Origin of the sequence: Nostoc mirabile CHAB5784 (assembly GCF_020829645.1) — a bacterium.
GTDB lineage: Bacteria > Cyanobacteriota > Cyanobacteriia > Cyanobacteriales > Nostocaceae > Nostoc > Nostoc mirabile.
The window spans coordinates 183,655-241,325 of record NZ_JAIVFS010000001.1; the positions used below are offsets into that span (position 1 = coordinate 183,655).

Here is a 57,671-nt window from a genome sequence, read left to right on the forward strand (position 1 = left end):
TAGCCCTGGCGATTAGAAATCGCGGCTATACAGACAAAACCCACCTCCGTGGGTTTGAAGCCCTTGATTTTCTCTTAGTCCACGGAGGTGGACTTTGCTTGTGTAGCCGTGAATTCTATTCGCTTTGCTTGTGTAGCCGCGAATTCTATTCGCCCAATACTTTGAAAACATCCTTTAAAATTGAATGATCACTTGCGATTTTCGCGCCGCCATTTACCCCGCACTAAGCGAATTTGATCAAAAGTGTAGCTTTCACCAAGTTGTTCTCGAATTGGCGTTAAAGAAATATCACCAAGCACTTCTAAAACTTGCCAAATTTTTTGTTGATGTTCAAGAGGTACTAACTGATTTATGTCTACAGGCTGATTTTTTTCAATCAAATCTGCCAAATGACGAATAATTGTTGTAGGGCGGATATTGCGTTTTTTGGCAATTTCATTAACACTCAAACCTTGTTTATGTAATTGTAATGTGAATATTTCGGTGTCGGAAGGTAAGCTAACAGAGGGTGTAAAACTAACTTGGGGTGGATCTATCAAACCTTTTTCTTGGCGGTAGGCGCGAATTTCTGCGAGGAATTTATCGCCATATTGGGAAAGTTTGTGACTACCTACGCCCGAAAGTTTACCAAATTCGGTTAGTGTTGTAGGTTGTACTTGTGCCATCAATTTCAGGGTAGAATCCTGAAAGACAACGTAAGGTGGTACAGATTGTTCATCAGCAAGTTGTTTACGGAGCGATCGCAACCTCTGCATTAATATCTCTGCTTCAACAGCTTTCTCACTCCCTTCTTCCCAAGTAACCTTCTGTGCTACGGGAACAACAAGGGAAACTGTACGCTGTCGCCGCATCACTTCCCAACTAAGGGGGTTAAGTTTCAAAACTGAGTAACCATCGCTAGTCTGTTCTAGCAACCCTTGATGTAAAAGCGATCGCGCCAACATTCGCCACTCATCTACACTCTTATCTTTGCCAATACCGTAGGTAGAAAGTTTATCGTGTTCGTACTGGATAATTTTGTCTTTTTTTGCCCCCCGCAACACATCAATAATGTGCAACATCCCAAATCTTTCTTTACAACGCGCCACACAAGATAAAAACTTCATGGCTTCAATTGTCCAGTCTTGCATTGGTTTGGGATGACGGCAATTATCGCAGTTACCGCAATTACCAAGAAAACGTTCCCCAAAATAACCTAGCTGAATTGTCCGCCGACAAACAGTACCTTCAGCATAGTCAATTACCTGACGCAGTTGTTGTTTAGCAATCAACTGTTCTTGGGGGTCAGTTTTTTGGTTAATACTCCATTCAATGGTTTTAATATCACTGAAACTGAAAAAAAGTGTACAACGTGAGGGTTCACTATCCCTTCCCGCTCTACCTGATTCTTGATAATAACTTTCCAAATTACGTGGCAAATCAAAGTGAATTACTAACCGCACATCTGGCTTATTAATTCCCATTCCAAAGGCAATTGTCGCCACCATCACGCGCACATCATCCCGAATAAATCGAGTTTGATTGCTGCTGCGTTCTTCATCAGTTAATCCGGCATGATAAGACAAAGCAGAAATTTTATCATTTTGCAATTTAAAGGTAAGTTCATCAACTTTTTTGCGCGTTAGGCAATAAATAATTGCTGAACCTTCGCTTTCCCGGACGAGTTCTAATAATTCAGCATACGCAGACTTGGTTTTAGAACGGACTTCGTAATAAAGGTTTTGGCGATTAAAGCTAGCAATGTGGATACTCGGTTGCTTTAGCCCTAGTTGTTGGATAATATCAGCACGGACGCGATCGGTTGCTGTGGCGGTGAGGGCGAGGGTAGGGACATCAGGATAGCGTTTCCGCAGAGATTTCATCTGACGGTATTCTGGACGGAAGTCGTGTCCCCACTCAGAGACACAGTGGGCTTCGTCAATGGCGAAAGCCGCAATGCCAATTTTTTCTTTGACTAAATCGAGAAATGGGAGAAATCTTTCACTCAACAGACGTTCTGGGGCGACGTAAAGTAGTCTAACTTTACCACTGAGGATGGCTTCTTCCCGCGATCGCACCTTATAGGGATTCAGACTACTATTCAAAAATGTGGCGTTAATATTATTGTTTCGCAGTCCTTCCACTTGGTCTTGCATCAAAGCGATTAATGGCGACACCACCACCGTTAAGCCTTTTTTTATCAATGCAGGTAACTGAAAACACAAAGATTTTCCCCCACCCGTAGGCATCACAATCAATAAATCCCGATTTTGCAGCGCATCTTCGATAATTTGCCGTTGTCCGGGGCGGAATCCGTCGTAACCGAAGTGATATTTTAGCGCTTGTTCGAGATGGGGATACTGAAGCATAGCGATCGCTTTTTCGGGTGCTGTCTGCGTGAGTAGTTATTGAAGATATCAGGATTTTAACTCACATCATCGGCAGCTTTGGGAAGGTCTGCGTTTCTGGAGTGCGACGCCGAATAGCCCGCACTTCGACAAAGCTCAGTCACCACCGCAGGCATCGCACTAAGTCAATCATCATACATGAGCGATCGCTTTTCTTTTGAGACAGTTACGAGAAAATTGGCGATTTTACTTTTATTGAGCTAATAAACATCGTCATGAGTACCAATGTCTAGCAAAAGAACAACTTCTTCCTCACTCTCGTCATCGGTTTTCAGTGAGAAAACAATGCGACAATCATATCCACAAGAGCATGAAAACAACCCTGATAGCTTTCCCTCTAGCTTGTGAGTGCCCAAATTAGCTGCAAATATATCATTTTCCATAGCAGCAATAGTTTCTTCTATTCTGGCCTGCAAGTCAGCATTACGACGAGCAAATTTTCGGAAAGTTCTTTTAAATTTGCTCGTGATAACCAACTTATACATCGGCTGCACTTGGGTTATTGAGATATTCCCGTAATTCTTGAATTGCTTCGGCAGCAGTCTGGACTTTGAGCCTACCTGCTTGGAATTCAGCAATGGAAGCTGCTGCATCTGACGCAATTTCATCTCGCCGACTTTCAATAATTCGGTTTTTGAGAATTTGTACCAGCATTTCTTGTTGCTCTAAAGTAAGCTCCATTGCGGCATCTAAAACTCTATCTAGGTTACTCAATTGCTTCATCCTCTTAATTATTAGGGTTGATAACAAAACTTGTAAAATATAAACTTATAAGTCTTACCCTCATCGCTTTTTTAGCTTCGTCAAACTCATGTTAACTTATCGCACTAACTCAATTATCATACATAAGCGATCGCTTTTTCGGGGACTGTCTGCGTGAGTAGTTATTGAAGATATCAGGATTTTAACTCACATCATCGGCAGCTTTGGGATTCGGGGAGACGCTGCGCGAACAAGTCTTTTAACCGCAAGGGCGCACTGGCTTCTCTGTGTCTCTGCGGTTCCTTCCTTTCTAAATTTGGCGCATTTTTATACAGAATTGGTATGAGAAAATTGAAGATTATGTTTTTACACATTTGGGATGCTCGCGTCAGCATCTACCTAACCGAGGATTTGCAGTTATTCCTTTGCCTTGATGCCCTACCTGGTTACATTTTAACTGTGATTCTAAAGCATCAATCTTTCGTAAAAGCGACACTCCCCACACTATAGAAATCACCAACTTGATTGTCATGCCCACGAGCAAAAGTGTCACTATTGTAGCAGTTTTCTTTTGTTGAATCAGCCTTTGTTGTTGTTCTGCAAGTCGTGCTTCAATTTCTTTGGCGCGTTCGGCTTCTAACGCGTGCTGCATTTCTCGCCGATCTAATTCTTCACTAGCAGCTAAAAATCGATAATCTAAGTTGCTCAAGCTTTTGCCATTTGCCCAAGTTTGAGCATCAATCAAGGCTTGTCCCCGCAATAGGCGAGATTCATCCTTTTCTTTTGAGGCTATCCATGCATTGAAGGTTTCGTAGTAGGGGCGCAAGTAAGCTAATTTTTTTCCAACCCATTCTAAATTGAAAACTTCTTGATAAATTCGATTTTTGATTTGGAGAAAACCTTGCTTTTTGATTACTAAACCAGATAGCAACAGTTCTACCTGTTCTCGGCTATCGTCGGCTGGGACTTTCACTCCTTGGAGAATTTGTTGATAAATTCCCAGCAATCTGGCGGCAATTTGTTCGTTTGCAAGGATGCGATCGCGAATTGTCCGTAAATGCTCTGGTTCATCTTGTGATTCCCATTTTTCGATGATGTGCGATCGCACCACATTTTCTATCCAAAATTCTTCTGCGCCAGGGGGCATTTTTAGCTTTCTACTCACATCATTTTGAGATAAACACACAAGTAGCCGACACAGCTTTTGAGTAAGAAATGGTTGCCCTTCTGTCCAAGCTATTACTTCTTTCAAAACTTTCTGAGGGTGATTATCTTTAATATTCAGCCCCAAAGATAGTGTTTGAGCTTCTTGAAATGTGAAACCATTTACTTGGATGGCTTTACCAATATTAAACGGGGTAGTATTATTTCGATATCGAATTAAGTCTGAAGGTGTTGCAACACCGAAGATTGCAAATGTAATCCGATGATACTCTGGATCAATTGCTCGTTGATTATAACAAAAGCGAATCAAGCTAAAAAAGTCATCAACAGAGAAATCGAGGCTAAGAATACTATCAATTTCATCAATAAAAATAAATAGTCTTTCGTTAGGAAACTGAGCTAACAGAATTTCCGAAATAAATCGGCTGAGTTTCTGAACTAAAGAAATATCACTTTGTTCTTGCCACCAACTTTTTAGATTGACTTTACCTAACAGTTTAAAACCTAACCATAAATCACCTACCACTCCCTTATACCATTGCTCTGGAGTTATATTGTCACAACCAATATTAGTCATATCAACGGTGGCGCATTTAAAGCCCTCTTGTTGGAAGCGATGCTTTGTTTTTACCATAAGTGAGGATTTGCCCATTTGTCTACTGCTCAGGATGTAGCAAAATTCACCCTGCTTCAAGGCTTCGTAAAGTTCCACATCCGCTCTGCGCTCAACATAGCTAGGAGCGTCAGTTGTAAGGGTTCCACCAACTTGGTATCGATAATTGTTCATTTGATTTAAAATGTTAAACTAGTTCTCATTTTTAATAAATGAATTGGCATCGAGATAATTGATTAAATTCATATTAAGAACGAGAACAAGTATTTTTATTATCTGTGTTTCAACAGTTTACCAGAACTATTATGACCCTGAGCGTCCCAGTTGTTGGCTAAAATAAAAGCGATATAACTCACACCTTGCGTGAGCTTGATTGCCGTTTAGTTGAACCAAACCCATACTTTCTAGCTTGTAAGCAGCGATCGCGTCTAGCTCCACTTTTTCATCTGTTGCAATTACCTTTTCCATCGCTGACATTAATTCTGGTTCTTTTTGGAGTAACCTCAACAGTTCTCGTAAATGCTGACTGTAAATTCCCACTTGTGTAGATGCGCTTTCTAGTAACACCTCGAATGTTATTTCTTCTTGACATAGATGATAAAGCGCAAGGCTCACCAAATAGGGATGTCCTCCTACCATTGCTTGTAAGGGTGCAAGGCGTTTTGCCCCTTCGGAGTCTGCTGCCCAATCTAGCCCGTAAGCTAATGCTAATTTCTGTATCTGATTGAGGGTAAACGGCGGCAACGTAATTGTTATCCCGACATTGAAAGGCGATTGGTTTAGCTTGAGTGGAATATAAATTTCTGTGGTGTGAACTACCACCATTCGTAGTTTTTGCCAGATTTGATCCTGCTTTGCTTGTTCATGCCAAAATCGCAGCATTGGTAGAAAGTCTTGGGCAATATTAGGATGTTCAAAAACTCGATGGACTTCATTCAAAGCCAAAACTACAGGACTTTGATCAATGTATTGCAGCAGATATGCTTCAAAATAGATTTTGCAGCTTACCTTGCTGCCCATTTCCGTATCCCAAAAATCATCTAGACAGGGAAGGAGATTTAATTGCCTGCTGACATTGACACAAAACCAACGCAAAAATTTATCCAGAGAAGCAAAAATATCTTCGTCAGCTTCTTGAAAGTCCAAATAGACAATTTGATAACCTTGCTCTCTAGCATAAGCAATCATCCGGTTCAGCAGTGAACTTTTTCCCGTTTTTCTAGGTGCTTTGATTCGGATTAAGCAACCAGGGTGTAAAATCTCGTTATAAACAAGTTCTTCTAGGGGAGGGCGATTGATGTAAAGAGGAGAACCCAGTGGTACAGGGCCGCTTGGAAATTCGATCTTGCTTGCTGAAGACAAGTCTGGAGAAACCATTTCTAAGCTAGATTCTTCGCCCAAGTTTTCTTGGCTCTGATTTTCCTGATCACCTATCTTTTCTTGCAGGTATTTCTCCAAGGCTAAATGCAGATTTTTTTTCGTTATTTTTTTTCCAAGTGCAACGGAAAGGTCTTGCCACAACTCAGAGCCAACTTCCTTGATGTAATTGTTGCGGTAGCCTGATACCTCTGCCATTTCATCGTAAGTTTTGCCCAACCACGATTGATAGAGCACAAACCATTGAATGGAAGCAAGAGGCTTGTCTTGCAAAATTCTTTCTACTGCTTGCAGAATATCTTCCACGGATATTAATATTAAAGGTTAAACAGTTAGTAGAGGCATTTATCAAACAGAATTCAGGAGTCAGGAGTCAGAATTCAGGAAAGGTAAACTGAGCAGAAATTGCGGATAGCGTAGCGTTAGCGAGTCCGCGATAGCGCAGCGTTAGCGAGTATTTTCGAGTCGCGTCTGAATAACCGGCGTTTTTGCACCCCCACCAAATTTTAAATTTTGTGGTATTCAATTCATTTGGGGATTCAGACCCCAAATGAATTGATTCTGACTCCTGAATTCTTCTTCAACGACTTTGGTCTAGTAATAATATACAACCGATTAACAATTCAAAATTCAAAGTTCAAAATTAAAGACGCTTCTACGTTCCTAACAAATAGAGAAATGGGGATTCAGGGACATTACCGAAGAAGAATTCAGAATACATCCGCCTGAATCCAGCTTGGGGATTCTGTGCGACTGGATAGAGAATCGAGGTTTAGAGCAAGCGATTTTAAACGCACGTGATATTAAATTCTTTCCTCCGTGACTCTTCGCCCTGACTTGACTGCTGGGGTCAATACTGCATAGGTTTTGCCTAAAAAATAATTCCAATGTAGTAGCGTGGCAAGCTTAAAATAGTGCATTAAACGTAGACGTAGGTTGGGTGGAGCGGAGCGCAACCCAACATATATCAGGATGTTGGGTTACGCAAAGCCTCCACCCAACCTACATTATTTTTGCAACATTTTAGCCTTGCCACGCCAGTAGGTTGGGTTGAGGAACGAAACCCAACATTTTTAGGGGTTTGTTGGGTAACGCTTAAGTTCAACCCAACCTACAAATTTTCAAAACCTACGCAGTATTGCTGCTGGGGTATTCTGAATTCTGAATTCTGAATTCTGTCTTCAGCAGGACTTCTCATTTCTTCAGTGCCAGAGTCAAGCCATCTGCGATCGCTACTAAACTAAGACTAACTCGCTGGTCTTGATGCAGCTTTTGATTAAAGGCACGAATTCTTTTAGTTCTATTATCTTGCACTTCGGGGTCGGCAACCTTACCTGACCAAAGGACATTATCGATCGCAATCAGTCCTCCCGGACGCACTAATTGTAGCGATCGCTCATAATAACCATCATAATTGCTCTTATCTGCATCGATGAAAGCAAAATCAAAGGTTTCTGTCTCTCCCGTTGCCAGTAGCCGATCCAAAGTCTCCAAAGCTGGGGCAATGTGCAGTTGAATTTTATCCGCCACTTCTGCTTGCTGCCAATAGCGCCGAGCGATCGTCGTAAATTCCTCACTCACATCACAGGCTACCACCTTACCGTCCCTCGGTAGCGCCAATGCCACCACCAGGGAACTATAACCTGTAAATACCCCAATTTCCAAAGTTTTCTTAGCTCCCAACAACTGCACCAGTAACGCCAAAAATTGCCCCTGTTCGGGAGCAATTTGCATCCTCCCTATTGGATGCTGGACTGTTTCTTGCCTCAGTTGGGTTAAAATTTCTGGTTCTCGGAGAGAGACTGATAGTAAATAGTCATAAAGGTTTTGTTCGAGTCCCAGTGTTTGAGTTGTCATAAAACGCGCCTTCCTCTTTTGTTTAAACCCCACACACTCATTCTCTGGTTTAATCATAAATATGCAGAAAAACTCGAAATGTAATTTTCAAAACCCCAAAAATTTTGAGAATTGAATGTCTTTTAAGTTGGCGATGAAAGCCAATAGTAGGAAATACCGATACCTTGATATATAGCCGTTCCCATTCAGATGCGGTACAACATTACATCACGAGGTGTAGGGGCACGGCACTGCCCATACGTGTCAACTTAAGCTAGAAATAGCTTAACTGTTAGCTGACTCGCCCGCCTCGAACTAAAGTTCAAGGCTGATAGCTAAAGTCTACTGAAGTAGACTAAAGATTTTTGGCTATATTTAGTCATCAACAGAAGACTTCCGCTAAAAGCCAAGGAAGTTCAGTTCCTTGCGGGACATAGCTTTTACGTTAAGTTGACACCTATGGGCACTGCCCATACGTGTCAACTTAAGCTAGAAATAGCTTAACTGTTAGCTGACTCGCCCGCCTGGAACTAAAGTTCTAGGCTAATAGCTAAAGTCTACTAAAGTAGACTAAAGATTTTTCGGATTATTTAGTCATCAAGAGATGACTTTCGCTATTAGCAAGGAACTTTAGTTCCTTGCGAGACATGACTTTTACGTTAAGTTGACACCAATGGGCACTGCCGTGCCCCTACGGGTGTACCTCACGTAAACGAGAACCGCTATATACAGTTAAATTACCAATTTACCAGAAAATACTCAATCCACTGCCTAATATTGACAGTTGAAAGAAATTCAACCTCTCTGGAATAACACTCGATTGTTGTGTAAGAACTTGATAACTGAACTTTGCTCACCCAGAGGTTTTTGTAATGCCTATCGATCTATTGAACCGCAAAAAAACTCATTTTGTCTTGTGGCGTCCCGGTGCTTCAGAACTAGCTCCCACTCTCTACATTGGCAACACTGCTCCCGAAAGCCCAGACAGATTAGCTCAATTCAGAGAAATTCCACTTCGTCAATCAACAGAATTTCCAGAATTGTGGGAAGTTTCGGCTCAAGAATCTGGTCTGATTGAAGGACAGGTCTACTTTTACTGGTTTAAAGTCCGCAACTCAGACCCTTACGACTCTGCCAATGCTAACCAAATTCTCTACTGTACAGATCCAACAGCGACGACTGTGGATCGACGCTTACTTGCACCAACACCGTCAGAATTGGGAGGCGTTACTAGCTTCGATCCAGCAGGCGTCGTGCTTTATCAAAATAAAACGCTGATTCCCTGTGATCCCCAAGGGCAAACTGTAAATTGGGAAGGCGATGCTCCTTTAGAAACGCTGCCAACCAATAATCAACTGGTGATTTACGAATTACCAACCCGTTGGACAAAGATTAACTCAAATGGATTAATTGAAGAAGGAATCGGCACATTTCGTGACGTACTAGCACTGTTGATACCAGAAGCGATCGCTCCTACTTTTCCCTTACTCAGCGCCTTGAATAACCGCGCTCATCTTGTGGAACTGGGAATCAACGCCCTAGAACTTCTGCCACCAGAAGACAGTGATGATAATCTCAATTGGGGCTATGGTACAGCAAATTATTTTGCAGCAGATTTTGACTTAGGACGCCCAGATAGCCAGTCAGCACCTACTGCTTCGACTGATTTAGCTAATCTGATCAAAGTCTGTCATCAGCAAGGGTTGCGCTTTTTTGTGGATGTGGTAATGGCATTCTCGCGGAATAATCCTTACCACAACGTTAATTTTTTGGAATTTTACATCAAATGGGCCAGTGGTGATCCAGAACAAGGGTCAAGAGATGGCTTTGGTGGGGATTTATTTAAGTACAACTATTGGGTAGAGGGCTATAACCCTATTACTGGGCAAAAGTCATGGCTTGTCCCAGCCCGTGAATACTTAAAAGCCCATATTGCCCACTGGTTGGAATACTATCGAGTTGATGGTCTGCGGTTAGATAGCGTCAACAATGTTGCCAACTATGACTTTTTGCAAGAATTTAAGGATTTTGCCCGCACCCTTTGGGATAAAAGAGGCGGAACCGGCGACCGCTTCCTCGTAGTTGGTGAAGAGTTGAGTGTACCCTTATCTCTCATCCAACAAAATCGTTTAGATGGACTTTGGAATGAAAAGTTTAAGCAAATCATCCGACAGGTGATTTTAGGTAAGAATGCCTGGGATGAACCCAGCTTTGAATGGAGTATCCGCAAACTAATTGATTGCCGAAACTTAGGCTTTACAGATGGTTCTCAGGCGGTAAACTATATAACTTCCCATGACGTTGGCGGTTATGGTAACGAGCGTTTTTTCAACTACCTTGTTAGTAATGGAATTGCTCATACTGAACCGCGCATTAAGTTAGCATTTGTCTGCCTGCTTACCTCTGTAGGAATTCCCATGATCCTTGCCGGAGACGAATTTGCCGATCAGCAGGATTTGCCTACAACAGATGATTATAAACAGATTGACCCAGTTAACTACAGCCGCGTGAAAGATGATTGGCGGCAACGCATTTTCCAATACGTTGCCAGGTTGGTTCGCTTGCGTAAGGCTTCCGATGCTTTAGCTGTAAATGATACTCAATTTATTCATGTTGACTTTAATGATGGTAAACGAGTTCTAGTCTGGCAGCGTGGTAATAAAGCCGATCAATTAGTAGTTGTAGTGGCGAATTTCTCTGACTACGGCACTCCTGTTGGTTCTGAGTACAGAGTCCCGAATTGGCCTGCAACTCCAGTTGGCAAGCAGTGGAAGGAAATTACTCAAGAGCGGATAGTTCCATCAGAATGGGTAGGCAGAGAAGGTATCTTCCCTTGGGAAGCTAAAGTGTACGCTCTAGTTTAATCTTGATGCCGCTTAGTGAAAGATAATCTGAGTTAACACTCTCCCCACTTGTAGAGCAAAGGTCAATACTGCGTAGCTTTTGCCTACGCAGTTTAGGGACTTCCAAGAAATAAATTATCCAATCTTGTGGGGTGGGCATCTTGCCCGCCTTTGACTATGGGCGGGCAAGATGCCCACCCCACAATAAATAGTTGTATATTTTTTTATTTGGAAGTCCCTTACTACGATGTCATATCATGTCCGCTTGATTCCTTATTAAACCTGAAGAACCCCACCCCGACAATCGTCGCTTTGTCTCCCCTCCTGCTTGCGGCTACGGTGTACACACAAGTCTGAAGTTGTTCAAAAATCTGGGTTTTACCCCAATACGCTTGGGTTAAGGCTAAAACTCTTTGTCATAGTTAATTTTTTTAACGAACCTTATTAGGCGCAGAGAACACTAGACCTCTTGCATAAATCAAAAATAAAGAACCCCACCCCGCATTTGCTGACGCAAACGCTCCCCTCCCCTTAGCAAGGGGAGGGGTTGGGGGTGGGGTGTTAAGGACTTTTGCAAGAGGTCTACTGAGAGAAGAAAGAAACGCTTAACTGAACTGTATTGGGTTTTACCCCACCCTAACCACTGCTTGAATTCAATAAACGACCACCCGAATTCAATAAATGACCACCCGAATTCAATAAACGACCACCCGAATTCAATAAACGACCACCCGAATTCAATAAACGACCACCCGAATTCAATAAACGACCACCCGAATTCAATAAACGACCACCCGAATTCAATAAACGACCACCCGAATTCAATAAATGACCACCCGAAATCAATAAATGACCACCCGAAATCAATATATTTATTGCATAAATTCTCAAAACCTCACCCCAAACCTGATTTACTAAGGTTTTAGCTTTAGTTTTACCCCACCCTAACCATCACTGCGATTAAGTAGGTAATCTTTGGGATTTAAGAAGAAATTCGACTTGTGTGTACACGGTAGCCGCTTGCGGGGAAAAGACTAAGAATTATTACAAGAAGTTAAGCTATTCTTGAGATAGTCACTCTTTTCTTTTTACTCGATATTACATTTAAATTTATTAAGAAAAGTTAATGAAAGCTGGACAAATTGATACAGAAGTGGCAAGGCTAGAAGCCCTCCGCCAGTATCAAATTCTTGACACCGAACCGGAAGAAGCTTACGACAATCTTGCTCAGTTAGCGGCATTTATTTGTGGTACGCCCATATCCTTGGTAAATTTCATTGATGAAAACCGTCAATGGTTTAAGGCAAAAGTAGGTTTAAATGTATCAGAAATGCCCCGGTGTGTTGGGTTATCTTACCTTTGCCAAGAGCGGCGTAATGTTGTGGTGATTCCTGACACTTTAGCTGATGAAACATTAGCAAATAATGCGGTAGTAACTGGCTATCCATATATACGGTTTTATGCAGGTGTACCCCTAATTACTCCCAAGGGAGATATGCTGGGAACTCTGTGTGTAATTGACCAAGCTCCAAAAGAATTGAACCAAAAACAAGTGGAGGCGCTTGTGGCTTTGAGCCGCTTGGTAATCGACCAATTAGAACTCAGGCGTCATGTAAGTGAGGTATCTCAAGTTACCGAAAAGCTCGTGGCGTATGAGCAAGCTGCACACGCCGAGTCAGAATTGGCCAGAATCCGCATTGCTAATTTGCTCGAAAGCATTACTGATGCGTTTTTTGCCTTAGATAAAAAGTGGCGATTCACCTACATTAATGGTCAAGCAGAATTACTGTTGCAAAAAACCCAGAGTGAATTATTAGGTCAAAGCATCTGGGAGGTATTTCCAGAACTCATAGACACAACATTTCATCGTGAGTATCACAGGGCAATGTTAGAACAGGTGAGTGTGGAATTTGAGGAGTTTTATCAGCCACTAAACTGCTGGCTTCAAGTCCACGCTTATCCTGCAAAAAACGGCTTGTCTGTATATTTTCAAGACATTACTGAACGACGGCGAACAGCAGAAGCACTACGAGAGAGTGAAGAACGCTGGCAATTAGCATTACATGGTAATAATGATGGTATTTGGGACTGGAACCTTAAAACTAATGAAGTGTTCTTCTCAACTCGGTGGAAGGAAATGCTCGGTTATAAAGACCACGAAGTTTCCAACGGTTGGAATGAATGGACAAAACTAATCCACCCGGATGAGCGAGATTGGGTACTTCAAGCTTTCCAAGACCACTTTGCCAAGAAAATACCGTTTTACGTCTGTGAATATCGAGTCCAATGCCAAGACGGCAGCTATAAATGGATTCTAGATCGAGGACAGGCACTTTGGGACGCATCGGGTGATATAGTGCGGATGGTAGGTTCCTATACTGATATCACAGATCGCAAGCAGGCAGATGAGGAATTAAAGCGGCAGAATTTGCGATCGCAATTATTTGCTGAAATCACTCTGAAAATTCGAGAATCTTTACAAATAGACGAAATCCTCAAAACCACAGTTACTGAAGTACAAAAACTACTACAAGCTGACCGAGTTTTAATTTTTCAACTAGAGCCTGATGGTTCGGGAACAGTAGTGCAAGAGGCAGTGCTACCTGGTTGGCCGGTAATTTTGGGAAGGAATATTTTTGACCCATGCTTTAAGGAAGAATACATAGAAAGATATCGCCAGGGAAGAGTGAGTGCGATGGAAGACATTCAAGCTGCTCACATTCAACCATGCCATCGAAAATTTCTTCAGCAGTTTGCTGTCAGAGCTAACCTTGTAGTGCCAATTCTCGTCAGGGAGAATATTTGGGGCTTGTTGCTGGCTCATCAGTGTGCTGCACCTCGACGGTGGAATAACTTTGAGACGGAGTTGTTACAGCAATTAGCTAACCAAATTGGGATTGCTTTATCTCAAGCGCAACTATTAGAAAAAGAAACCCAGCAAAGTCAGGAACTCGCTCGTTCTAATGCAGAATTGGAACAATTTGCCTATGTAGCTTCCCATGACTTGCAAGAGCCATTGCGGATGGTAACGAGTTATTTACAACTACTAGAGCGAAGATACAAAACTCAACTAGATGCCAATGCCGATCAGTTTATCAACTACGCAGTAGATGGGGCCCGGCGGATGCAGACCCTAATCAATGATTTGTTGAATTATTCTCGCGTCAGCACCCGTGGACAGCCCTTTATGCAAGTAAATTGTAGTATTGTCTTAGAACAGGCGATCGCTAATCTGCAAATTGCGATCGCTGATAGTAAAGCAATTGTCACTCACGATCCTCTACCTGAAGTAATGGCTGATGCTACCCAATTGATACAAGTATTTCAAAACCTGATTGGCAATGCGATCAAATTTTGCCAGAATCAGCAGCCACGAATTCACATCGGAGTAGCGAAGCCAGATGCAAATCCAGATGGAGAAAGTTTAAATGTTATCCCGTCGGTAGATGAATGCTTGTTCTGGGTGCGCGATAATGGTATTGGTTTAGAATCCCAGTATGCTGAACGTATTTTTATAATTTTTCAGCGCTTGCACGGTAGAGATAAGTATCCCGGTACTGGAATTGGTCTGGCAATTTGTAAAAAAATTATAGAACGCCACGGCGGCCGGATCTGGGTTGAGTCGAAACTGGGTCAAGGCTCGACTTTCTACTTCACAATTCCAGATAGAGCAGGTAAGCAATCGTGGGCATCATAACACCGATTATGCCTATTGAGGTTTTGTTAGTAGAGGATAATCCTGGCGATGCCCAACTGACACGCATCGCTCTGGAAGATAGCAAAATTTCGATTCACTTGAATGTGGTCGAAGATGGGGTGGAGGCAATGGCATTCTTGCGAAAGCAGGACAAATACGTTAAAGTAGCCCATCCAGATATTGTGCTACTCGATTTAAATCTCCCCAGAAAAGATGGGCGAGAAGTACTGGCAGAAATTAAAGGAGATGAAAACCTCAAGCGAATTCCTGTAGTAATTTTGACGACTTCCCAAGCTGAAGAAGACATCCTCAAAGCCTATAATTTATGTGCAAACTGTTATATAACTAAGCCCGTAGATTTCGATCAATTCGTTAAAATTGTCCAATCAATAGAAAATTTTTGGTTTGCGATCGTAAAACTGCCACCGGAGTAGTGGAAATGGCAGGTAAAAATATTAAAGTCTTATTAGTAGAAGATAACCCTGGTGATGTCTTTTTATTACAAGAGTTTTTAAAGGAAGTTACCACAGTTGTAGTTGATTTGTCGCCCGTTGAGCGGCTTTCTAAAGCACTCAACTACTTAGCTAAGGAAGTTTTTGATGTAATTTTGTTAGACCTCTCGCTGCCAGATAGCCAGGGACTAGAAACTTTTGTCATCACTCACCATCAAGCAAAAGCCACTCCGATAATTGTGCTGACGGGTATAAACGATGAAACCCTCCCAATTAGGGCAATGCAAGAAGGAGCGCAAGATTATTTGGTGAAAGGGCAAGTAACTGGCGACTTGCTGGTGCGCTCCATGCGTTATGCCATCGAACGGCAACGGGCAGACAACGCACTGCGACAGAGCGAGGAACGATTTCGGGTAGCCCTGAAAAACTCTCCCATCTTTGTCTACAACCAAGATTGCGAGTTACGGTACACCTGGGTTTACAATCCCTCCAATGGATTGACTGTTGAAGAAATGTTGGGCAAACAAGACTTGGATATTATCCCAGTTGAAGATGCTCAACGTCTCACCACAATTAAACGTGGAGTATTAACCACTGGCATAGGAACGCGAGAGGAAGTATCAATAACAATCAAAGATACAACTCGATATTACGATTTGACAGTTGAGCCATTGCGGAATGAGTCGCAAGAAGTTGTTGGCGTCACATGCGCCAGTATTGATATTAGCGAACGACAAGCCGCACTACGCGAACAGCAAGCTGCGCTACGCGAACGCAAATTGGCAGAAGAAAAAATCCGCGAACAAGCAGCATTACTTGATGTCACTACAGATGCTATTTGCCTGCGAGATTTAAACAATGAAATTATCTTCTGGAACAAAGGCGCAGAAACACTTTACGGTTGGAAAGCGACAGAAGCTTGGGGCCAAAATGCTAGTGAGCTTTTGTATGACGAACCTTCACCAGAAATCGAAGCGGCTCTTTTACAAGTTGTTAGTAAAGGAAAGTGGCAGGGAGAGTTAACTAAACTTACCAAAACTGACAAGGAAATCCTTGTTGCTAGTCGCTGGAGTCTGGTGTGCGATGAACAAGGGAAACCCAAATCAATTCTCACCGTTGACACAGATATTACCGAGAAAAAACACCTAGAAGCCCAATTGTTTCGCGCCCAACGCCTGGAAAGTATTGGCACTTTAGCTAGCGGCATTGCTCACGACCTCAACAATATCCTGACACCGATTTTGGCAGGAGCGCAACTGCTACCACTCAAATTTCCTAATGCAGATGAGCGAACTCGCCATCTACTAGAAATTTTGGAAATCAACGCTAGACGCGGTGCTGATTTAGTCAAACAGGTGCTGTCCTTTGCGCGGGGTGTAGAAGGGAAGCGCATCACTTTGCAACTCAGACATATAATTGTGGAACTTGGCAAGATTCTCAAAGAGACATTTCCCAAATCCATAGAAATTAGCACTGATGTACCGCAGGATTTGTGGATGGTTTCTGGAGATAGCACCCAACTGCATCAAGTGCTGATGAACCTCTGCGTTAACGCCCGCGATGCTATAGCCAATGGCGGTAGTTTGACTATCTCTGCCGAGAATTTGCTGATTGACGAAAATTATGCTCGCATGAACCTGGAAGCCAGAGAGGGGCCTTACACAGTGATTAATGTCTCCGATACTGGAACTGGGATTCCGAGAGAAATCTTAGATAGAATTTTCGAGCCATTCTTTACCACAAAAGATGTGGGGCAAGGAACAGGGTTAGGACTTTCCACCGTGCTGGGGATAGTTAAAAGCCACGGAGGTTTTGTGGACGTGTATAGCGAACCGGGAAGTGGCACTAGCTTTAAGGTTTACTTGCCAGCAGTGGGGGGAATGGAAACATTTACTCCAGAAGAATTGCCACCACAGACAGGACATGGAGAATTGATTTTGGTTGTGGATGATGAAACTGCGATTCAAGAGATTACGAGAACATCACTAGAAGCTCACAACTATAAAACTTTAATTGCCAGTGATGGCATTGAGGCGATCGCCCTGTACGCTAAAAATAGGGACAAAATTAGTGCTGTACTAATGGATATTATGCTGCCCTCGCTGGATGGTTTAACTGCCATCCGTACCCTACGAAAAATCAACCCCCAAGTCAGAATTATTGCCAGCAGTGGACTTATGTCTGACAATAAGCTCAGTGCAGTAGCTGCTATTGGTGTCAATACGTTTTTGTCGAAGCCCTATACTGTCAACGAATTATTGCTTTCTTTACAGAAAGTACTATCGTGAAGTTTAGACTGTGACTCACAAACATAAAAGTGCTAGGAAGAGTCTAAACATGAAACTTGCTCATAAAATTATTGCACTAGCTTTACCAGTTTCAGTAACTGGTTTACTTTCTTCACCAATGCAAGCTTTAGCTTATCCAGCTATAGGAATCATATTTGATTTCTGAAAAAATCTCAGTAGTCTTGTAGGGTGTGTTAGCAGAGCGTAACGCACCACAAGCTTTGAATGGTGCCGTACTTTCTGCGCTAATACACCCTACGTGTATTTCAAAAATCAAATACTAGTCCTATATGTACATAAAATCTAAATCAATGGGCTTCAAGTATTACAACCTATTCAGGTGGTCTTATAGGTGGTGGTATTGAATTATCTAGCTAATCTTATTAGCTGTGTCTACAAAAGACTGCTTGATTGCAATGGAGTGATCGCCTGGATTGGTTATGATTGAGCATCAGTTAATACACTCCTGTTAGCGATACTCATTCATCTAGTTATTATGCCTCCGTTTCTTAGGTTAATCATCAATATAGTAGTCTTAGGTGCATTGTTACTCATATCCCAGCAAGTTTGGGCGCAAGATTGGCGTCCGATTCGCGGTGGTATCCCTTTCGGTATCAGTGGTATAGCTTTGATAGAGCAGCAAAGCAATACGCTCAATTTTCTGATTGTCCATGACAACAAACAAAAAAACCAAGGTCGTTTAGCAATCATCAGCATTAAGGGTAAAAACCAAGCTGAATATTTCCCATTAAGCTGGCCAAATAACATAGAATTGCCCGTTGACTTAGAAGCTTTAACATCTGTTCCAGAAAAAACAAAATCCTCTTTTATAGCTTTAAGTAGTTCTGGAAAAGCTTATTACATCAGGTTAGAGCCTGCCAATAAAACCATCTCTATTATCAAGGAATTCGATTTACCAGGAATTATTCAAGGAAATAATTTTGAATCATTTGGATTGCAAAATATAGACGGCAAATTAGTTGCTATTTGGGGACATCGAGGTGAAGCAGAACAACCAGCAACTATTTTTTGGGGAATGTTTGACTTGGCTAAATATCAAATTACTCTCGCAGGTTCTGCCAATCTGAAAGTACCGTTTCCATCTGGCAATGTTCGTCATATTTCAGATATTAAGGTAGACCCCGTAGGAATTGTATACATCACCTCAGCAAGTGATGCTGGAGATGATGGTCCATTCAAGTCAGCTGTGTATGTCGCTGGTTACCTGGGATTTCGTGGTAACAAAATTGCATGGCGGCAAAATCCTCAACTTGTCCCCCTTTACCGCTCTGATTACCACAAAATTGAAGGTATGGAACTTATTCCAGGTGCAGAAGGCGGTGTGATTGTTGGTACAGATGATGAGAATTTGGGTTCCTATGTATACATTTTGGGTGGAAGTAGCTGACAGTTATCGCAAATTGAGAGCATTTCTACTTTGAGCTTGGAACGGTTGGAAGCACTAGCCTTGGCACTGCTGGATTTTTCATCAATGGCAGACCTCACAACTTGGCTGGAGCAAGAACAGCCATCATAAGTAGTCAGACATAATTAATTACACAATGTCATTGCGAACGCTGGCAATGACTGTAAATATTTTTGTCCGATTACTTAGCTGCTCGATTGCAACTATGTTTTGAGGATTGCTAGTTGATTTGTGATCGCCTAACATCATACTCATGCATATATCAAATGTTTTGTCAAGTTATCTAGGGCGATCGCAACTTAGTGTAAGTTGACCATTATCTTATCGATAACGGCCACTCATTAATTACATCTACACATTAAATCGGAACAACATTACATCCCCTTCCTGCACAACATACTCTTTCCCTTCACTGCGAACCAACCCTTTTTCCTTCGCAGCATTCATCGAACCAGTTGTTACCAAATCTTTATAAGCGACAGTTTCGGCGCGAATAAACCCCCGCTCAAAATCACTGTGAATTACACCGGCAGCTTGAGGTGCAGACATTCCAGCATTAATGGTCCAAGCGCGGGTTTCTTTGGGGCCGCAAGTGAAATATGTCCGCAAGCCTAGAAGCATATAAGTTGCCCGAATCAATGATTTCAAACCGCCTTCTTCCACACCTAAAGACGCGAGGAAATCTGCTTTATCTGACTCTGGTAATTCCACTAATTCAGCTTCAACTTGAGCCGAAACAATCACAACTTGGGCATTTTCTGTTGCTGCAATTTGCCGCACTGTTTCCACAAAATGATTACCAGTTGCCAACTCATCTTCAGATACATTGGCGGCGTAGATAATCGGTTTATAAGTGAGCAGTTCTAATCCTTTAATAATTTCTGTTTCTTCTTCATTCAAGCTCACCTGACGCACCGATTTACCTTCATTTAAAGCCGCAGCTAATTTTTCTAAGACTGTGATTTCAAACTGTGCATCTTTGCTGGTACGAGCTTGTTTGCGAGTGCGGTCAATTCGCCGCTCAATTTGTGCTAAATCTGATAAACCCAGTTCTATATTAATGATTTCAATATCTCGCGCTGGGTCAACAGAACCAGCAACGTGGATAATATCGTCATTCTCAAAACAACGTACCACATGGACGATCGCATCAACTTCCCGGATGTGGGACAGGAATTGATTTCCTAATCCCTCACCCTGACTTGCACCTTTAACTAAACCGGCAATATCTACAAATTCGACCCGCGCCGGGATAGTTTGTGCCGAACTGGCAATCTTAGCAAGAACATTTAACCGTTCATCCGGTACTGCGACAACGCCGACATTCGGTTCAATCGTGCAAAAAGGGAAGTTAGCTGCTTCAGCTTTAGCATTAGCAACTACAGCATTAAATAAAGTAGATTTTCCGACGTTGGGAAGTCCGACAATTCCGGCTCTTAGCATTTTGGATTTTAGATTTGAGATTTTGGATTACATTACCAAGGTAATCTAAACAGGTTCCGGTATGGTTTGGGGAATTGGCCCTGGAACTGTCTGAGGAATGGGAGCAGGTACTGGTTCTGGTACAGGCCCCGGTAACGGTTGAGGAATCGCTGGCCCCGGTACAGGTTCAGGACTCGGTAACGGATTCGGCTCAGGATTGGGACTAGGTAGCGGGTTCGGGCCAGGAGTAGGAATTTGTGGTTCGGGTATAGAAATCGCAGTAGGATTAATCATCGTAAGTCTAAATTAAATTATTCAACCTTCCCACGCTAGATGACAACCTCATCTGTTGACATCTCCCCAAATAGCTATACCCACGAACACTTCCTTTAATAATTTACCGCTCTTGTCATTAATTCGTAACGAATTCTCTGTGTCCCTCTGCGCTTCCCTCCGCGCCCCTCTGCGTTTAAATTTCACCCCTCAATTCGCCACCATACGCAAAGCTCCACTAAACTACTCCTCCTTTACCTTTTCTACCACCTCTGGCACTGGATCGTAACCACCTGGATGAAACGGATGACAGCGCAAAATCCGCCGAGTTGCCATCCACCCACCACGCAACACTCCAAATCGCTCAATAGCTTGAATAGCATACATCGAACAAGTTGGTTGAAAGCGACAAGTCGGGAGAAACAACGGCGAGATAAACATTCGGTAGCCCCGAATCAGCCAAATCAATAATAATTTCATTGCAGCTACCCAAATCTTATAAATTAGTAACAGGGGTAAAACTTTTCATTTTGTTGCATCTTTGTTAATTACATTTTCTGACTTCACCTCAATTCCGGTTTTATGGCTGCAAATTGCGATAGCTGCAATTTGGGTATTACTCATCCTCCTGATTGCATGGGTGGTAAACCGCTTTGCCGACAAGCCAGAAATCGTGCGGAAGATAGTTCATATTGGCACTGGTAATGTGATTTTAATCGCTTGGTGGCTAGATATTCCCGCTAGCGTAGGGATTACAGCTTCTATTTTAGCGAGTGCAATCACCTTATTATCCTACCGATTGCCCATTCTTCCTGGTATTAATAGCGTTGGACGCCAAAGCTTAGGGACTTTTTTTTACTCTGTCAGTTTCGGTATTTTAGTCGCCTGGTTCTGGTACTTGCAACAACCCCAGTATGCAGCACTAGGAATTTTGATCATGACTTGGGGAGATGGACTAGCAGCCTTAATTGGGCAACGCTTTGGTAAACATAAGTATAAAGTTTTTGGGACAGAAAAAAGTTGGGAAGGCTCCCTAACTATGATGCTCATTAGCTATGTCGTCAGTAGTTTGATTTTAGTTGGAACTCAAGGAAACAGTTGGCAAACTTGGGCAGTATCACTGTTAGTTGCATTTATCGCTACTGCTTTAGAGGCTGTTTCATTTTTGGGTATTGACAATTTGACAGTTCCTTTGGGCAGTGCAGCCCTTGCCTACTTTTTAAGTCAGTTAGTTTTGAATTAGTAATTGCCTTGAGTAGTATTTTTAATTGAGCAAACAAGAGACAGTACCAAAAATTTATTGTTAGTTAATAAATATAGCGCTTCTCAGTTGAGTCCAATACGGATAAGGAATTTAGTCCTTATTTTCTAAGCACTAAAGTCCTTACTAGAAACCCTCAAAATTGATTTACTGGTTTAGTAGTCCGATCGCCATTTCAAGATACATCTTAGCCTTGTGCAAGTTAAGCAAGCTTTCTTGGTCGTATCTGTCAGGGTAGCTCATAGCTTTACCTTCCATCGTCAGCTTGATCAGTGCAGCTTGCTCATCAGTGGGTGAATTCATCTCATCTACCACCCCTTCAAGGAATTGAATAACGCTAAAGCCTGGTGACTTCAACCCTCTTCCCTGCCTTATTTGAGCGAGTGCTATCTGTGGGAATGCCATCAAGGTAACAATCCAACTAGTCTTGTACCCTCCGTTTCCAGTAGGCTTCAATCCGTAACGCCTACACAAGTCTTTCAACTCAGCAGTAGTTTTGATTTCGAGTTCTGACCTTGTGAACATAAAATAGTAGTTACCCATTTGTAAAAGTGGTATCGGTGGTGAACTTGTTTTGTAGACTGGGTATCACCACCGATTTAAAACTTTATTCTAATGGTTTCGTTAGTATCAAGCTATATTTATATTTCTCAACAATGCCTAATCCTAAAGGGAACCCTCAAAATTTTGAACCAGCGCAACCAAAGGGAGATAAGCCATTAACCGATCAATTGAGTTTTAGAGTCTCTAAGGAAATGAAGGAAGAGGTAAAGACTAAGGACGACCCTCCTGAGTTTTGTCGCCAAGCTATCCAAAAAGCACTAAATGAAGATAGGGAGAAGTAGTTAAAAGTTATTGTTTTCGTATCGGCTCAATCAACAAAAAATAAATCTTTTTGATTATATTCAACACCAGCCATTACGTGAAAATTGAGCCGAGTTTATTACCGCGATCGCTCCAAAATCCAATCGAGTAAAATCGGATTGACTAACTCCGGCGCTTCATCCTGCGGACAATGCCCCACTCCCTCTAAAGGAATAAACTTTTCTACTTGCGGAAAGTTAGCTAATTCTCTCCCTAACTTAATTGGTTCCCACGGATCAGCTGTTCCCCACAAGATAATCGCCGGACATGCTAACAGTGGCAAAAGGTCTTCTGGTAGAGGCCCTGTAGAATAAGAAGTAAAAGCAAGAAAAACAGCTACAGCCCCCGGATCACTTGCTGGTGAAGTGAGAATATCTACCAACTCATCTGTCACCATCTCAGCATTGGCATAAGCTTGCAGTAGAATTTTCCGCACCGTTTTCGGTTTGGCGAGTTGATTGAAAAAGAAATCGCCAACTGGTTTGATAGATAACAGGCGTTGCAGTAGAGGCGCTCCGTAACGACGAGACAAAGGTAAAGTTTCCCGTTTGCGATCGTGCAACAGCCGTAAAGAACAGTTGAGCAAAGCAACTCCCAAGGCAATATCTGGGTTGCTTACTGCTGCTTGCATGGCTACAATACAGCCAATAGAATTTCCGACTAAAAAAGCTGGCTCACCCACTACTTCGCGGCAAAAATCTGCTACTTGCTGTCCCCAAGTTTCTAGTGTATATGCAATTTTTTCACCAGGTTGAGGTTTTGCGGAAGCACCAAAACCAATCAAATCGATCGCATAAACACGGCAACTTTGTGCTAATACGGGAATATTCTTTTGCCAATGCCACCAAGAAGCGCCAAATCCATGCACAAGGACAACAGCTGGCCCAGTGCTTCCTTGAGTTTGATAGCAGATAGGGAAATCTTGCCAAATCCAGGTTTTTGTAGAGGTAAGTGCTGTTTTTGAACTTGAGGTTGTCATGGTAAATTTGATCATAGAAGGGTAAAAGCCTTTCAGCAGCAAGACGCAAGTAAAATTGTTTTGGATTTGAATAAAATTTATCAGATTTTCAAACTAAATCCTTTGCTCTAGTGATAGCTTAGAGGTTGTTTGAAAAGTATTTCGCTGTGACTTTAAGCACTTTTAGATCCCCTCTAACCCCCCTTAAAAAGGGGGGAACCGGAATCAAAGTCTCCCTTTTTAAGGGAGATTTAGAGGGATCTAAAACTTTTGATACCGACAAGAGGACTTTTCAAGCATCCTCTTAGACAGACACCACGAAAACTTCTAGGCTGATAGTTTTATCCAGCATAGAAAGTTTCCGTCTTGTTGATAGAGGTAATTTACTCACAACTTAGATTATGTCAGTATTAGAAATCATAACTTCTATAATGTGAGTAATATTTTCGCTATTTTTTAGATGTGAGTGAATTAGCATCACTGCTAGATTCAGTAGTTTCACAATTTACGATCGCAAATTTGGTATATAACATTGTCGAAGATGAGGCATCGGCTAAGGGGTGGTTTGCAACTGGAAACTGACGCTGAATTTAACAATATTTTTCTTGTTCCTAGTTCTGCGAGCCAGAAATCATGAATCTACTAGAAACAATCGATACTCCCGTTGGGAGCTATGCACCCGATTTTGAACTGCCAGGAATTGATGATCAAGTACACCATCTCAGGCGTTATCTTGAAAAGTTCCGAGCAGTGGGCGTTATTTCCATGTGTAACCACTGCCCTTATGTAGAGTGGTACATAGACAGGTTAAAAAACATTCAAACCAAATTTGCCCCCAAAGGCTTCACATTAATTGGTATGAATGGTAGTAATGGTAATCACGGCACTAGGACAAGCTTTGAAAATATGAAAGCTTTTGCCCAGCGTCACGATTTGAACTTTCCTTACCTGTGGGACTCGACGCAAGATGTAACCCGGAGTTTTGGTGCTACAAAAACACCAATGGCATTTTTAATAGATAGTAATGGTATAGTACGATACAAAGGTAAAATTGACAATCATCCCCAAGATGCATTATCGGTGGGAGAGGATTATTTGAAAACTGCGATCGCTTCTCTGTTTCTTGGTCAAGAAATAGATATACCAGAAACAGAACCAATAGGTACTACATTGATTTGGCGTAACTAGACATAGATAGTCCCTGTAACTGCTATCTTAAATTGGAGGCAATTGCAACTTTTTTGATAAAGCGGAACTTCATGGGAACGAACTACCGACGGGTTTTACTCAAACTGAGCGGTGAAGCCTTAATGGGCAACATGGGCTATGGTATTGATCCCGAAGTGGTCAAAGGCATAGCACAAGAATTAGCAGAGGTGATAGCCACTGGCACTCAAATCGCCATAGTTGTTGGCGGCGGCAATATTTTTCGTGGCGTTAAAGCAGCGTCGGCGGGGATGGACAGGGCAACCGCTGACTATATTGGGATGATTGCCACGGTAATGAACGCCATGACGCTGCAAGATTCGCTAGAACGCATAGGAGTACAGACGCGGGTGCAAACTGCGATCGCTATGCAAGAATTAGCAGAACCGTATATCCGTCGTCGTGCCATCCGCCATCTTGAAAAAGGGCGGGTGGTAATTTTTGGTGCTGGTTCTGGAAATCCCTTCTTTACTACAGATACTACTGCGGCATTAAGAGCCGCAGAAATTGATGCAGAAGTGATTTTTAAAGCCACCAAAGTAGACGGAGTGTATGATGCTGATCCTCACATTTATCCTGACGCCAAGCGTTACAATAGCCTTACCTACGCGCACGTTTTAGCGAAAGATTTGCGGGTGATGGATAGTACGGCGATCGCCTTGTGTAAAGAAAATAATATCCCAATTCTGGTATTTGACCTAACGGTGCGAGGTAACATCCACCGAGCAGTCTTGGGAGAATCCATCGGTACCCTTGTGGGAGGTTCTTGTGATATTAGCTGACGCGAAAAGTAAAATGCAAAGTTCTGTTGATTCAACTCAACGAGCTTTTAACACGATTCGCACTGGTCGCGCCAATGCGAGTCTATTAGATAAGGTATTAGTGGACTACTACGGTTCGCCCACGCCCTTAAAATCACTGGCAAATATTAGCACGCCAGATGCCTCGACAATTCTGATTCAGCCTTATGAGCGCAACACCCTAAACATTGTTGAGAAGGCGATTTCCCTCTCAGATGTAGGTTTAACCCCCAGCAACGATGGTTCTGTAATTCGGCTGAATATTCCGCCTTTGACAAGCGATCGCCGTAAAGAATTTGTCAAAATGGCATCTAAATATGCTGAAGAGGGTCGCGTTGCTATTCGTAACATCCGCCGCGATGCCATAGACGCGATTCGCAAACAGGAGAAAGCCGCTGAAATCTCCAAAGATGAATCAAAAGACCAACAAGATAGCTTGCAAAAACTGACAAACGAGTACACTGCCAAAATAGACTCACTTTTGGCAGAAAAAGAAAAGGACATCTCGACTGTTTAAAGTCTAAAGTCTGAAGCATAAAGGCTGAAGGATGATGGTTAAATTCTTCAGCCTTTATCATTTATTAGGGTATTTAACAAAAATTGATCGACTATCTCAATAGAAAATCACTAGTTCAGGAGCAAAAATTCAGCCTTATGTACGACTGCATCATCGTCGGCGCTGGGCCAGCTGGTGGAACAGCTGCATATCATTTAGCTAAACAAGGTCGCTCAGTATTAGTGTTAGAAAAAGAATCCCTACCAAGATATAAGCCTTGTGGCGGTGGTGTATCTCCAGCGATCGCTCAATGGTTTGACTTTGATTTTAGCCCAGCGATTTCTGTAAAAGCCGACTCCCTTCGCTTTACCTGGAAATTGGGCGACCCTGTGGAAGCAAAAATCGCAACAATTGAACCAGTCTGGATGGTACGACGAGATATTTTTGACCATTTTCTTGTGCAGCAAGGGCAGAAGCAAGGGGCTGAACTACGAGATAATACTGAAGTCACGGGTATTGAGTTTCAAAGCGACTATTGGCAAGTTAACACAGCCAATGGGCCAGTTACAGGTCGCTACTTAATCGCGGCTGATGGTGTCAAGGGGCCAATGGCAAAATGGCTAGGCTTCAAAGACCGTAAACGCCGTTTAGCAGGAGCTTTGGAAGCAGAAGTTCTCGCAGATGTCAAGGACAAATCCACAATTCACTTCGAGTTTGGCTTAGTGAAAAATGGTTACATCTGGAACTTTCCGAAGGCGGACGGTTATTCAATTGGTGTCGGTACGTTTATCGGTGGACAACCTCAAGACTTTAAAAAGATTTTAGATGAGTACGCGCGATCGTTTGATGTAGATATCAAAACTAGCAAGCAGTATGGTTATCCCCTTTGCTTGTGGGATGGCAACCAACAGTTGCATACTCAAAATGCGGTTTTGGCTGGGGAAGCTGCTTGTGTAGTTGATCCCATGACAGCAGAAGGCATTCGTCCGTCAATTTTTAGCGGTTTGATGGCAGCAGGAGCCATTAATCAGGCTCTTTCTGGTGATACCAACGCTTTAGAAAAATATAGTGAAGCCATTAATGAAGAATGGGGTACTGAGATGGCTTGGGCACAAAAATTAGGTGGAGCATTCTATCGCTTTCCTGGCATTGGCTACAAAGTTGGTGTTAAGCGCCCCTCGGGTGCCCAAATCATGGGTAAGATTCTATGTGGAGAACTACGCTATGGCGACGTTGCTGATCGCGCGCTCAAGCGTTTAATTCCTGGTTTTGGAGGTTAAGTATTAGGGATTAGGTAACGAATCTCTAGTGGACAAGACGTCCACCCCAAAAAAATTAATCATCTCTTGTGGGGTGGGCGTCTCGCCCGCCCTATTTTCACTTTATTTTTGAATTGTTAATTATGCTTAAAAATACCTAGAGAAAAGCCAGATAATCACTCCAGTTCCCAATACACAAATAATTCCCGCCAAACCAGCTAGGGGTTTTTTGTTCTTACCTGTGAACCAATCAGAGACTTTACCTGTATAAGTAATTAATTCTGCTGTGTCTATGGTAGCGATCGCCCATATCCATCCCGCGTGCAGTCCCCAAGCTAAACCCAAATTGTTGCTAGAGGCAAAGCGTGCCAACACTAGCACCATTCCCATCAGCCACAATCCAGGGAGTTGAGGTGCGGTTTCGCGTTGCTCCCAAACTAGGTGTAGCAAGGCAAATATCAAGCTAGAAATTGCTGCTGCTACCCAAACTGGATAATCTTGTGCTAATTCAGTAAACAGGAAACCGCGAAAAACTAACTCTTCTATCCCACCGACTAATAACGCTATCAAGAAAATCGGTAGCAAGATGGGTAGTAGTAACTTGAAATTCGTCTTTTCAAAAGAACACCAACCTAATCCGAATTGCCCACTAAATACAATAGCTAGGCTCATCACTCCCAAAGCAAAACCTAGTGCTAAAGAACCAAGAGTTGAAAGATTCCCAACAAAGCCGTAATCGGAAAAAGATTTATTGGTAAGCCAACTAACTCCCCATAGAATTAGGGGAGCTAATAGATAGAGTGACACCAATAACGGCATCTTTTGCTCTGGCTGCAAAAGTTTAGGGGGTTGCCAATTGAGCAATATTGCTGATACTGTTGCCACTGGCAACCAGCAAACTATCCAGAAAATAAAAAATGCCATCACTACAACTAGTGCTGGTGCATTTTCCATAAACGCCAGTAAAGCGTTGACAGGAGACTCAAAGTAAGTTGTCAAAATAAACAAAAAAAACACGATAGACTTCTTGCACTATAGATTTCTTGCTGATTAATCAAGACTCTACTAAATTTGGTGACTTTTGCAAGGGGTCTAATCGTATTCTTCACTTGTGACAAAATTTTCTTCTAAATAGAGCTACTAGTACATCTCGGCGTAAATAAGCTACCCATTTGAAACGTCTAAAACCCTTATGCAATGGTAATTACGAATTACGAATTACGAATTACGAATTACGCGAAGCGGTACTAGTTTGCTGTCGAGGTAAGGACAAGTTATCATCACCTGAAACTTATCCCTACCATCAGCAAATTTACTCTTCGTCTTCCAAATCTTCGTCCGATTCGTCGGAGTCTATATCTTGTGAGGTTAGTTTTTTGTCACTTTCACCGAGTTGAATCAGGTGAATATGTTTGTATCCCAACCTAATTTCAAACTCATCTCCAGCCTTTAAGCCCATTGCTTTGGTATATGTGGCACCAATCACAATCTGACCATTTTGATGGACACTAACGCGATATGTCGGTTCACGACCACGACCATCTTTAGGTGCTTCTGGACTTAGAGGAATCCCTCTAGCCGATAGCAAAGCGTCATAAAAATCAGTGAGATTGACACGAACCTGGTTATTCTTAGTAACAGTGTAATAGCCGCACTGTTTAGCTCTTTCTCGGCGTGGTAAAGTGGAAAGTTCTTTTACTTTAGCAAGTAGTGCTTTTCCGGTTAATGGCGCTGTTGCAGTTTCAGTCATTATGCTCAAATTATCCTTACTCTCTCCAAACTGATAAATGATGTAGTCAAATGCTGGCATTTTGCTTTTTAGCATTTGCATAGAGCTACTTAGGACTCTAGTGTAACGGGTCAATTCCTGCCGATAGGAGCCAAAAGCACTTCTATATATGGTTGTCCACAACCAATTAGAGGTCATAGTTGCCATAGAAATTCATTTTGCTGATTTCACGGCACTTTTAACCATTATTCGCCATCAGAAATGAAATTATTTTCTCTTTTGGCGCTACTGTAGCGGTGTAACTTTCAGCCACCTTTACAAATTGGGTTAATTCTACTCCAAATAAGTCGTAGATCCCAAAAAATGCAGGTTTTCCACTTCTAGTGCTTGCCCTTTTGGCCAATGAGCAGGTAGAGTTTTCTCTACTCGTCCTCTTAAGCTTAGGACAGCATAGTATTTCAATAGAGTCCTATGGGCATAAGCCCTTTCGTCCTGCCAGTAGAGACGCGAATTTTCTTGTCTCTACATTACGAATCAACAAAGCAGTAGTAGCCGCGCTGATACGGCTATTTATTCTGTTTTGTGTCTTCGTAATTTTATATTAAATACTAGCATGGACTAATAATAGCAAAATAGTTGTTTAATTTTGAATTAAAGTTGCTGGTAAATTTTTATTTAAATTCCTGGACTTAAAGCTTAGAAAAAGCAGTGAGGATTTTCCTAACCCTTTATTACAAGCGTGAGTATTGCCATCTGCCTTTTATAAAAATTTATCTAATTTAGACGAGCAGTTTTGACCAATGTGTTAAATTCCAGATTTTCTTGATTGAGAGGAGGCAAAAATCTAAAAGTCTCACGCATCCGGGATTCCCGGTACAATAACTTTTATTTTAAAGTGGTGAGGATTTTTCCTCGGTTTATTATCTTTTGCTCAAAAGCAGTCAGATAATTTTGTACGTCTGTCTATGGGAAGAATAAATCTCTTAACATATACCTAGCGCTTGATTGCCACTACTATATATTGAACATGCCCTTTTACACTTATATATAATCAAAAAATTCCGTCAAGCGGTAGCAGCTTCTGCTGAATTTTCTAGTTAGTTGCTCTGACTCAAGTTGACATCAAGACGTGTCGCTAACCTGATATGCATTTAATTGGGATATGATCGCTAGGTCAGAGATGAAGGTAAACTGCTCTTTCCTTTACATTTCTAAACAGGTAAATTCAATGCAAAGCTATGATTACATTTTTGGCGTTTTATCTGAGAATTTGACACAAATCTTGCCTATAGCGCTGCTACAAGTAAAGTTTGAATGGTTATCGTTAAACTAGAATCAGTCGCTCTTTCATAGTCAGCCTATTAACACCAGGCTTTGAATGAACAGCAAAAAAGTATAGCTCACTTTTCAGAACTACCTGCCTTTACTCATGATTTTTGAGGCTGGTGAAGCAATTTTAAAATTTTGGTTAGTCGTCATGGAAGTTATTTTTAAAATCATTCGACAGCAACAAAATTTCTCCCCTGTGGTGCAAACCTACCTCGTAGAGGCAGAACCAGGTAATACAATCCTGGATTGCCTCAATCATATTAAGTGGGAGCAAGATGGAACTTTGGCGTTTCGCAAAAATTGCCGTAATACAATTTGTGGTAGCTGTGCTATGCGAATAAATGGGCGTTCGGCTTTAGCTTGTAAAGAAAATGTTGGCAATGAACTTGCCAGATTACAACAAATACCATCATCCCAAACTAAAGTAAATCCCATTCCCGAAATCACGATCGCTCCTCTGGGGAATATGCCCGTAATTAAAGATTTGGTTGTAGATATGAGCAGCTTCTGGAATAATCTAGAAGCAGTTGCTCCTTATGTGAGTACGGCAGCACGAAAAGTACCAGAAAGAGAGTTTTTGCAAACACCACAAGAGCGATCGCGCCTCGATCAAACTGGTAACTGTATTATGTGTGGTGCTTGTTACTCTGAATGCAACGCCCGTGAAGTTGATCCAAACTTTGTTGGCCCCCATGCCCTTGCCAAAGCTTACCGGATGGTAGCAGACTCCCGCGATAGCGACACCGAAAATCGTTTAGCAAGCTACAACGAAGGTACTAAAGGCGTATGGGGTTGTACCCGTTGTTTGTACTGCGATTCAGTTTGTCCAATGGAGGTTGCACCATTAGAACAAATCACCAAAATTAAACAAGAAATTCTCACCCACAAACAAGCCAGTGATAGTCGCTCAATTCGTCACCGAAAAGTATTGGTGGATTTAGTTAAAGAAGGTGGTTGGATTGATGAACGTCAATTTGGTTTACAAGTTGTTGGTAACTACTTTAAAGATTTAAGAGGATTACTCAGTCTTGCACCCCTCGGTTTGCGGATGATCCTCCGGGGTAAGTTTCCCTTGTCCTTTGAACCTTCACAAGGGACGGAACAAGTGCGATCGCTCATTGAATCTGTGCAACAGGTAGAAGGGAGTAGGGAGTAGGGAATAGGGAATAGGGAATAGAGAATTTTCTTTCACCACTCCCCACTCCCCACTCCCCATTCTTCAACGCGGTTCTTGAGGTATATTCAACGGTTGTCCATAACGGTCATATACTAAAACATCCCACTGCCCGTTGTTACTGGATTCAAAAGCAATCCTACTACCATCAGCGCTAATTGTAGGGTTGCGGACTTCAGATTGTAGGTTATTAGTCAAATTTCGTGATTGGCGTGTTTCCCTGTCGTAGAGAAAAATAGCCGATCGCCCCTGACGGCTAGCACCAAACACTACATAACGACCATCTTGGGAAACGCTAGGATGAGTTGCGATCGCATCAAAGGAATTTAAACCTGGCAAATCAACCAAATCACGAGTCACTGTATCAAACATATAAACATCTTGGCTACCGCGTCGGTCAGTAATAAAAACAATGTATCTCCCAGAAATTTGGGGGTTTAATTCCGACGCTAAACTATTAAGACTCCGCCCTCCCGGATCAAAGGGATAACTCAAAAGGCGAGGGTAGCCAAAACACCCAGTCAATAAACTTAAGGATAAAAATATAGGTATAAAAAAAACACGTTTCATATAATTAGTCATTAGTCATTAGTCATTAGTCATTAGTCAATAGTCTCACAACTCCTAACTCCTAACTCCTGTACAGACGCGATTAATCGCGTCTCTAACTCCTGTACAGACGCGATTAATCGCGTCTCTAACTCCTAACTCCTACGGAGGTGAACCTACAGTTGCACCATTAGGAATATCTAACTCAATATTTGGCCCTCGGTCTAGGACTTCAATATCCCACTGACCATGGCTGGCGGTTTCAAAAACAACATAACGTCCATCTGGGCTGATATTTGGTTTTCTGACCCAGCCGCGATAGGTTGGTGTGACGATTTGCGACTGTTGCGTAGCGCGATCGTAAAGCGCCACCACTGGTCTACCTTGGTCACTAGTAAGATAAGCAATATAACGCCCGGTGTAGCTCAAGCTAGGACTTTCGGCAATTGTCTCCGCTCGGTTTATGCCTGGTGTACTAATAAACAGTTGCCTCTCCACATCGAAAACCAGTAGTTGCTGATTACCATTCCGATTAGATACAAACGCTAAAAAGCGCCCATTTCCACTCAAAGCAGGTTGCTCCTCGGTGTAGCGACTGTTGAGGGAAGTAGGCCCTATAGGAATATTGTTAGAACCACAAGATGCAAGCAAACTAGTTAAACCAAAAACCAGGCTCCAATGAATTGGTCTTTGGAGCCAAAATGTAGGCGTAAATTTTTCCACCTCAACTGTTTTCCGTCGCCTCTAAACCTACTTCCACGCCAACTATTTTAAACATCGTCATTAAAATCGGTCGAATTATCTCGCCCCTCATTTGGCATTTCAACCGGGTTGTATGGCACATAATCAGTTGGGATCGCCTCATCATCTTCGCGCGGTCTTCGAGGAGTTGAGTCCGTTGGTGGACGACGCCTTCTTGGTCTGGGAGCAACATCATCTTCACGATTTTCTGGACGCCCAGACCCGTTATTATTACGGCGAGAAGGTTTTCTGACTTCCCCTCCCGAACTTTCCCAATCATCAACTTGCCTAGATGAAGAACCCCAATTTTCTTCTTCAGAGCTTTCAGAAGGGCGATTCACAGGACGGCCAGAAGTCCGCCGCCGCGTTCTATCAGCTGGAGCCTGTCTTTCACTACTGCTACTACTGCTGCTGTTGCGGCGTTCTGAACGGCGGGGGGGTTGCTCTTCGTAGTAGTTATCACGAGTGGAAATCTCATCCCTGCTACCCCGAATCCGGGCACGCACGGGGCGTTCCTCCTCGTCTTCATAAGGCAATGGATCTAAGTCTGCATCCATTTCAGCTTGATACTTTCTGCGATCATTGTACGAATAGCGATCGCTAACCGGTCGGTCTTCGTCCACAATCGGAGTGTTGCGCTTTGCTTGCTGGGTAGCTATACTCCGCAGACGAATACTTTCAACTGCAAAAAACACAGTTGTGCCAACTAAAAGCAATTGACCAAATTGTAGAATCGGGTCTAACCGCCATCCTTGAAACACGAGAATGAAGCCGCAGAGCAAGCCGACTGCCGCAAAAAAGATATCTTGATCTCGTGACAATTCTGGACGCACAGTGCGGAGAAAATACAGTGCTGCCCCAGCCACAGCCAGGAAAATTCCTAGAATACTGGCTGAGTTTGCCCCAAAATTTACCTGAGCCAGAAAACTGGCTGAGTTCAGCCCAAAATTTATCATTGCTGTTTTCCCAATATCAAATCTATGTTAGCGAGTCACAATTAAAATCACTACTGTAATTAGAGACGATATATTGAAGCTTCAAAGCCTCTGGCAAAGAAGCTCTGAAGCTGTTCACCGAAAAATAAAAAAACCTATGTCTGTCAGCTACAACTGCCACTAGCGGCAAACACTGCTGCTTTTAGGGCAATTATAAATACCTGACAGACAATCGGTTATGAGAGTTGAATTAACTCTCACAAGCATTATGAACGCTGGATTTTATCTTTTTGGCTAATGAAAATTAGACCAACCGTAGCGGGGATTACAACAATTGCAGTACCCCATAGCAGACTCCAAAGAAAATTTGCTAAAGAAGGCGTCATACTTCTAAACCTTTTTTTACACACTTCATCCTAATTTTAATAGTGTATTACTTTCTTGAGAAGCCTCTAACTCTGAACTGCCAAACTTGGTAACTGCTGTGAGGGAGTTTGCTTTTGTATTTCACAAGGAAGTGGCAGCATTTGGTTAAAATGATGATAAGAGTGCTTTACAAAGCTTCAAATTTTGTGGCGTTAGCGAAGCGCGGCTTGCCGTTCGCCTAAGTTTTTCTTTCTTTACGATAGATAGTATCTTAAACCAATGACTGGTGTTGACCTGACTGCTTGGATTCTTGGCCCTGTGTTAGGGCTGATGACATTTTTATTTATATTTCGCATCATTCTCACTTGGTATCCGCAAGTGAATCTGAATCGTTTGCCCTTTAATTTAATAGCTTGGCCTACCGAACCATTTTTAGTGCCATTGCGAAAACTGGTACAACCTATAGGCGGAGTGGACATTACACCTATTATTTGGGTTGGTATCTTCAGTCTGGTGCGAGAAATATTACTAGGTCAGCAAGGATTACTGACAATGCTGGCTCGTGTAAATTAGGCATGGGGCATGGGGCATTGGGCATTGGGAAGAGGCAGAGGTGCAGTTCTTGCTGGGAGCAGAGGGGAAAGAGGTAATTTTTTATTCTCCTCCCACTCCCAATACGGTTCGGTTAGTATATTTGGCTCTCGGAGATCCCCCCAACCCACGCCAGTCGCTCCACTTGGGGAGACCCCAAGACCGCGCTGGCTCCCCTTAAAAAAGCAGGGCTGTTTCATTCCATTTCAGACAGGATTTGTCAAGATGGTTAGCGAGAAAATTGTAAGTAAGGGTGACGATAAGATGAATATTTAAGCACTTAAATATCAGTAAAATAGTTCATTTTATCGGCACGCTGGTAACAAAATAACCAATTTTTAACAGTTATCAGTTATCAGTTATCAGTTATCAGTTAAGAATTTGATTGTCAATTGGGAGTCAGAGTCCCCCACAACTAAGCAAGTGGTGTTTGAAGTCGCTTTCAAAATTTGAGCACTTAAACCGTGATAACTGATAACTGTTGACTGTTCACTGTTTTAATTGCTAGAACCCTTGATTTTTAAAGCTCTTTCGGGAATGAAACAGCCCTGCCTTAAAAAAGGGGGGGCTTTTCCTCGTATTTACCCCCAATTTATCGGGGTCGCCGTAGGCGGGGGGATCTTAACCGAACCGTATTGCCCCCACTCCCCACTCCCTGCTCCCCACTCCCCACTTCCTACTCCCCTAGCCGTTCATCTCCTGGACAAAACTTGTATAGACATTACCCTGCAAAAATTGTGGAGTTTCCATAATTCTTTGATGAAACCCAATGGTGGTGGGTAGTCCAGTGATGGCACATTCCCGGAGTGCGCGTTTCATGCGGTTAATAGCAGTGGGTCGGTCTGGGGCCCAAACAATTAACTTGCCGATCAAAGAATCGTAGTAAGGCGGGATTTGGTAATCTGTGTAAACGTGGGAATCAATGCGAACACCAGGGCCTCCAGGGGGCAGATAGCCACTTATCCGTCCCGGAGAAGGGCGAAAGTCGTGATCTGGGTCTTCAGCGTTGATCCGGCACTCAATCGAATGACCCCGCAAAACTACTTGCTCTTGGGTAAGTTTAAGTCTTTCCCCTTGGGCAATCCGAATTTGTTCGGCAACCAAGTCTATTCCAGTAATCATCTCTGTTACAGGATGTTCTACTTGAATCCGGGTGTTCATTTCCATAAAGTAGAATTTACCGGATCTATCCAAGAGAAACTCGATAGTACCCGCCCCACTGTAATTAATGAATTGGGCAGCTTTGACAGCAGCTTGTCCCATTTTCTCACGCAGGTCTTGGTCGAGAGCCGGACTTGGTGCTTCTTCTAGTAGCTTTTGATTCCGGCGTTGAATTGAGCAATCCCGTTCGCCCAAGTGGATGACATTACCGTAGTTATCCGCCAAAATTTGAAATTCGATGTGGCGGGGACGTTCAATAAATTTCTCTATGTAAACGCCAGAATTACCAAAAGCTGCTCCTGCTTCGCCTTGGGCTGCTAAGAAAAGTTTGACAAATTCATCTTCAGAACGAACTAGGCGCATACCCCGTCCACCACCCCCGGCTGTGGCTTTGATCATCACTGGATAGCCCATATCCTTGGCAAATTTTAATCCTTCTTCCTCGGATTCTACTAACCCCTCACTACCTGGTACTGTTGGAACTCCAGCTTTTTGCATGGTTTCTTTGGCAGTGGATTTATCCCCCATAAGCTTTATAGCTTCTGGAGTTGGGCCGATAAAAGCAATATGATGGTCGGCACAGATTTCCGCAAACCGGGCATTTTCTGCCAAAAAGCCATAGCCTGGATGAATCGCAGTCGCATTGCGTGTCAGTGCGGCAGCAATAATATTGGGAATATTCAAATAACTTTTACTGCTAGCAGGTTCGCCAATGCAAACCGCTTCATCAGCAAGTTGGACGTGGAGAGCATTCCGGTCAACGGTGGAATGAACCGCGACTGTCGCAATCCCCATTTCTTCACAGGCGCGGAGAATACGAAGGGCGATTTCTCCCCGATTGGCAATTAATATTTTGTCAAACTTCATTTTTTAGTTTCGATATCATTACCAGTAGATTGACATTTTCTCTGATCCAACTTGAAACGACGCTTTCGCATTATTTCAAATTATCATAGGAGATTCGCCACCCTGATTCTAAGCAAACTTCCATATTGCAGGCTTGCTGCCTCTACGGGTCTTACTAGACTAACAACATTGCTGCTGTAAGTCTTAGCTAGCTTACCAAACTGGGTTTTTGCGACGCCGATAGCGACCTAACAGTGCGTCTCCAAGAGTTGCGTTAACGAGTATTCATACCCCTACGGGGATCTTGCTACGCGCAGCGTCTCGTAGAGAGCGTCATAGCCCGTCGTAGACATCGCCTACGGTGGATCGCACCGCACCTCCCACAGTCGCTCTACTCTTTTTAATATCACTTGTGCAGATGCTATATTTCTGTCAGTCTGATACAGCCTTGAGGAAATTTATATTTTTGAGAAATATAACTTTAGATATCACCTTACTATAATAATTATTTTCTTATGCTATAATGTATGTTTAGACAAACCGTGCGGATGTGGCGGAATTGGTATACGCGCACGCTTGAGGTGCGTGTGGGCAATGCCCTTGCGAGTTCGAGTCTCGCCATCCGCATATTTTGTTGATTAGTCAAGGGTCAATAGTCGAGGGTCAATAGACCTTAGACTGTTGACCCTTAAATCTTGGTATAGCTCAGGTTTTTTATGCTTTTATAGAGATACGTGAAGTTTTGTAAAAAGCATTGAGTATTACTTTTACGCCGATAAACAACTTAACACTGCCAGCAGCTTGGCATCGCCTCACTCCGATTTGGCAAGGAGGGGAGGAAATAATTCAAAAAAGTTTACCTCATACTCAGCTAGCACCTGCTTGGCAGTTAATGCTTTTGGGTGACGGCTCTCCAACACGTCATCTAGAATTGCTTACAGGTGAGCCTGTAGAAGTAGATGTCATTGATATGTCATTGATTGGCATGGACTTGGATGGCGCTCCTGATTTAATTCAAGCTGTTCCAGGGCCGCGATTACGGCGGCAAGTGTGGCTGCGGACTGCTTCTGGTCAACGATTAGCCTATGCTACCTCGTGGTGGGAAGCCAGTCATGTAGACGAGTATTTGCAAAATCGTTCATTACCAATTTGGGCGAGTTTAGCTCGTCTTCGCACAGAACTGTATCGGGATGTTCGAGGAATTTACTATGGTGACTCATTGGCGCTAGAGTCTGGTTTTGATGTAACTGGGCCTTTTTGGGGTCGCCACTACTTGTTTTGGCATCATGGACAGCCATTAACCTTAATTTATGAAGTTTTTTCGCCTTATTTAACTAAATATTTGGGAGCTATGCAATTAGATTCCAAATATCAGTAAAAAGGCATGATGTGGTGCGATGGCGTAGGCGATCGCTAGCGAGCAAAATCAAGTAGCTGAAATTATACAATGAAATTATCAAATCTGGTAGTAGTGCCGTTAAACTAATAAGTTTTCGGTGATGGTTTGCCGTTGTTAGGCGATCGCATCCTCTCTAAAATAGAATCATTCCCCAAGTTCAACCATGATTCCACTCAAAACCCAACTCTGATATTCTCCCTCAAACCAAACGTGGTACTGATAGTTTAGAATATTCCTTATTTGAAGGGTTGCAAATTACACCTCAAGAAATCTTCCAACAAGCAAGAATTTCCTACTGATGTTAGCAAGAAAGACACAAGGAAAGGTTTAATGAATACTGTTGTGCTAAATCTAGAACCGATTGCTCATTTAAGCGATGAGCAATTTTATCAATTGTGTATTGCCAATCGTGATTTAAGCCTGGAAATGAATGCAGCCGGAGAATTAATAATTATGCCACCAGTAGGAGGAGAAAGCGGAAATCAAGAAGCAGATTTAATTACAGACTTAAATAATTGGAATCGTCAAGCTAAATTAGGGAAAGTTTTTAGTTCTTCAACTATCTTTATACTTCCCAACGGTGCAAAACGTTCCCCTGATGCTGCTTGGGTAAAATTGGAGCGGTGGCAAGCTTTAACACCAGAACAACGAAAAAAACTTCCGCCACTTGTACCCGATTTTTTAATTGAACTACGTTCAGAGACAGATCGGCTTGCACCGATTCAAGAAAAAATGCAGGAATACATTAAAAATGGTCTACGTTTGGGTTGGCTGATTAATCCTCAAGATGCAAGAGTTGAAATTTACCGACTTTTGAAAGCTGTAGAAGTTGTGCAAATGCCAGCAATTGTTTCTGGAGAAGATATATTACCTGGATTTGAGTTACAAGTATAGGAGGGTTGCAAATTACACCTAAAGAAATCTTCCAACAAGCAAGAATTTCCTACTGATGTTAGCAAGAAAGACATGAGGAAAGGTTTAATGAATAGTGTTGTGCTAAATCTAGAACCGATTGCTCATTTAAGCGATGAGCAATTTTATCAATTGTGTATTGCCAATCGTGATTTAAGCCTGGAAATGAATGCATCTGGAGAATTAATAATTGTGCCACCAGTAGGAGGAGAAAGCGGAAATCAAGAAGCTGGACTGATCGCTGATTTAGAAATTTGGAATCGTCAAGCTAAATTAGGGAAAGTTTTTAGTTCTTCAACTATCTTTATACTTCCCAACGGCGCAAAACGTTCACCTGATGCTGCTTGGGTAAAATTGGAGCGGTGGGAAGCTTTAACACCAGAACAACGAAAAAAATTTCCGCCACTTGTACCCGACTTTTTGATTGAACTACGTTCAGAGACAGATCGGCTTGCACCGATTCAAGAAAAAATGCAGGAATACATTAAAAATGGTCTGCGCTTGGGTTGGCTGATTAATCCTCAAGATGCAAGAGTTGAAATTTACCGACTTTTGAAAGCTGTAGAAGTTGTGCAAATGCCAGCGATTATTTCTGGAGAAGATATACTACCTGGATTTGAGTTGCAAGTATAGGTAAATGATCAGTCTGACGGTATAGCAAAGCTATACCGCATTATCCCAAAAAATACTGCACTTTTGATGTAGCGCGATCGCGTACCCACCCGCTAAGAGGTTGTTTGAAAACTATTTCGCTGTGACTTTAGGCACTTTTAGATCCCCCCTAACCCCCCTTAAAAAGGGGGGAACCGGAATCAAAGTCTCCCAATTTATCGGGAGATTTAGAGGGATCTAAAACTTTTGATACCGACAAGAAGACTTTTCAAACATCCTCTAAGAAAGCGATCGCATATCGCAACCGCGTAAAGCCAAGTCGCTGAAATTGAGTTGCAGTTTTGTCCAGTTAGTTATATTCTCAAATTGCTTGGAATAACAGATTTACTTGCGGAAACTTTCCGACAGAGGAATTAATCTCAGGGAAACGTCCTACGAAATTCAAAAAAGCGTGTTAAAAATGGTAACTGAACTAAAAACATAGCTTTTAAAAGACTAAAGAAAGTTGATTACCGAAGTATCATCAACATCTAGGGTGGAAAAATTTAATCTAATTAGCTGCCCTAAAGAATGGTTAAACCTTTTGGTGTACTTGACTAATCAAGCAAGTAATAAGTTTGCAAGTATAAGGTATAGGTTTCAATGGCACCGCCTCTTGTGTCTGTTCCGATGAAGAAAAATAAGAAACCGTCTCTGGTGCTGACGCTCTCGGCTGCTGGGCTATTGATTGGTGCAGGGAGTGCAGCATACTGGTTGTTAAGCCAGAGACAACGATCTTCTAGCGATTTGCTAGTAGGTGCAAATATTATTCCTGGTGATGCCCTGTTTGCGGTTTCTCTGACAACAGATCCCCAGCAGTGGCAGAAATTGCGGGAGTTTGGGACAAAAGAAACCCAAGCAGAACTGGACAGAAATTTAGTTGAATTGCGCGATCGCTTTCTCACTAATAATGGTTACGACTTCCAGAAAGATATCGCTCCTTGGGTAGGCAATGACGTTACAATCGCAATTCTTGCCCCAGCAATAGCGAGTAAAGCTGCACCCAAACCAGTTACCACCAATGAAGATACTGCTAGCGATCAGCAGTCGATGGTGATGGTATTACCAGTGAAAAACCCAGAAATCGCCAAAAACATTTTGGCACAACCTAAAACCCTTAAACAAGGCAAATGGATTGACCGTATTTATCAAGGGATCGCCATTAAACAAAGTCAGGGACAAGCAGGAGAAAACTTCTTTGCAGCATTACTAGATGGGCGTTTTTTAGTTATAACTGATAGTCCCAAAGCCACAGAACGAGCAATTGACGCTTACAAAAATCAAACATCCCTAGCCACAACAGGGGGCTTTGCTGAGAATTTCCCAAAAATTGCTAACTACCAACGCTTTGGCCAGTTTTACGTAAATGTGCCAACAGCAGCTAAAATAGCCGCAGCTTCTCCAAACCGCCCTTTACCTGCTCAAGTTTTGGCTCAACTGCAAAATAACCAAGGTTTAGCGGGGACAATGACCTTAGAGGCAGAAGGAATCCGCTTTAAGGGCGTTTCTTGGTTAAACCCTAATAGTCAACGGGTGCTGGCGGTAGAAAACAAAGCTGGGAAAATGCAAAGCCGCGTACCAGCAGAAACCTTAATGATGCTATCTGGTGGTAACTTACAGAGGTTGTGGGGAGATTACATTTTAACATCTCAGAGAAATCCCCTCTCGCCGATCGCACCAGAACAGATCAGAGGTGGTATAAAATCGCTTACCGACCTCGATTTAGATAAGGATTTGCTCAGTTGGATGAAAGGCGAGTTTTCCTTATCACTAATTCCTACTACTCCAAAACAAGGTTCACCAGATGATTTTCGTGTGGGTTTACTGTTCATGGTACAGACAAGCAATCGCCAATCAGCTGAAGCATCCATAAAACAGCTCGATGAAGTGATGAGAAATCAATACCAGTTCCAAGTCCAACCGGCAAAAGTCGCAGGTCAACCCGTTGTTAACTGGGTTTCACCCTATGGTACTTTAACTGCCACCCACGGCTGGTTAGATAGAGATGTCGCCTTTCTAGTAGTGGGTGCTCCCGTTACTGATAAAATTCTTCCCAAACCTAACAACACACTAGCTAGCACGATCCCCTTCCAACAAACAGTTCCTACACAACCAAATCCGACAAATGGTCAATTTTTTCTGGATGTGGAACGAACTGTGAAAAATTTTCCCTTACCAACTCTAATTCCCAATCAACAAGCTTTGCTAGCTGCAACGCGCTCAATTGGGATGACATCCGCCGTCAGCGACAGTCGCAGTAACATCTACGACATTTTTCTAGCACTCAAAAAAGTTAGGAACACGACTCCCTTGCCTAGTCCAGAAAGTAATAAGAGCAGTTCTGTTACACCACCTACGACTTCTCCATAACAGCAATATGAAAAGTTAGGAGTTAGGAGTAGAGACGCGATTAATCGCGTCTCTACAGGAGTCAGTAGTAGAGACGCGATTGATCGCGTCTAGAGACGCGATTAATCGCGTTTGTACAGGAGTGAGGAGTTGTACTAATTCTCAAAAATCTTGCCATACAACAATCTTCGCGTCTGGTGTGTCTTTACTTCAAAGCGATATCATCTCTAGCAACCTTAAAAGGAAATGGTATTAAAAATTATTAATTTATAATTCATAACTCATAACTCCTAACTCCTAACTTTCCCCTGTCCCATTACCCTCTAAGCATATAGGATCAGAACAGTCAGAATCCATATTTTAAATCATCCACGGAGAGAAGACTTTATGAATTTGGTTGTACTCCAGAACTGGCTGGACAATGCCTCTTTTGCCATATTATTCCTAACAATGCTCGTGTATTGGGGAGGAGCGGCTTTTCCGAATCTGCCTTATCTAGCTGCTTTGGGGACAGCTGGGATGGCGATCGCTAATTTGTGCATGGCGACTCTACTAGGGGCACGATGGATAGAAGCTGGTTACTTTCCCTTAAGTAATCTCTATGAATCCCTGTTTTTCTTAACTTGGGGAATTACGACCGTCCATCTAATTGCTGAAAGTAGTAGCCGTAGCCGCTTAGTAGGAGTTGTTACAGCTCCTGTGGCAATGTTGATCGCTGCTTTTGCTACCATCACATTACCATCCCAGATGCAAGCGTCAGAACCGCTAGTACCTGCCTTGAAGTCAAATTGGCTGATGATGCATGTCAGCGTTATGATGTTGAGTTATTCTGCTTTAATGGTGGGTTCGTTATTAGCGATCGCTTTTTTAGTTGTGACTCGCGGTCAAAACATCCAACTACAAGGTAGTTCTGTAGGTACTGGTGGCTATCGCAGCAACGGCTACCGCTTAAACAAAGCATCTGAGCTAATTTCTCAACCATCAGCCCCTTCTGCCGAAAATAACGGCTTTGCTCGTTTTGAAACTACTAGCAACGGCAACGGTAACGGTAACACCGCAGTTTTGGGTTTAGTAACTGCCTCTGAGCCTCAAATAGCATCTGCCGAACCTCTTTCACCCCAGCGCCTTAGCCTTGCCGAAACCCTCGACAACATCAGCTATCGCATCATCGGACTCGGATTTCCTTTATTGACAATTGGCATCATTGCTGGTGGCGTTTGGGCTAACGAAGCTTGGGGTTCCTACTGGAGTTGGGACCCCAAAGAAACTTGGGCATTAATCACCTGGTTAGTGTTCGCCGCCTATCTCCACGCCCGAATCACTCGCGGTTGGCAAGGGCGTCGTCCGGCAATTTTAGCCGCCACTGGTTTTGTTGTTGTTTGGGTTTGCTATCTCGGTGTGAATCTTTTAGGTAAAGGTTTGCATTCTTACGGTTGGTTCTTTTAATAACAGAAAACTACCCCACCCGCGCTGCCGCGCACCCTCCCCTTGGTAAGGGGAGGGTTGGGGAGGGGTAACGCGAGAATTATAGGCTAATTTACCGGACATCAAATTATTACTGAATTGTTATTTGAGCAGCTCTAAATCTATAAAATCATCATTTTATTTCGGATGAACTGTTATATCTCTAGAAAATATAGATTTATTGACAGGAGATTTTTATGGAAGATGGATTTGAGAGACTAAACCATGATGAAGTTGTGTCTATAGAACCAGACACTTTTAATAAGTTAAATATTGCTAAAACTTTTAAAGTCCGTGATTTGATTACAGCAATTAAGGAATATATTGGAGCAGAAGAGACAGATGAAGTAAATTTGTATACCCAAGGATTAAATTGTGAAGTTTTGCAATTTAGTACTCAGGGATGGAAAAAAGGAAAAGTTAGACTTGCTTTAGAATTTTGTCCTGAGGGATCTGAATCACCACTTGATGAAATTTTTCAAAAACTCAAACAAGTAGAAAACTAATATCCAATGAGCAAAAGAACCCCGACTTCTTAAAAAAGTCGGGGTTCTGAGCCTCTTGATGTTTACAAATAAAAATAGGATGTACTGAGTTGCTATCAAAATTCATTTATAAAATAAAGATGTACTAATAACTGAGGAAGAGTAAACCCATCATGCTAAAGTACGATCCATTAGCTTGTTTGCCCTCATCTGAGGAACTGCCAGACTCTGACGATACACCAGTGGATAATGAATTACAAGATTTGATTCCTGGTTTACTCAAAGCGCTCCTGGCAATGGCTTGGCCAGAACGCATGGATTGGTTTTTTGGCGTAGATATGGGTATTTATTATGACCCAGATTTACCAGCAATAGTCCCAGATGGGTTTTTGAGTCTGGGCGTAGAGCGATTTTATGATGAAAACCTCCGTCCCAGTTATGTGCTTTGGGAAGAAAGGAGAGTACCAATATTAGCGCTAGAAGTAGTATCTCAAAAGTATCGTGGTGAGTACTCTACTAAAAAAGCAGAGTATGCGAAATTAGGGATTTTATATTATGTAATCTACAATCCGAATCGTCGCCGAAAGCCACGGTTGGAAATATACAAATTAATTAATGGTGGTTACACTGCATTAGAAGATGGTAATCCCGTTTGGCTACCAGAGATTGGTTTAGGAATTGGCATGGAACGGGGAACTTATCTAGGCATTCCTCGCCAGTGGTTGTATTGGTATAACCAGCAAGGGGAAAAGCTTTTAACACCAGAAGAAGACGCAAAACTCGCTAAACAAGAAACCCAGGAAGCAAAACAAGAAGCGCAGCAAGCAAAACAAGAAGCGCAGCAAGCACAGCAAGAAGCGCAGCAAGCACAGCAAGAAGCTCAACAAGCACGACGACGTGCTGAATTATTAGCAGAACAGTTGCGATCGCTCGGCATAGATCCTGATTATCTTACCTGAATTGCTGTAAGGGAACTCCAACAAATAAATTATCCAATCTTGTGGGGTGGGCATCTTGCCCGCCCAGTTCCCATGACGGGCGAGACGCCCATCCTACAAGAAATATTAGGATATTTTATTACTTGGAAGTCCCTAAAAACTCCTCCACGAGTATCAAACACTCGTTAACCCAGTTCAGAGGTGGATGAATCCAGTTCAAATACTCGTTAACCCAGTTCAGAGGTGGATGAATCCAGTTCAAACACTCGTTAACCCAGTTCAGAGGTGGATGAATCCAGTTCAAACACTCGTTAACCCAGTTCAGAGGTGGATGAATCCAGTTCAAACACTCGTTAACCCAGTTCAGAGGTGGATGAATCCAGTTCAAATACTCGTTAACCCAGTTCAGAGGTGGATGAATCCAGTTCAAATACTCGTTAACGAATATAAAAGACTCATCCGCGAGTATCCAAAACTCATTACAGCAGTTTTGATTTACGCATCACACTCGTAAACCTGATTAGTTATGATTTAATTAAATTCCGGTTTGCCGGATTATGGTTATTTAGAATTTATGGAAGTCATCAAGCTAGGAAAAACAGGTCAAGTCTCTATTCCCAAAGCAATTCTTAATCGTCTAGGGTTGGATGGGGAAACTATGCTACTGGTGGAAACTACTGCTGATGGTGGAATTTTACTACGTCCTGCTGGAGTGTATCCGATTGAGATATATACAGACGAACGAATCGAGGAGTTTCAGATAGCCAATCGCCTAACTGACGAAGAAGCTAAACAACTTCAGCGACAGCTTCAAGATGCTGAATAGGGAATATAAATGCGCTTATTCCTGGATGCTAATGTTATCTTTGCAGCAGCTATTAGTCCTGATGGTCGCTGTAGTGCATTGTTTAAGTTAGCTTCTGGTGGGTATTGTGCTTTGCTAACTTCGCCTCATGCTTTGGAAGAAACACGGCGTAATATTACAGCTAAATATCCCGAAGCTTTAACACGATTGGAGCAAGATTTAATCCCCAAACTAACTATAGTTGGAGAAGCACCAATTACACGAGTCAATTGGGCAATGGAGATAGGACTACCTTTGAAAGATGCTCCCATTTTAGCGACAGCAGTAGAGAGTAGAGCAGACCTTTTGGTAACGGGTGATAAGACACATTTTGGTTCATTTTATGGTCAGGAATTAGAGGGAGTAACGGTGGTAGATATGCGAGAGGCGATCGCACTTCTGTACTCAGAATTTTGAGAAAGCGATCGCTTGGCGTAGATCCTGATTTAACCTAAATTATTCGTGAGAAACATAGATCCCCGACTTCTCGAAGAAGTCGGGGATCTGGACACCGCGACACATTGAGACTTGTTGTAAAGTCCAAACATTTAAATATTTTCATCGTTAGCGATCGCTCGGCATAGATCCTGATTCTCTCACCTGAATTGCTGTAAGGGAACTCCAACATATAGATTATCCAATCTTGTGGGGTGGGCATCTTGCCCGCCCACTTCACAGGACGGGCGAGACGCCCATCCTACAATAAATATTAGGAGATTTTATTACTTGGAAGTCCCTAAAGACTTGTCCACGAGTATTAAACACTCGTTAACGGAGTTCAGAGGTGGATTAATCCAGTTCAAAGACTCGTTAACGGAGTTCAGAGGTGGATTAATCCAGTTCAAAGACTCGTTAACGGAGTTCAGAGGTGGATTAATCCAGTTCAAAGACTCGTTAACGGAGTTCAGAGGTGGATGAATCCAGTTCAAATACTCGTTGACGACTATCAAAGACTCATTACAGCAATTTTCATTTACTTAAAAAACACTCTCGCGTTCTTCTCTGCGCCTCTGCGTCTCTGCGTGAGACAAAAATCTTTCAGTAATTACGAATTACGAATTACGAATTACGAATTACGAATTATCCTATCAAGACTTGCACTCACACTTTCAGCATCCGGTGACTTCAATCGCTGCAAAATCTCTAAAGCTGGTTGCAAATAGGATATCGCTTTAGTGTATTCACCCTGCTGTTCTGCCAAACCTCCTAACCACCACAGAGTCATTGCTTTGCCGTGGACATCCCCAATGCGTTCTTTTATTTCCAAAGACTGATTGAAAAGTGCGATCGCTTCATCCACATCCCCTTTGTTGGCGTAGATAATTCCCAGACAGTGCAAAGTCGCCGCTTTACGTTTGACATCTCCAATGCGTTCAGTTATTTCCAAAGACTGATTGTAGAGTACGATCGCTTCATCCACATCCCCTTTGCCGGCGTAGATGATTCCCAGACAGTGCAACGTCGCCGCTTTACCTTCGACATCTCCAATGCGTTCTTTTATTTCCAAAGACTGATTGTAGAGTGCGATCGCTTCATCCACATCCCCTTTGCTGGCGTAGATGATTCCCAGTTGGTGCAACGTCGCCGCTTTGCCTTGGACATTTCCAATGCGTTCAGTTATTTCCAAAGACTGATTGTAGAGTGCGATCGCTTCCTCCACTTTCCCTTGGTTGGCGTAGATAATTCCCAGTTGGTTCAATGTCGCCGCTTTCTCTCGGACATTACCAATGCGTTCAAATATTTCCAAAGACTGATTGTAGAGTGCGATCGCTTCATCCACATCTCCTTTGTCGGCGTAGATGATTCCCAGACAGCTCAACGTCACCGCTTTACCTTGGACATTTCCAATGCGTTCTTTTATTTCCAAAGACTGATTGTAGTGTGCGATCGCTTCATCTACTTCCCCTTTGTTGGCGTAGATAATTCCCAGTTGGTTTAATGTCGCCGCTTTGCCTTGGACATCCCCAATGCGTTCATCTATTTCCAAAGACTGATTATACAGTGCGATCGCTTCATCCACATCCCCTTTGTCAGCTTTCAGCATCCCAAAACAATGATAAATTTCTCCTAATTCTCCTTCGTCTTCTGCGGGACAAAGATTTAAAGCTTGTTTGTAATAGTTTAATGCTCGATCAACCTCACCCATTTGATGTTCACAAAAAGCCATTTCTTTGAGAACACTATGGTTTTTAGTAATTTCTAAGGTTGATTTGCACAGATGTATTGCTTCCCGAAATCGACTTTGATTCCGCAAGTGTCCCGCCAATAAACTAGCTATTTTCGCCGCAATTTCTTCATCCTTCCCCAACAACGCCAAGCGATGAATTTCTAACCCTTGTGGTTCCGTCGCACCTTCCGCCTCCCACCACAGACAATACAAAATTTGTGCAGCTTGTTTATACAACTCTTCACCCTTGGGGTTTTCTGGAAACTCTAGCAACGGTGACAAAATCCGGGGAACACGATACAACCTCTCTTTGTTGTTGGTAAGCGTAACTTCCAACAAACCCAAAATTTCAGCGCGTTGAATATGACTTTCCCAACTTGAGATATCCTCACAAATCAGGGAAATAGCAGCTTGAGGAACAGGTAACTCATACACCAACAACTTCCCCAGCATTTGACGCAAAGCTGGAGTTTGCTGCTTCAGCAATTCCTCAGCCAAAATATCCTCACGAAATTCCTTTTCCTTATCTGCCATCTTTTGCAGAATCATCTCAACTCCCCTCATATACCCCTCCTCGCTTGCGGGGAGGGGTGCCGTAGGCGGGGTGGGGTTCTGTGAATTTTGCAAAATCTTATCTAACCATTCCAACAGCCGAGGATTTCCATCTGCTGCTTTTTTGGCACGTTCCGGCAATTCTGGCTGAAATTGCCAACTGCCATTAAACGAATTGAGACGATTATACTTTTTAATTAAATCTGCCCCACCCAAAGCACCCAAAGGTTCGCGGTACAGACGATGATTCAGTTCCGACAATGTGAAATTGTAGCGACAGGTAATAATTACCTTGTGGGGAAGTTGGGAATTTTGAATCGCCTTCAGCAACGCCAGCAGTACATCCACAACTTGTGGTTGCAAGACATAAACCCCATTTCGTAATTCCAAATTTGCCTCAAAGTCATCCAGCACAAAGGCAAAGCGCTGTTCTTTGGTATTCAGTCCTTCAGTGAAAAACTTGGTGAGGCGCTGCATCAAGGGTAACTTGCCATTGAGAATTTCATGCCCCCGTTCCGAGGTACATTGTTCAGCAAGGGTTTTGAGCAGTTTGTCCTCATCCAGTTGCCGAAAGTTCACCAGCCTGTGATAGCCAACCATCCTTTCCAGAAGTCGCGCCGTCACAGTACTCTTACCCACACCCCCCAGTCCGTGAATTAGTACCCCTAATGAAGTGCGAATAGCTTTGAGACAACGTTGCAAAGTCCGCCGTCTGCCAACAAACTCAGAGGGTTTCGCCACCCGCACCTGTTGGGTATCGGGATCTAAAAACTGTTCATAAGCAGGTTCCGGCGCAGAGGGTGGGATATCTCCCAACACTTCCACCAACGCACCGGGACATTCTCCCTGGACATATAACCGCAACAAATGCCAGTCACGCACATTCTGTTTAAACAACTGCTGGTAAGTGCTAGCGAGTGCTTCAGCTAATTGATATCCGGCTGCCAATTTGCCGTAGAGGTGCGCGGCGGCGGCTGTAGCTGTCCGATCTTCCACAGGCCGCCCCCAACTTAAAACCGCCCTAGCCCCTTGGGCAATTAGTGCCTCAGCCATTGAAGGGACAGCCCCTTTATCTGGTGCTTGTCCAGTCCGACACCCAGATAAAAACACCAATTTGGGAAAGCGAAACCGGAAGACTTCGGCAAGTTCTGCGGCTGTGGTTTCGTGGCGATCGCCAATTTCCGTCTCAGTGATAAAGTAAGGCGTGTAAGGTGCTTCATCTTTAATAGAGGCGTGTCCTGTGAGGTGAAACACATCAAAGTCATTAAAATAGCGACTCCACACCTTACCCAACTCGCTAATGCAACCGCTTTCTTCCACCCGTAAATCTACAGCAAAATCTCGCGTATCTGCCAGAATTCTCGCCTCTTCCTGTTCAAACTCTAACTTTGGTTCCACGTCTTCCGGGTCGGTTGCCATAAACAATACTCGCAATTGTCGTGCTTCCACAGAAAATCCTGCCGTTTCTTTCTCAATCCAGCGCAGAGGTAACACCACTGGATTAACCCGCTTGACCAAAAAATCCTCACCATCATGCAGCACTTCCCAAGGTAGATGTGCCAATTTGCGATCGGTATCAATAGCAATTACCAACCCTTCACCGCGACAGTTAGCAATTCCCCGACTCAACCACCGTCCATCCCCATCCAACCAAAAAAATAACTGCTGCCCGATTCCTGGTAAATTGGGCAGCAGTTTATAGTAATCTCGTTCTCCTTGCTTGAGGAAATTAGCGATTTCTGCTAATTTCAGGCGACGTGATTCATAGTGCTTTATTTGAGGTAGCCAATACCTGAGTTCAACTGTTTCCTGCGTACTTTCCCGAAGTTGAATGCGGATAGTTTGCACTTTATTTGCTGAGAGATTTGAGGATTTCCGTGATTTCCTCTATGGTAGCTTCTTCAAGTAAAATCCTGTTTCCAGTATCAGGGTCAAGAATTACCACATCAAATTGCTTTCCTGGATGAGATTTATGCCATTCTTGATACCATTTGCGAATTTGTTCAGCTAAAGCCACAGCACCACCAACAATGCCGATAATCGTAGCAATGGCAGCCAAAGTTCCCTCTCTTTGCGTCGGAACTTCATAGCTTCCTGATATTCCAGGAATTTCTAGCAAAGCCTCGGCGGCTGCTGGTGCGCCTTCACCCTCAATACCGACTTGAATTTTTGCCATTAAATCACCTACCAATTTATCCAAGATTCTGTATATTATGCGTTGAATTGGAGATAAGGTTCACGCACAGACGCAGAGAGGGTTGCAAAATTATTTACCTTGTGTTGCAAGAATTGCCTAAAATAAGGCAACAAACCCAAACCTGGAAGCCCAAATTGAATCTGACTTTCAAAAATTACGAATTACGAATTAGTATGAGAAGTTCCAAATATGGTGTGGACTCCCCTACACGCAAAAATCCATCGCACCATCCGATCGCGCCACTTATTTGAGCGCAACCAGCGTCTATTAATCGCTGTCTCCGGCGGACAAGATTCTCTGTGTTTAATAAAATTACTTTTAGATTTACAATCCAAATGGGCATGGGATTTAGGTATTGCCCACTGCGATCATCGTTGGCGTTCTGACTCCGAAGCTAATGCTCATCACGTTGAAAATTTAGCTAAAACTTGGGAGATATCCTTTTATTTAGAAACAGCGAACGAATCTATAAATAGTGAAGCTGCTGCACGCAATTGGCGCTATCAAGCTTTAAGTGTGATCGCCAAAGCAAATAATTATCAATATATAGTTACAGGACACACCGCAAGCGATCGCGCCGAAACTCTCCTCTACAATTTAATTCGCGGTACTGGTGCTGATGGCTTACAAGCCCTGACTTGGCAACGCCCCCTAACTACAGGCATTATGCTAGTGCGTCCACTTTTAGAAATCACGCGAACACAAACAGAGCAATTTTGTCAAGAATTTAAATTGCCAATTTGGCAAGATTCCACCAATCAAGATTTGCAATATGCCCGCAACCGCATTCGCCAAGAGTTAATACCATATTTGCGGGAAAATTTTAATCCCCAAGTAGAATCAGCCTTAGCCCAAACAGCAGAACTTCTCCAAGCAGAAGTGGAATATTTAGAACAAGCTGCCCAGGAGTTGCGGGATAGGGCATTGGGCATGGGGCATGAAGAAGATTCTCTTACTCCTCTTCTTCCGTTGAGATTCAATCGTCGGGTATTGCAGAAAGCACCATTGGCATTGCAACGTCGGGTGATGCGTCAGGTGTTGCAGCAAATACTGACTGATGCCCCCAGTTTTGAACACATCGAAAAATTAACGGCTCTAATTATAGCGCCCAACCGATCGCAAACTGATCCATTTCCTGGTGGTGCGATCGCTCAAGTAGAAGGCGACTGGATCTGTTTTAAATAGTTATTTAAAGTCTTTTTGTTATCAGGGGCGATGCACATTATTAGTTTTAGAATTTTAAGAGAATATGCAGAAAACCATGCAGACTGTCAGGAAGCACTAAGTAATTGGTATAAAGTTGTTACTAAAGCGAAATGCTTAAATTTAGTTGAAGTACAGCAGGTTTTCCCTAAAACTGAAGCTGTTGGTAATTTTACAGTTTTCAATATTAAAGGAAATAAATATCGGTTGATTGTTAGTATAGATTATGAAGGACAGTTAATTTATATTAAGTATATCCTCACACATGCGGAATATGATAAGGATAACTGGAAAGATGACCCTTACTTTTAATCCAGATAAATACAAAGAATTATTAACAGCTTATCTTCCCAAGCTGATAAAAAGTGAAGTTGAAAATGAGCAAGCTTTAAAGATAGTAGAAGATTTAATGCACTGGGAACGCACCCCAGAAGAAGACGAACTTTATCATTTATTAATTACTTTAATTGAAAAGTTTGAACAAGAATATTATCAGCCAAGCCAGCAGAATAATCCTGTATCTATGTTGTTATTTATTTTAGAGGAATCTGAGAGAAGTAGAGATGATTTAGTAGCGGTTTTAGGGACAGAAGATTTGGTTGATAATATTTTAAATGGACAACAGAAAATAAATACAGAACAAGCGCGTAACCTGGGAGAGTTTTTTCATATAGAATCTAGTTTATTTATGGAATAATAACTAAGTTCGTAGTTCGTACTTGGGCTTTAGCTTGGGCTTTAGCCCAAGTACTTGTTAAGACGCTAGTAATTGTGGCTGAGGCATTAAACTCTGGAGAGTATGACGCAACTGAGCGATCGCTTGGATTTGATAATCACCAGTTTCCTGGAATTGATCCAAAGATTCTCCAATTCCTTGCAGCTTCTGCCGTAATCCATCTAGAGAATCCTGAATTGGTTGTAGTGCTTCTTGATAGAGATTCACTCGACCACAGCATTCAGAAGTTGTTCTTCGTAGAGATAGCAAGTTTTCCTCGATCGCTTTCAGTTCTTGGCGCTTTTCATCTAGATTGTGAGTTTGATTGTCAATCATTCCCTGATTTAGCTCAATACCAGAACGAATCTGCTCAATTTCACGTTCTAGCTTTTGGACTTCCTGTGAATATTGTTGTCGCTGGGTTTCAATTTGTAACAGAATCGGTTCTAAATTAACTTTATTACCCTCTTTTTCATCAACAACAGTATGTCCTTGTCGCCGTAGCAATACAGCTTGGTGTTGCTTGAGAAACTTTTGATGCTGTAACATATTGCGGCGTTGTCCCACTAAACTGGAGTTTAGCATCTGATAGAGGTCTTTTTCATCCGTTAGTTCCAGTTCCAAATTGATATGGTCATGGTCAGATGCGTGATTTAATTTATTTTGCAGTTCTTCTATAGCTTCTTGTTTATATTTCAGTTCTTGTTCTTGATCGTGAACAAAGCTAGCGTCTATTTCTAACTTATACTGCAAGTCTTGAACTATCTTTTGCAGTTCTTCTAAAGGCATTTTCTCTAAAGCTTCCACATCAGCTTGCTGGCCGAGAACTACACCACCAGACGTTGCGGACAAAGAGTGAATTTGTTGATATAACTCTTCGGCGTTGCGTAACTGCTCTTTGATTATCCGAGCATACTCTTGCTTGCTGTTAAAGTCTGCTGTGTTTATCTGCAATTGGGCTGTTTGCTGGACTAGAGAATTTTGTGCTTGTTGCAGTGCATTTTGGCGATCGCTAAAGGTTTGTGACAATAGCTCGACTTCTTCTTGCTGTTGTGCGATCGCAGTTTTTTGCTCCTCCAGTTTTTGCCAGTGGGGGGTAAGAATAGCTTGCTGCTTTTCGACCAATTCAAAGGCCAGATGGAGGTGTTCTCTTACTGTTTCCGTGGGAGCAACACGACTAGACAAGCCATCGAGTAACTCACTCATTACCCGACTTTGCTCCTCATCTAAAACCGTCCCCTGTTGGAAATCTGCAAGACGTTCCTCCAGACGGCGCTGCTCACCCCGCAAATGCTCCCAAGCGCCTTCCAATTCTAGGCGGTTGCGCTCAATTTCTGTTTGTAACCGTTCAATTTCCTGGCGGGATGTCTCAACTTCCTGTTTTTGCTCCTCTAGTTGTTGCAACTCTTCCTCCAATAGTTGCAACTGTTCTGAGCGTACTTCCATGTCCATTTCACGGCGATTCAACTCTTGCGCCTGAAACGTCAGCGATTGCTTCCACTGATCAATTTCATCTTCCTTGAGCTTAAATTTCTCCAATTGGCGGGAAAAATTCTGCAAAATGTTGACTAGTGGCCGCCCTGCTTCTTGAATCCGCTGCACTTGACGATTTGGATTCAGTTCAACCAGTACCAAAGCACCATCATTTAATTTGCTTGCGTCTTCAGCGACAATCACTTCTTCCGACACAGGACTCCAATTCTGGTCAGTTCGCTGACAAGCTAGCAGTTTCAGTTCAGTTTTGCCACCGCCACTGAGTAAACCACCTTTCTGTTTTTGTACTTCTGCTAAATACAGCACACCGTTAGTCCTTATTGATGCACTTAAAGTTTATGTTTTGGGATATACCTTAAATAATTCTGTTAACTTTTCTCACTGAACCGAAGTTTAGGAGAACAAGACAGACAAAACTATAGACGCAAGATATTACGTCTTGATATTTATAAAAGCGAGTTGATCGCGCCTTTATATTTTGTACTGATGACAGTGATGATGACTTCCGTGTTAACACTAGCTTTGTCAAAGTGTATTACGAAAGATTAAACTTTATAGCTGAATCTATAGCAATTCTCCTTTGGATGCAACAGATCGTAGGGAACATTGCTTGTATGTGTCAACTTAAGCCCAAACCCATTTAAAAATAATATTAACCGCATTAGAAGGAGTATTTTTTAGCTAAATGCAGGGAAATTTAAATGAAATTGATATTTGCAGTATCTTGCAATTGATTGAGTTGGGACAACGAACTGGGCAGCTATGGGTGAGAGCTACTAGCTCTCACCATAACAACAAACTGGGTGGAGAGGGAGCAAGCATTTATCGCCTCAAACAACAGTCTTGGTTCGTCTTTTTCCTCAATGGTCAAATTATCTATTGCCAAGAAGGTGAGAGTAGTTTATCCAGAATTAACGATTATTTACGTCATTATCGAGTCGAGATGCGACTTACCGACAAACAAATTGCCTCTTTATCATCAACCGACGCGCCAGAGTATGCCTATCTGTGGGCACTCTTGGAGCGAAATATTATCAACCCCAAGATAGCTGGTAGTATCATTCACGGCTTGGTACATGAAACCCTCTTTGACCTGCTGAGTTTACACCAAGGGAACTTCATTTTCCATCAGGGTGCGGCACTTGCCCCGCAATTAAACACTTTCGAGATTGCTCCATTTGTTACAAAAATTACGAAGCAGGTGCAAGAGTGGAAGCAACTGTATCCACACATTCAGTCTCCAGAACAATTGCCAGTACTATCTGACAAAGTTCACCTACAATCCTCCCTACCAGAAGCAACTGTGGAGAAATTACAACATTGGGCTGATGGTAAAACATCCTTGCGTCAACTAGCTCGCTATCTCAACCGAGACATTTTGACAGTCGCTAAGGCAATATATCCATACGTGCAACAGAGTTGGTTACAACTAGTATATTCAGTTACAACTGAACCAGATCCCCACACTGATAACGGGGAATTGAAGGGAAAACACAGGGGGCGAATAGTATGTATTGACGATGCGATCGCCATCGGTGAGACTATAAATTCGATCTTACAAGCACAAGGTTATGAAGCGATCGCTCTCACCAATCCTTTAGAGGCACTGAGTCTGGTTTTTCAACTCAAACCGGATTTAATTTTATGCGACATTGCCATGTCGGAATTGGAGGGGTACGAGGTTTGCGCCATGCTGCGACATTCAACAGCATTTCGGCTCACACCGATTATCATGCTCACCGGTAAAGATGGATTTATTGATCGAGTCAAAGCTAGTATGGTCGGGGCAACAGATTATTTAACAAAACCATTTACAGACACTGAGTTACTTATGCTCGTAGAGAAATATATCAACAACCAATGAAAATTGGGTATTGGGCATCCCTTCGGCAACTCTTGGAGACGCTACGCGTTAGCGGAGCTTTCGCTTTAGCGATACGTTCAGGGCAAGTGGGAATTGGGCAGAATAATTTTAGATTCTGGATTCTGGATTTTGGATTTTGGATTGAACAATCTAAAACCTAAAAGACGCTCAATGATTCGCTAACGCAAATTGAGGGGGTATGGAGCATCTAAAGTGATCCAAGATTTGTTGATCTACTAAAAGATCAGTTAAAAGATGTTATCACAGAGTCAGCCAACTTAGTGAAACGTCAATATCCAGGAAAATAGTGAGAACATACAATTAATTTATACAGTTAATACTTGCGGGGGAATCAAAGAATGTTCCAAATAGGAACGTTTACATCAGGGGGTAAATAGACACTTATGAGTACAGTTCTGATTGTGGAAGACAGTATCGCGCAAAGGGAGATGATTACAGACCTCCTGAAAGCAACTGGCCTAACAGTAACCCATGCCAGTGATGGATTAGAAGCATTGGAGGCAATTCAAATAGCACCTCCCGATTTAGTGGTATTGGATATTGTCATGCCCCGAATGAACGGCTACGAAGTTTGTCGGCGCTTAAAATCCGATCCAAAAACCCAAAATGTCCCTGTGGTTATGTGTTCTTCCAAAGGCGAAGAATTTGATCGCTATTGGGGCATGAAGCAGGGTGCAGACGCTTACATAGCCAAACCTTTTCAACCAACCGAGTTGGTGGGAACAGTCAAACAACTGCTGCGAGGATAAAAATAAAAGCAATATGGTCAGCAAACCGGACTTTTTAAGTGGCAGTGGTCAAGACCATTTCCGACCAGAATTACAAGTAGAAAGTCCTGAAGGTGAGTTACATTTGAGGTTTTACATTCCCTCGCATCAGGAGTTTGCACTACAAGCAACTGGCATTCGGGAGGTAATTGAACTAAGTCCTGATAGAATCACTCCGATTCCTAATGCTTCTCCTTTACTTTTGGGTACTCTAAATTTACGAGGTCGAGTTATTTGGGTAGCTGATTTGGGTCAATTTCTTGGGGAAGCAAGTGCATTAAACACGGATAGAGCTGAAATTTCGGTGATTGCCATTGAAGAGCAAGACACAATAGTGGGTTTAGCAGTAGAGGAAATTGGTGGCATGGACTGGTTGGATGTCCAGAATCTCATGCCACCAACTAGTGTTCCAGATACTATGGCTCCCTTTTTACGTGGAGAGTGGTTATTAGATGCTAAAAACAATCAGTGTCTACGACTACTCGATCAAATGGCAATTTTACGGAGTGCTAGGTGGGCAGGATGAAATTGGAGGAGGAAATGGCAGCAAGTATTGATAATTACGAGCCAACATATCAACAGGCGATGACCGCCTATGTTCAAAGGAATTATGAGGTTGCCGCCACTTTAGTTGACCAAGTGGTGCAAAATTTACCAAATGACCCCAACTCCCATTTGCTAAGGGGTCACATTTACTATGTTTTACAGCAGTACGATGTAGCAAAAGAAGAATATCAACAGGTATTACGCTTGACTAACGATCAAGAAATTATTGGTTTTGCCAATAATGGAATTGAGAATATCAATCAATATTTACAATCATTCGGTGGGGAAATTGATACATCAGATAGTCAAGAGCAAATTAATTCCCCAGAGATGTCTGATGCACTGGTATATAGCGAAC

The 57,671-nt window shown here is 42.6% G+C and carries 54 protein-coding genes, 1 tRNA gene and 1 pseudogene (1 of these 56 running past the window's edge); 33 read left to right on the forward strand and 23 right to left on the reverse strand.

The features are described from left to right. On the forward strand, positions 1 to 188 hold a 188-nt coding region (locus LC653_RS00940), incomplete at its 5' end, for a hypothetical protein (protein ID WP_229492174.1). Here LC653_RS00940 and recQ read toward each other — a convergent pair. The 6 genes from recQ to LC653_RS00970 all read right to left on the reverse strand — a co-directional run bounded on the left by recQ (position 189) and on the right by LC653_RS00970 (position 8,100). After that, on the reverse strand, positions 189 to 2,348 hold the full coding sequence (gene recQ / locus LC653_RS00945) for a DNA helicase RecQ (RefSeq protein ID WP_229492175.1): 2,160 nt from the start codon (positions 2,346 to 2,348) through the stop codon (positions 189 to 191). It lies immediately after the preceding gene. Between the two features lie 239 nt (positions 2,349 to 2,587). Further along, positions 2,588 to 2,872: a type II toxin-antitoxin system RelE/ParE family toxin gene (locus LC653_RS00950; protein WP_229492176.1), complete on the reverse strand. Its 285-nt coding sequence runs from the start codon at positions 2,870 to 2,872 to the stop codon at positions 2,588 to 2,590. Continuing rightward, positions 2,865 to 3,110 carry a hypothetical protein gene (locus tag LC653_RS00955; RefSeq protein WP_229490054.1) on the reverse strand — a complete coding sequence of 82 codons (246 nt, stop codon included), beginning with the start codon at positions 3,108 to 3,110 and terminating at the stop codon, positions 2,865 to 2,867. The genes LC653_RS00950 and LC653_RS00955 overlap by 8 nt, the downstream gene beginning before the upstream one ends. 367 nt (positions 3,111 to 3,477) lie before the next feature. Beyond that, positions 3,478 to 5,040, reverse strand: a complete 1,563-nt coding sequence (locus LC653_RS00960; protein WP_229492177.1) for an AAA-like domain-containing protein — start codon at positions 5,038 to 5,040, stop codon at positions 3,478 to 3,480. Between the two features lie 129 nt (positions 5,041 to 5,169). Beyond that, the gene (locus tag LC653_RS00965) at positions 5,170 to 6,549 is read right to left on the reverse strand and encodes an AAA-like domain-containing protein (protein ID WP_229492178.1); all 1,380 of its coding nucleotides are present in this window, start codon (positions 6,547 to 6,549) and stop codon (positions 5,170 to 5,172) included. An 888-nt stretch (positions 6,550 to 7,437) separates the two neighbouring features. Continuing rightward, positions 7,438 to 8,100: a class I SAM-dependent methyltransferase gene (locus tag LC653_RS00970; protein ID WP_229492179.1), complete on the reverse strand. Its 663-nt coding sequence runs from the start codon at positions 8,098 to 8,100 to the stop codon at positions 7,438 to 7,440. 851 nt (positions 8,101 to 8,951) lie between these two features. On the opposite strand from LC653_RS00970, the gene LC653_RS00975 reads away from it, so the two are divergent. After that, positions 8,952 to 10,943, forward strand: a complete 1,992-nt coding sequence (locus LC653_RS00975; protein ID WP_229492180.1) for an alpha-amylase family glycosyl hydrolase — start codon at positions 8,952 to 8,954, stop codon at positions 10,941 to 10,943. A gap of 615 nt (positions 10,944 to 11,558) precedes the next feature. Here the strand turns inward: LC653_RS00975 and LC653_RS00980 are convergent. After that, on the reverse strand, positions 11,559 to 11,813 hold the full coding sequence (locus LC653_RS00980) for a hypothetical protein (protein WP_229492181.1): 255 nt from the start codon (positions 11,811 to 11,813) through the stop codon (positions 11,559 to 11,561). A gap of 235 nt (positions 11,814 to 12,048) precedes the next feature. Between LC653_RS00980 and LC653_RS00985 the strand changes: the two genes are divergently transcribed. The 5 genes from LC653_RS00985 to LC653_RS01005 all read left to right on the forward strand — a co-directional run bounded on the left by LC653_RS00985 (position 12,049) and on the right by LC653_RS01005 (position 18,896). After that, complete coding sequence (locus tag LC653_RS00985) at positions 12,049 to 14,619, forward strand: GAF domain-containing protein (protein WP_229492182.1); 2,571 nt, start codon at positions 12,049 to 12,051, stop codon at positions 14,617 to 14,619. A gap of 8 nt (positions 14,620 to 14,627) precedes the next feature. Next, positions 14,628 to 15,053 carry a response regulator gene (locus LC653_RS00990; RefSeq protein ID WP_229492321.1) on the forward strand — a complete coding sequence of 142 codons (426 nt, stop codon included), beginning with the start codon at positions 14,628 to 14,630 and terminating at the stop codon, positions 15,051 to 15,053. Positions 15,054 to 15,058: 5 nt separating this feature from the next. Beyond that, positions 15,059 to 17,359, forward strand: coding sequence for a hybrid sensor histidine kinase/response regulator (locus tag LC653_RS00995; RefSeq protein ID WP_229492322.1), 2,301 nt, complete (start codon positions 15,059 to 15,061; stop codon positions 17,357 to 17,359). A 496-nt stretch (positions 17,360 to 17,855) separates the two neighbouring features. Then, positions 17,856 to 18,767, forward strand: coding sequence for a hypothetical protein (locus tag LC653_RS01000; protein WP_229492183.1), 912 nt, complete (start codon positions 17,856 to 17,858; stop codon positions 18,765 to 18,767). 21 nt (positions 18,768 to 18,788) lie between these two features. Then, entirely contained in the window at positions 18,789 to 18,896 is a 108-nt protein-coding gene (locus LC653_RS01005; protein ID WP_308188999.1) for a DUF4351 domain-containing protein, read from the forward strand. A 240-nt stretch (positions 18,897 to 19,136) separates the two neighbouring features. Here LC653_RS01005 and ychF read toward each other — a convergent pair whose 3' ends face one another. The 3 genes from ychF to yidD form a co-directional block, all read right to left on the reverse strand. Then, a complete protein-coding gene (gene ychF, locus LC653_RS01010; RefSeq protein WP_229492185.1) occupies positions 19,137 to 20,228 on the reverse strand; it encodes a redox-regulated ATPase YchF in 1,092 nt (363 codons plus the stop codon). A 45-nt stretch (positions 20,229 to 20,273) separates the two neighbouring features. Further along, on the reverse strand, positions 20,274 to 20,501 hold the full coding sequence (locus tag LC653_RS01015; RefSeq protein ID WP_229492186.1) for a hypothetical protein: 228 nt from the start codon (positions 20,499 to 20,501) through the stop codon (positions 20,274 to 20,276). A gap of 222 nt (positions 20,502 to 20,723) precedes the next feature. Beyond that, positions 20,724 to 20,960, reverse strand: a complete 237-nt coding sequence (yidD, locus tag LC653_RS01020) for a membrane protein insertion efficiency factor YidD (RefSeq protein WP_229492187.1) — start codon at positions 20,958 to 20,960, stop codon at positions 20,724 to 20,726. 61 nt (positions 20,961 to 21,021) lie between these two features. On the opposite strand from yidD, the gene LC653_RS01025 reads away from it, so the two are divergent. After that, positions 21,022 to 21,723: a diacylglycerol/polyprenol kinase family protein gene (locus LC653_RS01025; protein WP_229492188.1), complete on the forward strand. Its 702-nt coding sequence runs from the start codon at positions 21,022 to 21,024 to the stop codon at positions 21,721 to 21,723. A 165-nt stretch (positions 21,724 to 21,888) separates the two neighbouring features. Here the strand turns inward: LC653_RS01025 and LC653_RS01030 are convergent, their stop codons facing one another. Further along, on the reverse strand, positions 21,889 to 22,266 hold the full coding sequence (locus LC653_RS01030; protein WP_229492189.1) for a hypothetical protein: 378 nt from the start codon (positions 22,264 to 22,266) through the stop codon (positions 21,889 to 21,891). A 418-nt stretch (positions 22,267 to 22,684) separates the two neighbouring features. After that, positions 22,685 to 23,584 (reverse strand): alpha/beta fold hydrolase, encoded by a 900-nt coding sequence (locus LC653_RS01040; protein WP_229492190.1) that lies wholly within the window; start codon positions 23,582 to 23,584, stop codon positions 22,685 to 22,687. Between the two features lie 612 nt (positions 23,585 to 24,196). Here LC653_RS01040 and LC653_RS01045 point away from each other — a divergent pair. The 4 genes from LC653_RS01045 (at position 24,197) to LC653_RS01060 (ending at position 27,345) form a co-directional block, all read left to right on the forward strand. Next, a complete protein-coding gene (locus LC653_RS01045; RefSeq protein ID WP_229492191.1) occupies positions 24,197 to 24,751 on the forward strand; it encodes a thioredoxin family protein in 555 nt (184 codons plus the stop codon). A 71-nt stretch (positions 24,752 to 24,822) separates the two neighbouring features. Beyond that, positions 24,823 to 25,551: a UMP kinase gene (pyrH, locus tag LC653_RS01050; protein ID WP_100898733.1), complete on the forward strand. Its 729-nt coding sequence runs from the start codon at positions 24,823 to 24,825 to the stop codon at positions 25,549 to 25,551. Beyond that, the gene (frr, locus tag LC653_RS01055; protein ID WP_229492192.1) at positions 25,538 to 26,086 is read left to right on the forward strand and encodes a ribosome recycling factor; all 549 of its coding nucleotides are present in this window, start codon (positions 25,538 to 25,540) and stop codon (positions 26,084 to 26,086) included. The genes pyrH and frr overlap by 14 nt, the downstream gene beginning before the upstream one ends. A gap of 137 nt (positions 26,087 to 26,223) precedes the next feature. Further along, positions 26,224 to 27,345, forward strand: coding sequence for a geranylgeranyl reductase family protein (locus LC653_RS01060; protein WP_229492193.1), 1,122 nt, complete (start codon positions 26,224 to 26,226; stop codon positions 27,343 to 27,345). Between the two features lie 126 nt (positions 27,346 to 27,471). On the opposite strand, the gene LC653_RS01065 is transcribed toward LC653_RS01060, so the two are convergent. Together LC653_RS01065 and LC653_RS01070 are read right to left on the reverse strand one after the other, a co-directional pair. Next, the gene (locus LC653_RS01065) at positions 27,472 to 28,341 is read right to left on the reverse strand and encodes a CPBP family intramembrane glutamic endopeptidase (RefSeq protein ID WP_229492194.1); all 870 of its coding nucleotides are present in this window, start codon (positions 28,339 to 28,341) and stop codon (positions 27,472 to 27,474) included. A 295-nt stretch (positions 28,342 to 28,636) separates the two neighbouring features. After that, positions 28,637 to 29,074: an AbrB family transcriptional regulator gene (locus LC653_RS01070; protein WP_094350106.1), complete on the reverse strand. Its 438-nt coding sequence runs from the start codon at positions 29,072 to 29,074 to the stop codon at positions 28,637 to 28,639. A gap of 1,456 nt (positions 29,075 to 30,530) precedes the next feature. Here LC653_RS01070 and LC653_RS01075 point away from each other — a divergent pair. Next, on the forward strand, positions 30,531 to 31,538 hold the full coding sequence (locus tag LC653_RS01075; protein WP_229492324.1) for a succinate dehydrogenase/fumarate reductase iron-sulfur subunit: 1,008 nt from the start codon (positions 30,531 to 30,533) through the stop codon (positions 31,536 to 31,538). Positions 31,539 to 31,601: 63 nt separating this feature from the next. On the opposite strand, the gene LC653_RS01080 is transcribed toward LC653_RS01075, so the two are convergent. The 4 genes from LC653_RS01080 to psbX all read right to left on the reverse strand — a co-directional run bounded on the left by LC653_RS01080 (position 31,602) and on the right by psbX (position 34,167). Continuing rightward, positions 31,602 to 32,126 carry a TolB family protein gene (locus tag LC653_RS01080; protein ID WP_229492195.1) on the reverse strand — a complete coding sequence of 175 codons (525 nt, stop codon included), beginning with the start codon at positions 32,124 to 32,126 and terminating at the stop codon, positions 31,602 to 31,604. 141 nt (positions 32,127 to 32,267) lie between these two features. Next, on the reverse strand, positions 32,268 to 32,828 hold the full coding sequence (locus LC653_RS01085) for a TolB family protein (protein WP_229492196.1): 561 nt from the start codon (positions 32,826 to 32,828) through the stop codon (positions 32,268 to 32,270). 47 nt (positions 32,829 to 32,875) lie between these two features. After that, a complete protein-coding gene (locus LC653_RS01090) occupies positions 32,876 to 33,802 on the reverse strand; it encodes a Ycf66 family protein (RefSeq protein WP_229492197.1) in 927 nt (308 codons plus the stop codon). A gap of 245 nt (positions 33,803 to 34,047) precedes the next feature. Next, positions 34,048 to 34,167, reverse strand: coding sequence for a photosystem II reaction center X protein (gene psbX / locus LC653_RS01095; protein ID WP_174709687.1), 120 nt, complete (start codon positions 34,165 to 34,167; stop codon positions 34,048 to 34,050). 259 nt (positions 34,168 to 34,426) lie between these two features. Here psbX and LC653_RS01100 point away from each other — a divergent pair, with 259 nt between their 5' ends. Then, positions 34,427 to 34,720 (forward strand): YggT family protein, encoded by a 294-nt coding sequence (locus LC653_RS01100; RefSeq protein WP_190729864.1) that lies wholly within the window; start codon positions 34,427 to 34,429, stop codon positions 34,718 to 34,720. A gap of 702 nt (positions 34,721 to 35,422) precedes the next feature. Here the strand turns inward: LC653_RS01100 and accC are convergent. Next, the gene (gene accC / locus LC653_RS01105; protein ID WP_229492198.1) at positions 35,423 to 36,766 is read right to left on the reverse strand and encodes an acetyl-CoA carboxylase biotin carboxylase subunit; all 1,344 of its coding nucleotides are present in this window, start codon (positions 36,764 to 36,766) and stop codon (positions 35,423 to 35,425) included. Between the two features lie 523 nt (positions 36,767 to 37,289). On the opposite strand from accC, the gene LC653_RS01110 reads away from it, so the two are divergent. From LC653_RS01110 to LC653_RS01165, 12 genes and pseudogenes are all read left to right on the forward strand, one after another. Continuing rightward, positions 37,290 to 37,372 (forward strand) — tRNA-Leu (locus LC653_RS01110). A 127-nt stretch (positions 37,373 to 37,499) separates the two neighbouring features. Next, positions 37,500 to 38,123, forward strand: coding sequence for a chorismate lyase (locus LC653_RS01115; RefSeq protein ID WP_229492199.1), 624 nt, complete (start codon positions 37,500 to 37,502; stop codon positions 38,121 to 38,123). Between the two features lie 209 nt (positions 38,124 to 38,332). Continuing rightward, positions 38,333 to 38,443: pseudogene (locus LC653_RS01120) on the forward strand (Uma2 family endonuclease); the annotation flags it as partial. A 31-nt stretch (positions 38,444 to 38,474) separates the two neighbouring features. Further along, the gene (locus tag LC653_RS01125; RefSeq protein ID WP_229492200.1) at positions 38,475 to 39,038 is read left to right on the forward strand and encodes a Uma2 family endonuclease; all 564 of its coding nucleotides are present in this window, start codon (positions 38,475 to 38,477) and stop codon (positions 39,036 to 39,038) included. Between the two features lie 87 nt (positions 39,039 to 39,125). Further along, on the forward strand, positions 39,126 to 39,689 hold the full coding sequence (locus tag LC653_RS01130) for a Uma2 family endonuclease (protein ID WP_229492201.1): 564 nt from the start codon (positions 39,126 to 39,128) through the stop codon (positions 39,687 to 39,689). 621 nt (positions 39,690 to 40,310) lie between these two features. Further along, a complete protein-coding gene (locus LC653_RS01135; protein ID WP_229492202.1) occupies positions 40,311 to 42,077 on the forward strand; it encodes a DUF3352 domain-containing protein in 1,767 nt (588 codons plus the stop codon). 366 nt (positions 42,078 to 42,443) lie between these two features. Then, complete coding sequence (gene ccsB, locus LC653_RS01140) at positions 42,444 to 43,502, forward strand: c-type cytochrome biogenesis protein CcsB (RefSeq protein ID WP_229492203.1); 1,059 nt, start codon at positions 42,444 to 42,446, stop codon at positions 43,500 to 43,502. A gap of 215 nt (positions 43,503 to 43,717) precedes the next feature. Next, on the forward strand, positions 43,718 to 44,026 hold the full coding sequence (locus tag LC653_RS01145; protein WP_229492204.1) for a KGK domain-containing protein: 309 nt from the start codon (positions 43,718 to 43,720) through the stop codon (positions 44,024 to 44,026). A gap of 152 nt (positions 44,027 to 44,178) precedes the next feature. Continuing rightward, positions 44,179 to 44,964 (forward strand): Uma2 family endonuclease, encoded by a 786-nt coding sequence (locus tag LC653_RS01150; protein ID WP_229492205.1) that lies wholly within the window; start codon positions 44,179 to 44,181, stop codon positions 44,962 to 44,964. A 184-nt stretch (positions 44,965 to 45,148) separates the two neighbouring features. Next, positions 45,149 to 45,457: a hypothetical protein gene (locus LC653_RS01155; RefSeq protein ID WP_229492206.1), complete on the forward strand. Its 309-nt coding sequence runs from the start codon at positions 45,149 to 45,151 to the stop codon at positions 45,455 to 45,457. Between the two features lie 60 nt (positions 45,458 to 45,517). Then, the gene (locus tag LC653_RS01160; RefSeq protein WP_229492207.1) at positions 45,518 to 45,769 is read left to right on the forward strand and encodes an AbrB/MazE/SpoVT family DNA-binding domain-containing protein; all 252 of its coding nucleotides are present in this window, start codon (positions 45,518 to 45,520) and stop codon (positions 45,767 to 45,769) included. Between the two features lie 9 nt (positions 45,770 to 45,778). Beyond that, positions 45,779 to 46,204, forward strand: coding sequence for a putative toxin-antitoxin system toxin component, PIN family (locus LC653_RS01165; RefSeq protein WP_229492208.1), 426 nt, complete (start codon positions 45,779 to 45,781; stop codon positions 46,202 to 46,204). Between the two features lie 305 nt (positions 46,205 to 46,509). Here LC653_RS01165 and LC653_RS01170 read toward each other — a convergent pair whose 3' ends face one another. From LC653_RS01170 to LC653_RS01180, 3 genes are all read right to left on the reverse strand, one after another. Further along, the gene (locus tag LC653_RS01170) at positions 46,510 to 46,737 is read right to left on the reverse strand and encodes a hypothetical protein (RefSeq protein ID WP_229492209.1); all 228 of its coding nucleotides are present in this window, start codon (positions 46,735 to 46,737) and stop codon (positions 46,510 to 46,512) included. A gap of 116 nt (positions 46,738 to 46,853) precedes the next feature. Continuing rightward, on the reverse strand, positions 46,854 to 50,354 hold the full coding sequence (locus LC653_RS01175; protein ID WP_229492210.1) for a tetratricopeptide repeat protein: 3,501 nt from the start codon (positions 50,352 to 50,354) through the stop codon (positions 46,854 to 46,856). Between the two features lies 1 nt (position 50,355). Then, positions 50,356 to 50,682, reverse strand: a complete 327-nt coding sequence (locus tag LC653_RS01180) for a hypothetical protein (RefSeq protein ID WP_229492211.1) — start codon at positions 50,680 to 50,682, stop codon at positions 50,356 to 50,358. Between the two features lie 210 nt (positions 50,683 to 50,892). Here LC653_RS01180 and tilS point away from each other — a divergent pair, with 210 nt between their 5' ends. From tilS to LC653_RS01195, 3 genes are read left to right on the forward strand one after another with little or no spacing between them, the layout of a single operon-like run. Then, positions 50,893 to 51,888, forward strand: coding sequence for a tRNA lysidine(34) synthetase TilS (gene tilS / locus LC653_RS01185; RefSeq protein WP_229492212.1), 996 nt, complete (start codon positions 50,893 to 50,895; stop codon positions 51,886 to 51,888). Between the two features lie 30 nt (positions 51,889 to 51,918). After that, entirely contained in the window at positions 51,919 to 52,218 is a 300-nt protein-coding gene (locus tag LC653_RS01190) for a type II toxin-antitoxin system HigB family toxin (protein ID WP_229492213.1), read from the forward strand. Continuing rightward, positions 52,202 to 52,603 carry a helix-turn-helix domain-containing protein gene (locus tag LC653_RS01195; protein WP_229492214.1) on the forward strand — a complete coding sequence of 134 codons (402 nt, stop codon included), beginning with the start codon at positions 52,202 to 52,204 and terminating at the stop codon, positions 52,601 to 52,603. The genes LC653_RS01190 and LC653_RS01195 overlap by 17 nt, the downstream gene beginning before the upstream one ends. A 57-nt stretch (positions 52,604 to 52,660) precedes the next feature. Here the strand turns inward: LC653_RS01195 and hmpF are convergent, their stop codons facing one another. Next, positions 52,661 to 54,421: a pilus motility taxis protein HmpF gene (gene hmpF / locus LC653_RS01200; RefSeq protein WP_229492215.1), complete on the reverse strand. Its 1,761-nt coding sequence runs from the start codon at positions 54,419 to 54,421 to the stop codon at positions 52,661 to 52,663. A gap of 379 nt (positions 54,422 to 54,800) precedes the next feature. On the opposite strand from hmpF, the gene LC653_RS01205 reads away from it, so the two are divergent. The 4 genes from LC653_RS01205 to LC653_RS01220 all read left to right on the forward strand — a co-directional run. Further along, complete coding sequence (locus tag LC653_RS01205) at positions 54,801 to 55,979, forward strand: response regulator (RefSeq protein ID WP_229492216.1); 1,179 nt, start codon at positions 54,801 to 54,803, stop codon at positions 55,977 to 55,979. A 404-nt stretch (positions 55,980 to 56,383) separates the two neighbouring features. Beyond that, complete coding sequence (locus LC653_RS01210; protein ID WP_069073698.1) at positions 56,384 to 56,749, forward strand: response regulator transcription factor; 366 nt, start codon at positions 56,384 to 56,386, stop codon at positions 56,747 to 56,749. Positions 56,750 to 56,762: 13 nt separating this feature from the next. After that, a complete protein-coding gene (locus LC653_RS01215; protein ID WP_100898751.1) occupies positions 56,763 to 57,293 on the forward strand; it encodes a chemotaxis protein CheW in 531 nt (176 codons plus the stop codon). Positions 57,294 to 57,307: 14 nt separating this feature from the next. Continuing rightward, a protein-coding gene (locus tag LC653_RS01220; RefSeq protein ID WP_229492217.1) for a methyl-accepting chemotaxis protein crosses the window boundary here: on the forward strand, positions 57,308 to 57,671 show its 5' portion. Its footprint extends 2,570 nt past the window's final position; 364 of the gene's 2,934 nt are visible here — the first part of the coding sequence; its start codon is at positions 57,308 to 57,310; the stop codon falls past the right edge of the window.

Coding starts and splice junctions, on each gene's coding strand:
- LC653_RS01205 (WP_229492216.1), top strand. CDS start 54,801: ATGCAGGGAAATTTAAATGAAATTGATATTTGCAGTATCTTGCAATTG.
- LC653_RS00960 (WP_229492177.1), bottom strand. CDS start 5,040: ATGAACAATTATCGATACCAAGTTGGTGGAACCCTTACAACTGACGCT.
- yidD (WP_229492187.1), bottom strand. CDS start 20,960: ATGAAATTATTATTGATTTGGCTGATTCGGGGCTACCGAATGTTTATC.
- LC653_RS01145 (WP_229492204.1), top strand. CDS start 43,718: ATGGAAGATGGATTTGAGAGACTAAACCATGATGAAGTTGTGTCTATA.
- LC653_RS01150 (WP_229492205.1), top strand. CDS start 44,179: ATGCTAAAGTACGATCCATTAGCTTGTTTGCCCTCATCTGAGGAACTG.
- recQ (WP_229492175.1), bottom strand. CDS start 2,348: ATGCTTCAGTATCCCCATCTCGAACAAGCGCTAAAATATCACTTCGGT.
- ychF (WP_229492185.1), bottom strand. CDS start 20,228: ATGCTAAGAGCCGGAATTGTCGGACTTCCCAACGTCGGAAAATCTACT.
- tilS (WP_229492212.1), top strand. CDS start 50,893: ATGGTGTGGACTCCCCTACACGCAAAAATCCATCGCACCATCCGATCG.
- LC653_RS01080 (WP_229492195.1), bottom strand. CDS start 32,126: ATGAAACGTGTTTTTTTTATACCTATATTTTTATCCTTAAGTTTATTG.
- LC653_RS01160 (WP_229492207.1), top strand. CDS start 45,518: ATGGAAGTCATCAAGCTAGGAAAAACAGGTCAAGTCTCTATTCCCAAA.
- LC653_RS00990 (WP_229492321.1), top strand. CDS start 14,628: ATGCCTATTGAGGTTTTGTTAGTAGAGGATAATCCTGGCGATGCCCAA.
- LC653_RS01135 (WP_229492202.1), top strand. CDS start 40,311: ATGGCACCGCCTCTTGTGTCTGTTCCGATGAAGAAAAATAAGAAACCG.
- LC653_RS00950 (WP_229492176.1), bottom strand. CDS start 2,872: ATGTATAAGTTGGTTATCACGAGCAAATTTAAAAGAACTTTCCGAAAA.
- LC653_RS01125 (WP_229492200.1), top strand. CDS start 38,475: ATGAATACTGTTGTGCTAAATCTAGAACCGATTGCTCATTTAAGCGAT.
- accC (WP_229492198.1), bottom strand. CDS start 36,766: ATGAAGTTTGACAAAATATTAATTGCCAATCGGGGAGAAATCGCCCTT.
- LC653_RS01165 (WP_229492208.1), top strand. CDS start 45,779: ATGCGCTTATTCCTGGATGCTAATGTTATCTTTGCAGCAGCTATTAGT.
- LC653_RS00955 (WP_229490054.1), bottom strand. CDS start 3,110: ATGAAGCAATTGAGTAACCTAGATAGAGTTTTAGATGCCGCAATGGAG.
- LC653_RS00995 (WP_229492322.1), top strand. CDS start 15,059: ATGGCAGGTAAAAATATTAAAGTCTTATTAGTAGAAGATAACCCTGGT.
- LC653_RS01030 (WP_229492189.1), bottom strand. CDS start 22,266: ATGTTCACAAGGTCAGAACTCGAAATCAAAACTACTGCTGAGTTGAAA.
- psbX (WP_174709687.1), bottom strand. CDS start 34,167: ATGACGCCTTCTTTAGCAAATTTTCTTTGGAGTCTGCTATGGGGTACT.
- LC653_RS01045 (WP_229492191.1), top strand. CDS start 24,197: ATGAATCTACTAGAAACAATCGATACTCCCGTTGGGAGCTATGCACCC.
- LC653_RS00975 (WP_229492180.1), top strand. CDS start 8,952: ATGCCTATCGATCTATTGAACCGCAAAAAAACTCATTTTGTCTTGTGG.
- LC653_RS01130 (WP_229492201.1), top strand. CDS start 39,126: ATGAATAGTGTTGTGCTAAATCTAGAACCGATTGCTCATTTAAGCGAT.
- LC653_RS01195 (WP_229492214.1), top strand. CDS start 52,202: ATGACCCTTACTTTTAATCCAGATAAATACAAAGAATTATTAACAGCT.
- LC653_RS01070 (WP_094350106.1), bottom strand. CDS start 29,074: ATGACTGAAACTGCAACAGCGCCATTAACCGGAAAAGCACTACTTGCT.
- LC653_RS01040 (WP_229492190.1), bottom strand. CDS start 23,584: ATGACAACCTCAAGTTCAAAAACAGCACTTACCTCTACAAAAACCTGG.
- LC653_RS01190 (WP_229492213.1), top strand. CDS start 51,919: ATGCACATTATTAGTTTTAGAATTTTAAGAGAATATGCAGAAAACCAT.
- LC653_RS01215 (WP_100898751.1), top strand. CDS start 56,763: ATGGTCAGCAAACCGGACTTTTTAAGTGGCAGTGGTCAAGACCATTTC.
- LC653_RS01210 (WP_069073698.1), top strand. CDS start 56,384: ATGAGTACAGTTCTGATTGTGGAAGACAGTATCGCGCAAAGGGAGATG.
- LC653_RS00985 (WP_229492182.1), top strand. CDS start 12,049: ATGAAAGCTGGACAAATTGATACAGAAGTGGCAAGGCTAGAAGCCCTC.
- LC653_RS01075 (WP_229492324.1), top strand. CDS start 30,531: ATGGAAGTTATTTTTAAAATCATTCGACAGCAACAAAATTTCTCCCCT.
- LC653_RS01100 (WP_190729864.1), top strand. CDS start 34,427: ATGACTGGTGTTGACCTGACTGCTTGGATTCTTGGCCCTGTGTTAGGG.
- LC653_RS01090 (WP_229492197.1), bottom strand. CDS start 33,802: ATGATAAATTTTGGGCTGAACTCAGCCAGTTTTCTGGCTCAGGTAAAT.
- LC653_RS01000 (WP_229492183.1), top strand. CDS start 17,856: ATGCCTCCGTTTCTTAGGTTAATCATCAATATAGTAGTCTTAGGTGCA.
- LC653_RS01015 (WP_229492186.1), bottom strand. CDS start 20,501: ATGATTAATCCTACTGCGATTTCTATACCCGAACCACAAATTCCTACT.
- LC653_RS01155 (WP_229492206.1), top strand. CDS start 45,149: ATGAATCCAGTTCAAATACTCGTTAACCCAGTTCAGAGGTGGATGAAT.
- LC653_RS01180 (WP_229492211.1), bottom strand. CDS start 50,682: ATGGCAAAAATTCAAGTCGGTATTGAGGGTGAAGGCGCACCAGCAGCC.
- ccsB (WP_229492203.1), top strand. CDS start 42,444: ATGAATTTGGTTGTACTCCAGAACTGGCTGGACAATGCCTCTTTTGCC.
- LC653_RS00970 (WP_229492179.1), bottom strand. CDS start 8,100: ATGACAACTCAAACACTGGGACTCGAACAAAACCTTTATGACTATTTA.
- pyrH (WP_100898733.1), top strand. CDS start 24,823: ATGGGAACGAACTACCGACGGGTTTTACTCAAACTGAGCGGTGAAGCC.
- LC653_RS01060 (WP_229492193.1), top strand. CDS start 26,224: ATGTACGACTGCATCATCGTCGGCGCTGGGCCAGCTGGTGGAACAGCT.